The organism is Acinetobacter sp. YH16042 (assembly GCF_013417245.1).
Taxonomy (GTDB): domain Bacteria; phylum Pseudomonadota; class Gammaproteobacteria; order Pseudomonadales; family Moraxellaceae; genus Acinetobacter; species Acinetobacter amyesii.
The window spans coordinates 1-57,671 of the sequence record NZ_VPEJ01000017.1; the positions used below are offsets into that span (position 1 = coordinate 1).

Below are 57,671 nucleotides of genomic sequence, written 5' to 3' on the forward strand. Positions count from 1 at the left end.
TGGAAGCAGATGAAATATTATTGGCGAGATTTTCAAGTCATGACAGCTGATAAAATAGAGCAATGGGTGGAGAAAGTATCAAACCAATTCGGAAAAGAATACATGTTTACTTTTTAATGACAACTTATGCCAAAGTCAGTCGATCGCAAGTCTATAAAAAATCACTTCAAAAGTTGATCATAAATTTTACTAAAATAAATATATACATTTAGGAGAAGAGACTTCAGCTTAAACGAGTGTTGATCTTTCAGTTTTGTGCGAGGCATAGCGAGAAGTGAAGTTAGTGTAATTATGTAATTAATTGGATTCAGCTTTCTCACTATTTTTTGAACATTATATTTCAACAGCCCCTAAAAAATATTGGTTTTTATAATTACAGTGGGAAACTATTTTTTAAATCATCTAATGAAATATTAAATTTACCTAGGCGTCCCGTATTAGCGTGTAAATGAATAAAGTCCGGATTAAGACACTCATAACTAACATCTACGGGCAAAATTTGTTCACCATCTTTAAAAATCGAAAAAAAATCATAAAACTTAAATTTATCACCAACCAATTGATCTTCAGAAAACCGCAACCATTTCCATGGAACTTCATAGGCTTGGGCAATGATTAATCCATGCAAGGAACTTGATAAACAAACATCAGCACTCGCAATTTCATCAATCACTTTTTCTGGTGACTGCATTACATCCACGACATGTATATCATCACAACCTGCCAATTTATTCTTAACTTCCTGATAATGTATATGATGTGGGCAAATTGCGATTTTTATATCCAATGAATGTGGTTGATAATAATCTGAAATAAGCAAAGCTGGATCACCGTAAACATTAGGCACTTTCCAGTTCAATTTATTTTGAATTTCTTGTTGAGTTAGCGTTCCTCTCACCGCATGTATTTGGGGAATAAAAGAGCTTTTTAAACGCTTTAATATCTTCTTTTGTTCCAAAGGAGCAATAAGCCCACTCCCCCAAATATCAACAACTCCTTGATCTTCCGTGATATGGCCCAAAATAGAGCCTACACTAAATAAACTCTCATTAACGCGTTGGTCTCTAGTATTAATTACAACACGATCAGTCATTAAGCCAATTAACCATGGGCCAATCCAATCGCCAAAGTTTTGATTAACATCCCACCAATATGCAAATATAGGTGGTTTAGCATTGATCAATCCATCTTTATTAATTGTTAAACATGCCTGATTTTCAAATCCTAAAGGCTTTTTTTTCCGAGAAAAAATACTCATTCTTTATACTACATCACGGTTTCACATCAAGGATAACAAAACAATAAATTTGAATAAATATCTAATATAATAAAGATTATATACTTTTATCCGAGTTTACTATGTCTTTATTTCGACGTCTTGCAAAAAAATACTATAAATCCCAAGAAAAAAAGAGAGATAAAGAGTTTAGGTCGCGTTGGTATCTTCGCTTCGGTAAATTAGAATCCAGTTTTGAAGCCAGTCTCATTCCGTCATTACATGAAATTTATGCGCCTGAGAGACATGTCTACGCTGATCCATTTATCGTAGAAGAAAATGGACATACTTATATTTTTATTGAAGAAGTGGCACCAGATCATCCTGTTGGTTTTTTGTCAGTAATGGAAGTATTTGAAGATGGTACATACACAGAACCCAAAGCTATTATTCAGTGCTCTTATCACCTTTCTTATCCTTGTATATTCAAACATGAAGATATTTGGTACATGATTCCTGAAAGTGCAGCCAACCAAAGTATCGAGTTATGGAAATGTACAAATTTTCCATATTCTTGGGAATTTGATCGTACATTAATAAGTCATATAAATGCTGCAGATACTACACCGTATTATCAAAATGGAATGTGGTATCTATTTACCGCGATTAAAAATCAAAAATCAAAAAAATATGGTAATGAACTCCATATTTTTTACAGTGAGAATCTACTGAGTAGTGATTGGCAACCACATCCTCAAAACCCAGTTAAAAAAGGCATTGTGCAATATCGCCCAGGTGGTCACTTGAGCATGATCAACAATAAATTAGTCCGCCCATCACAGGACTCTCTGAAACGCTATGGTGGCAGCTTAGACCTCAATGAAGTTACAAAACTTTCTCCAGAACACTACGAAGAGAAATTTTGGATGAAATTAGATAGTGAGTGGCACCCGAATGATAATGGCTGTCATACCTTTAATATTTTTAACCAACATATTGTGATAGACGCAATTCGTGAAACCCCTAAAAAACTTTAACTTAATTTTGATACAAATTTTCAGTTTGCTGCAACATTGATTCAAATTTTAGGTTTTGCTCTGCTTTTATAAATGCTGCTTCGAATAGAGGGAGCATTTCAGCTCTAGGTTTTAATTCCCTCGATATCAAGTTCGCCATCTGTTCACTCGAATTCGGTTCACAGATAAACTGCCCATCAATAAAGTCAGGCACCATCCCAACATCAGTCGATAGAGTTGGTACGTGACTCAATAGAGCTTCAGCCAAAGTAATAGGACCACCTTCTTTTAAAGAAGAAATTACGAAGCAATCTACCTGAGCAAGTAAATCAGAAATATCTGACCGAAAACCCAATAGTTTTACACGATCATTTAAGTTAAGTTGGTCGATCTGAGTTTTCAGCGATTGGTACTGAGTCCCATCCCCTACAATCCATAATTCAGCATTGATATTTTTCCAAGCATCAATCAGGATATGAAAGCCTTTCACTGTTTCCAATCTACCAATCGCCAAGGCAATGGTAGGCTGATTTTCACATTTCACTTTATTATTAATTTGATTAATATCTTGATCTACACCATTCCAAATCACATGAACTGATTTTGAAATCGGAAATTTTGCTTTAATTTTCCCACTCACAGCAATGATGTCATCAAACGCCATGAATGGTTTTAAATTACTTTTCATCCCATGTACGGTGACAATCTTTTTACAATAAAACTGCTTTAACCACGGTGCTAAAATACTTGCTGCTTTACTTGCCTGAACATGTAAAACGTCTGGTTGAAGTTGCTTTATTTGTTTAACTAACGCATAAATGAGAAACGGATTCCAGCGACTTCTAGAAAAATCAAATGGATGTAGTGTGATATGACCACTTAGTTTTTGTTGATAGGAACGATCTGCAATTAAATGAACTTCATGACTTTGCGCCAATCCACGACATAAATCTAATGTATGTTTTTCCAACCCCCCCATACCACCATTCGTTGCCATGACCTGTACAATTTTCATGATTACTCCGACTTCATATTTTTTTGTATCAACTGCTTGAGACGCTCTGCACGGCGACGAAGTTTTTTATGCATTAAGAAATCAGACCAATAAGACCATGGAATAATCTCCTTACTCTTTAATGTTGATTTAACATCAATACATTTTAATCTAAGCCCACCTCGATGATGTTGAACAACTAAATTACCCGAGTTTAAATCAAATAGTGGAATATTATGTTGAATTAGCCAATCCGTTAACTGATCAATCGAGTGACATACAGCCTCTATATTCAATGGTATTTGATGCTTGAGATAATGATGAAGACTAAGCGATACCTCACCTTGCTCATCCCGAATTAACTCACAACTAAGAATTAGTTGTGCATGAACAACTTCTAACTTCAAACAAGAGGCAATAAATTGATGTAATTCATGCTCATCAATACGTCTTTTTAAACGCTGATATGCACTCCATTCAATGTAATTTTCATTAAACCGATAAAAATGAGCGCTTAAAAAGCGTTGGATTTTTTGGCGAAAATTCTTAATTTGACGTTGTTCTGGAGGTAAATCTATTTTTAAACACACCTGAGGATCGGAAGGTGAAATCACGCAATAACGATTTGCTCCCGCCCCCAAATACTCTGCTGACTCTAACTTAGCAACTGAAAACATGATCCTTCCATTCATAGTCTTCGGTATAAGGCTGTGAGAAAATAGTCTCTAACATGAACTTTGTGACACGTTTTGAACTATAGCTAGAATGCGTTCTGTTCCAACCAGCTTCAGCAATCACTTTTGCTTCCTCGGGATGATTCACATAATATTGAACCTTATTTGCTAAATCATCAACATCACTAAAATACACCACTTCTTTATCTGAAAATAACGTCTCAAATCCAGGAATATGAGGTGTGAAGGTCAATAACCCATTACCTGTCAGTTGTGTAATACGATCTGATGTATATAAATCTAATGAATTCGCACGTGAATAGTTTAAGCCCATACGGGATTGACTTAAAACTTTAAAATATTCCGCACCAAAAACTTTTGGATCTTCATCAAAACCGCAATAACGTGTAGGAATATGTTTAATTTTTTGTTGCAAACTACGAATAAATTGAGTACGTTCCACATCAGAAGATGAACCACAAAAGACCAATTCATTCACAAATTCATTTTTTTCAAAATTTTTTAGACTATCAACAGCATCCAGACTCATATTTGGCATATAAGCCACTTTATTGCCATTTCCTAAAGTCTTTAATAACTCACCACTTGTGGTGACAAAAATACAATCTAAATAAGGCGACCATTCTTTAATAAAATTCGCTTTCTTATCTACGCAAATCCAATCAACATACCAAAATGCTACTTTCGTTTTGGGATATTGTGCTTTAACTTGTTTTAACGTTTCCGTACTCAATAATGATGAATGGCCTATTAGGATTAAATCTGGTTCAAAATTTTTTACAACTTTTAATACTTCTTGATTTGCCCATTTTTTACCAACTTTTTTAGTGCGCCAAATGGTGCCATAATAAGCCATATCATGAAAAGAGAAGTCATAAACATGATGACCATTTAAAATCAAACCTGCCGAAATTTTTCTGTCTGTATTATAAAATTCAGCCCCAGATTTTTTAAAAGCAAAATTATTGATATGTAATATTTTCATAAGTTAACTCTGCAATCATATTTTAACATAATTAAAATTTCTTTCTTAATCTTACCTGGGTAATTCAATTATAAATAACCTCTAACAACAAATTAAAAGTGATTTATCAATTCTGCTAAGACTTACAAATAAAACAAAAAAAATCAATTCATTTTTATTTTTTGCTGTAAATCATTGCGCTTCGCTTTCATTTAATTTTTTATATGGCACATAATCATCCCAATCAAAAACGGTGACATTTTGATTGTCTTCGATATTCGCCAACGATTTTTTAGGATCTAATAATGGTGTTTTCACCCCCAATAAATCTGCATAAATATGCATATAATCATAGGCACTCACAGTCTTGTTATAGTGGTTTTTGGCCTGCGCATCGCTACGTAATACAAAAAATGGAACCTGATAATTATCTTTAAATTCATTATCTACATGATATGAATCTTCATCCACGGTCATACCATGATCAGAAAAATAGGTCACACTGAAACTACGCTGATCAGCCTTCAAAGAGGTATATATCTGTTCTATAAAGTGATCCAACTTATTGATCGAAGATAAATAACAATTAATCGTTTCAGGTTTATTCGCATACATACGTGGTGCCTTAAACAGACGTTCACAAGCATCCGGATGTGAACCCATCATATGAATAAAAATTACATTTTTTTGATTGGCATATTTTTTTAACTGGGCCTGTAATATTTCGACCATTTTGTCGTCATCAATATTACTCGACATATAGTTACCACTTTTCAGGAAGAACTGATGATCGGCATGAATGGCAATTTTAGAAATCGCCGTATCATTTTTCCCCATAAATCCCTGATTTGAAATCCATATGGTGTTATAGCCCGCTTGTTTTGCTAGCGTCACAACATTTTTTGCAATCTGCGGTTCACGATTTTGATCAACCAAAGTCAGCGTTCGAGTCAGACTGGTGACCGTATTCGGTGCAGTTGCGATGTAATGATCTACAACATCCAGTGGCATCTCATTTAAAAAAGGTGTGGTATCGTCTTTCGAACCGTAGAGTGATAAATGATCTCGCTGAACACTCTCACCAATGATAATCACTTGATTGTCATAGCTAGCATTCACCTGCTGAATTTCCCAATCGATATCTTGCAAATTATCTTCAAGGAGTTTGGCCTCTTCTTGTTTATATTTAACCGTCGCCATTGCAGTTTGAATACCAAACACACTAACGCCGTTAGCAATAAAGATAAGTGTCAAAATCAGCTTGGGATAATTTCCCTGATTAGATTGATTAAAAAATAAAATATAAAAACAAAGGCTTAAGAAAATAACAAAGGCAAAAACAATATATTTAGGATCGACTACAGATAAAAACTCAAAGGCTTCATTGGTATTACTTTGAAACATCGATGCCACGATTCCCAAAGACATATGCCCTTGTAAGAACCCTGTCCCACTTGCAATATACAGGCTAATGACAAAAAATAGCGCAAGGAAAATGTACTTAAAAATAGAACTATGTAGTTGTTTTACTGCAATGAAAAAAAACGTACTCGAAAGAACCAAAACAAAGAATAAAGGAGCATCTTTGATTTCAGATAAATAGTCCCAAAAACCTAAGCCAACGCAAAACCCAATTGAAAGCAAAAATGGAAACAAATAGGTTTTTAGCATTGACCGGACAACCCTGTAATATTATTCAAACATTTCCAAGATAGACTGAAATGTTGGTAGAAATTTTTCGTCGGGTATTATCTATACTTTAGGGACCGAGTACAATCTTTTTGGCGATACGGTCAGTTTCTTTAAATTCGGTAGCGAGATTCAAATCAGTTAAAGTGGTCTGTAACGACACCAAGCCTTGTTTTAAAATTTCATCTACCGACTTGGTAATCCGGTCTTCCTTCAAACGATCCACTTCAATCACCCCGACTTTACAACCCGCGGTGAGAGCCTCGTAAATCATTGAAACACTATCTTCAGTCACCCAAACCGCTTCGGCTTTTTGCATTTCTTCAAAAATCCAACCTTGCGGAGTGTCTTCAACTGGGAAAATCTGTACTTTTTCAATATTCTTTAACTGCGTTAGTTCTGCTAAAAACGCTTTTGGTGTGCGCCGCGAAGTGGTCAAAATGATTTGTGAATTTGGATTCTGCTCGACTATTTGTTCAATCGCTTGGAGTACTTTAGCCGCATTCCACTGATGGCGTTTTGACGAGCCACCCAAAGCGATCAAGATTCGACCATGCTGATGTCGCTCCTCATTCACAATAGGATTTAACGCACCCTGTGTGGTCAGTACTTTATTTGATGCCTGAATACCATCGTGCTGTGGAATTACTGCATAATCAAACCATGCAAACGGCAAGCTTGGCTTCATTAAAATAATGGTTTTGGCTTTGTTATACACTTTGCCCAACAGCCATACTCGAAAATGTGTATGGCTGCCGACGCCAAAAATATAGGTTGGCTCGTGTTCAACAGTATGAAGCTGATGGCTAAATAGCGCAGAAATAAGTGTCACTATAGGCAAATCATCAATTGAAATTTCTTGAAATGTGACTGCTTCCTGAGATTGGCGCTGCATGGCCTTAAATAAACCTAGAGCCTGTGAGCGATGTCCTGCTTTACCATCACTGACATAAACAATATGCATAGTCTCGTTCCAAAAAATTCAATATCTTCAAGCCAATAAAAAAGGCGAAACTTAGTTTCGCCTTTTCATCTTAACCGATCAGCTTATTTTACGTAAGTTAACCAGTGCGCATATTTAGGGTCTTTACCCTGAACCGCATTAAAGAATGCAGTTTGGATTTGCTCAGTGATTGGACCACGACAACCTTCACCAATTTGACGGTCATCATATTCACGGATTGGCGTCACTTCAGCAGCAGTACCTGTGAAGAATGCTTCATCTGCAATGTAGAATTCGTCACGTGTAATACGACGTTCAACTACTTCAAAACCAAGGTCTTTCGCAATCGTAATAATGGTTTGACGGGTAATACCATCAAGTGCGCCACCCGCGATGTCAGGTGTATGAATCACGCCATCACGAACTAAGAATACGTTTTCGCCTGAACCTTGACATACATAACCTTGTGGGTCGAGTAGCATTGCTTCGTCATAGCCAGCATGTGCCACTTCTTGGTGTGCAAGAATGGACAAAGTATAGTTACCAGATGCTTTTGCTTTACACATGGTCACGTTTGGATGATGGTGCGTAAATGAAGACGTTTTAACACGAATACCCTTCGCCATCGCTTCATCACCAAGGTAAGCACCCCAGCTCCATGCAGCAACAACGGCATGAATTGTATTGTCAGTTGCTGCAATACCTAATTTTTCTGAACCAATAAAAATAATTGGGCGTAAATAGCAAGAAGCCAATTTGTTTTCACGAACCACATCAATTTGAGCTTGTTCTAATGCTGCATGATCAAATGGGACTTTCATTTGATAAATTTTTGCAGAATTTAATAAACGCTTAGTGTGTTCTTTTAAACGGAAAATAGCCGTTCCATTCGGAGTTTCATAAGCACGGACGCCTTCAAACACACCCATGCTGTAATGCAATGTATGTGTTAATACGTGAGTTTTCGCCTCACGCCAGTCAACCAATTGTCCATCTTGCCAAATAAAACCATCACGATCAGCCAAGTTCATGGCACACACTCCAAATTTTTATACACAGTCATTTTTATCCAATGCAAACGTTGCAGTTGGATCAATTAATCTTTGCCATAGCTTGCAAACGACCACTCGGGTATCGTGCCAATCGTCAGCTGAAACTTGCATGGATTGATTCGCAAGTGCTAAACGGTGGCTCTCGGCTCGTTCACGGAGATAAGCTTGAATCAATGCTGTCGCATCGGCGCTGGATAAGCAATCCGTTCTTGCGGCATCCTCAAGGATTCGTACGTTGTCAGAGTAATGGGCGAGATCGGGATTCGACCCACTCCATGCTAATACTGCATACTGTGCCATAAATTCGATGTCAACGATACCACCTGCATCTTGTTTTAAATGAAAAATTCCATCTTTTTGCTGCTCTTTAGAAGAACCTAGATGGTCTTTCATTTTTTGGCGCATTTTGAGCACTTCTGCACGAACATTGTTCTCATCTCGTGGCTGCGTCAAAATATTGCAGCGCAAGTTTTCAATTTCAATCCGTAAACTGTGCTCGCCTGCAATGGTTCTGGCACGTACCAAAGCTTGATGCTCCCAGACCCAAGCATTTTTATGTTGATATTGCTCAAAAGCTTTTAAGCTGGTCACCAATAAACCCGCCTCTCCCGAAGGTCGTAAACGTGTATCCACTTCATACACTCGACCATCTAGGGTTTGCGTGGTCATTAAGGACATAAATTTTTGTGCAACCCGCATGGCAAATTCAAAGCCACTAATTGGTTTCTGTCCATCCGTATCGGCTTGTTCGTCCATATAGTGAATAAACACCAAATCCAAGTCCGAACCATAACCCAGCTCGATGCCACCCACCTTGCCATAGCCAATCACCGCAAAAGCCATGTGATCAATCGAACAACGCTGCCCTTCTGCATCAATTGGATAGCCATGTTTTTTGGCAACAATTTGATATGCCAAATGCAAGGTTGCATTCACCGACACTTCAGCAATATCGGTCAATGCATCCGACACTTTCATCAACGGACTTTCTGCCAAAACATCACTAGCAGCTACTGCTAAGACATTGGATTTTTTAAATAATCGAAGAACACGCATTTGGTCTTCGACTTGATCAATTTCAATGCGAAGCAGTTGTTGACGTAGAGAGTCTTCTAAATCTTTACGCTTTGGCAGCTCAAAATCCATCGACAAAAACTCGTCCAACAGCACGGGATAATGCGTCAATTCTTCGCAGATCCACGGACTCACTGTTGCCATTTTCACTAATCGTTGTAATGCCCCTTTGCTCTCAATCAGCATCACCAAATAGACCGTACGGCGCAGCACCGACTCCACCAAAGGCATGAGACGTAGTAAGGCCACCTGAGGTTTATCTGACTGTAATATCGCCTCAATAAGATGTGGCCAAAAGGTTTTTAAGCGCTGTACAGCTTTGGCAGGTAATTTTTTCAGCGAATGTCCATACCAAAATTCGTGAATTAAATTTTTGGCATCATCATCTAGAACATCGTTCAACTGGGCTTCTAAATGACTAAAACTTTCCAATAACGGATCGGGTTCTTTTTCTTTAATAAGATGTTCAAATTGGTAAATGACTTTGGCACGCTTCTGATTGAGCACATGCAAAAAGTCATCCCAAGATGCAAAACCTAAAGTATCTAAAATGCGCTGGCGTGGTTCAGGCTCATGTGGCAACGATTGGGTTTGCTGATCATTGAGTGCTTGAATCGCATGTTCAATACGACGTAAAAATAAATACGCATCTTCTAAATCAGCAACCGCAGTTTTTTCTAATAATCCAACTTCACCTAAATGATGCAGACTCACTAAACATTGACGGTCTTGCAGCTCGAGTTTTGAACCTCCATAGATGAGCTGAAAAACTTGAACAATAAACTCTACTTCACGAATTCCGCCTGCACCGAGTTTAATGTCATCTTCGATATTACGACGCAGGACTTCACGTTCGATCATGACTTTCATTTCACGCATGGCTTCGAAAGCGGTGTAATCAACATATTTGCGGAAGACGAAAGGTCGGGTCATTTCCAGTAACTCTGCACCTTCTTTACCCCCCGTGACGATACGTGCCTTAATCCAGGCATAGCGTTCCCATTCTCGGCCATGCTGGCTTAAGTATTTTTCTAATGCCGCATGACTGATTGCCAAGGCAGAACCATCGCCCCATGGGCGAAGGCGCATATCTACACGGAAGACAAAACCATCTGCGGTAATATGGTCAAGCAAGTAAATTAATTTCTGGCCCCATAAAATACAGAACTGCTGCACATCAATACATTTTCGACCGTTGGTTTCACCCTGTTCATCAAAGGCAAAAATAAGATCAATATCACTTGAAAGATTAAGTTCCTGCGCACCCAGTTTTCCCATGGCAACCACAATCAGGTCTTGAACTTTCCCCTTATAGCTTAGCGGTTCGCCATATTTCGCAATCAACGGCTTTAGTGCAAAATCTTTTGCCGCACAGATGGATGCATCGGCAAAGTCTGAAAGCTCTCGAGTTAAGGTGACGACATCGGTGAGTTGATTGGCATCTTGCCAAATCCAACGAAACATCAGACGTGCGCGCAGCACACGAATTGCACGCATCCAACTATTTTCATCTTGGATATCGGCAAGGCTGCTTGCGACAAAATGTTGAATTTGTGCTGTACTGAGCGAGGTTTGAAACTGATCAATTGCATAGTCTTGTTCTAAACTGGCCTGATGGATTCCGAGCACCTGTTCAGCATATTGACTGGCACGTAATGTTTTCTGCAATTGCTCCGCATTCATTTCACAAACCCTAGCGTGATTTTTTTCTAGTTATAACAGTTGATAACGCTTAGGGAAAAGTATTTTTAGGCTTTTATACCAATAGACGCGCTTTAAAGTTCGCTTAAGGTCGCATCTTTCTGTGCACTGCTACTCTCGGTACTTAAGGTTTGATGCAGACTCGTCGCCTTTGGCAACCAGACTTTAAATTGTGTGCCTTCACCTTCTTTCGAGTTCACCACAATTTCACCCTGATTTAAGTCCACAAAGCGCTTACAAAGGACTAAACCCAACCCCGTACCACGTTCTCCTGCCGTACCTTTAATACTAACCGTCAGTTTTTGCTGAAATAAATCGTCAATCTGAGCTTGGGTCATGCCCAATCCAGTATCCTGAATGGTGAATAAAATCCGTTCGCCATCTCGTTCGGCAGAAATCGTCACCACACCTCGTCCATCGGTATGAGTAAATTTCAATGCGTTTGACACCAAGTTTTGCATCACTGATGTGATCATATTGATATCTGCATTGACTTTAATGCCTTCAGGCACGGCATTGATCAGTCGAATATTTTTCTTCACAGCCAAGCTATTTAAGACATCACTGACGATTTTTGCAGACTGATGTAAATCAAAATTAATCGGGTGATAAACAAAGCGACCACCTTCTGCCATAGCCCAGTTCAACAGGCTTTCTAAGAGGTTATACGTCGACTGTGTGGTGTCATATAAATAGTCTGCAATATTTTGAACACTCGAATCATCTAAGGTATTGCGTTCCTGCGCCAAAACTTCAGAAAAGCCCAATAAACCATGAAAAGGTGCTCTTAAATCATGCGCAATAATTTGGAAAAATTTAGTCTTACTAAAATTCAGTGCCGACTGCTGTTCATAGGCTTCTTTTAATTCGGCATTTTCAACGCGAAGTTGAATAATATTGACTAGACTTTGTACAAATTCTTCAACGATCTTTAATTGTTTAGATTCAAATGCAGTGACTTGATCATCAAATAAAATAACTTTACCGATAGATTCTTGGTCATATTTTAAATCGAAAGCGACTAAACGCTGATGCCCTAATCCAAGTTCTTGCATATAGTCGGAATAAGCTTGGTAATTTTCAGCGTCTCGGTCTATACGAGAATGTTCAGCAAAAAACTGATCTAGACGATCATCATCAGCTTCGGCCATAAATGCCTTAAATATGTGCTCTGACGCATACCATATATAAGGTTCATTTTTAAATGCGAGGACAGCATTATCGACTTGCACAATACCACGCGCGAACTTTAAAAATTCTGCAATGCGGTTGTCGTCCGTATAAACCCCCATCAATAAAGACAAACGACAGGCAGTTAATAATTCGGTTTGTGTACCAATATCCAGTAAACGTAAAGCCATCCCGTTGCTCTCCTCAGGGTTTATCTTACAGATAAAAACCAACTGTTATGTTCAAGATTAATAGCAAAAATAGCCCAAACACTCAATAACAAAACCCAACAAAAAGACAAACATCATTTACGAATACGCTATTTAATCGAACTTTCATCCAATTAGAAAATAAAAATATCTATAAAGAACATAACATTAAAGGTAAAACAAAAATTAAAACAATAAAATTAGAAACTTAAATTAATTTAAATTTTATTGACTGTTTATTTTAAATCGTACTTTTCGCGTTTTATTCAAACTAAAAACATGACCAAAAGAAATATTCACTTACATAAGACCTAAAAAACTGGGTTTAATTTTCTTTAACTACATCACAAAAAATAGTGAGTTTTATGACTATTCTATGACCAGATTGCTCATCAGGATGCTCGTTTCAGTCAGCTACACTAAATGAATTTATTATTAATCTTTTCTATTAGACTAATTTATTAGTTTTTATCAGTTGTGTGTGTCATTTGAGCATTAAACCATACTTGCTCGCTTTTACTTTATTAAACTGAGCTAAAGATTCGTTTCATGCTTCTAATGCACATGAGCTCATTCACCCAAATGACTGAAGCTGAAAAAGTGCCATGCCTTATTCATCAGATATATAAGTTATCGCATAAACATTCCGCGACCGTTCAAAGTCAAACGGAGCATCAAACTCACGTCGTTCTTTAATAAAGTCCCCAACCCTGACTAATTTTCGAACTTCCGCACCAAATCTACACCTAAAAGTTAAGGCATTCGGTTTGACCTATCAAACACTTTGCTTTACAACTAAAACTTGAACGAGCCATAAAGAACAGATCAGCCCCCAAAAAATGATATAAATTTAATTGTTCAATAGCTTTAAGCTATGAATAACAAGCTTTCAATATTTCCCTTTTCGGTTTTGCGCTAAAATTGGGCGTCAAACTGCACTTCTTTTGTATCATTTTTCTACGAAATGACCACATCACAGGATCTTGCGTTGACTGAAAAGCAATGAACCCCGATACTTTCATAGTTTTATTTAAGCAAATCGGTTCATAGAGGCGAGCCACAAGCTCGGACCTCAAAGACACAATCTAAAGCAAGGGGCTATATATGGCTGGTGGAAAGTCAACTATCATCTACACACTGACCGACGAGGCGCCATTATTGGCGACTTACTCTCTGCTGCCGATCATTGAAACCTTTACTAAACCTGCTGGCGTTGAAATCGTTAAACGCGATATCTCAGTTGCAGCACGTGTACTCGCTGAATTTTCAGACTATCTAAGCGAAGAACAAAAGGTGCCAAATAACTTGGCAGAGCTTGGACAATTAACCCAAGATCCAAGCACAAACATTATCAAACTTCCGAACATCAGTGCTTCAGTTGGCCAATTAACTGCTTGCATTAAAGAATTACAGTCTAAAGGTTTTGCAATTCCGAACTACCCAGAAAACCCAGCGACTGAGGAAGAAAAAGAAATCAAGGCACGTTATAGCAAATGCCTAGGTTCTGCTGTAAATCCTGTACTTCGTGAAGGTAACTCTGACCGTCGTGCGCCTACTGCAGTAAAAAATTACGCGAAGAAACATCCGCACTCTATGAGCGAATGGAAACAGTGGTCACAAACTCACGTTTCTCACATGGACGAAGGTGACTTCTACCACGGCGAAAAGTCTATGACTTTGGACCGCGCTCGCAATGTAAAAATGGAATTGATCACTAAGTCTGGTGAAACTGTTGTTCTTAAGCCAAAAGTTGCGCTTCAAGACGGCGAAATCATCGACTCAATGTTCATGAGCAAAAAAGCACTTTGCGACTTCTATGAAAAAGAATTAGATGACTGTAAAGAAGCAGGCATTTTGTTCTCTCTACACGTAAAAGCGACCATGATGAAGGTATCTCACCCAATCGTTTTCGGTCACTGTGTGAAGATTTACTACAAAGAAGCATTCGAAAAACACGGCAAATTGTTTGATGAGTTAGGTATTAACATCAACAATGGTATGTCTGGTCTTTACGAAAAAATTGAAACTCTTCCGACTTCTCTTCGTGAAGAAATCATTGCTGACTTACATGCTTGCCAAGAACACCGTCCTGCACTTGCAATGGTTGATTCTGCAAAAGGCATCACTAACTTCCACTCACCTAACGACGTAATTGTAGATGCATCTATGCCTGCAATGATCCGTGGTGGCGGTAAAATGTGGGGTGCTGACGGCAAACAGTACGACTGTAAAGCTGTAATGCCTGAATCTACTTTCGCGCGTATCTACCAAGAAATGATCAATTTCTGTAAATGGAATGGTAACTTTGACCCACGTACTATGGGTACAGTTCCTAACGTTGGTTTGATGGCGCAAAAAGCTGAAGAATACGGCTCACACGACAAAACTTTCGAAATCACTGAAGCGGGTGTTGCAAACATCACTGACCTAGAAACTGGTGAAGTGTTGATGTCACAAAACGTGGAAGAAGGCGATATCTGGCGTATGTGCCAAGTGAAAGACGCTCCAATCCGTGACTGGGTGAAACTTGCAGTGACTCGTGCACGCAACTCAGGCATGCCTGCGATCTTCTGGCTTGACCCGTACCGTCCACACGAAAACGAACTCATCAAGAAAGTTCAAACTTACTTGAAAGAGCACGACACTACTGGTTTAGACATTCAAATCATGTCTCAAGTACGTGCTATGCGTTATACACTTGAACGTGTTGCTCGTGGCCTAGATACAATTTCTGTAACTGGTAACATCCTACGTGATTACCTAACAGACTTGTTCCCAATCATGGAATTGGGTACTTCTGCGAAAATGCTTTCTATCGTGCCTCTAATGGCTGGTGGCGGCATGTACGAAACTGGTGCGGGTGGTTCTGCGCCTAAACACGTACAACAACTTGTAGAAGAAAACCACTTACGTTGGGATTCTTTAGGTGAGTTCTTGGCGCTTGCTGTTTCTCTTGAAGAAATGGGCATCAAAGAAGACAACGCGAAAGCTAAACTTCTTGCAAATACGCTTGATTCTGCGACTGGTAAATTGCTTGACAATGACAAGTCTCCATCACGTCGTACTGGCGAACTTGACAACCGTGGCAGCCACTTCTACCTTGCTAAATACTGGGCTGAAGAACTTGCTGCGCAAGACGAAGATGCAGATCTTAAAGCGAAATTCGCTCCTCTTGCTCAAGCACTTGCTGACAACGAAGAAAAAATCGTTGCAGAACTTGCTGAAGTTCAAGGTAAAGCTGCGGACATCGGTGGTTACTACGCTGTAGATACAGCGAAAGTAAATGCTGTAATGCGTCCAAGCGCAACTTTGAATGCTGCTCTTGATGCTGCTCAATAAGTTGATGCAAAACTAACGTAAGTTAGTGATGTAAAAAACCAGCGCTTCGGCGCTGGTTTTTTATACCCTCATTTCTATAGTATTATGACAACTCTTTCATTTAATGCTTAGATCTAAATTTTATAAATGTGATTTATCAAAGGTTAGGATTTTTCATTCAACTATAGCCATAAAATAAGGAAAACCTAAAATGGCAAATTCATGGGGAATACCAAAGCACATAGAAGATGCGGTCTCGGAGCGAGACCTGTGCTGTGTATATTGCGGCAAAAAGTTTGGCACTGAAAGAGCCAACAAGAAGTCTTGGGAACACATTATCAACGATATAAGAATTACAACCTTAACCAATATTGCATTGTGCTGTGTTGGCTGCAATGCATCTAAAGGCAATAAAGACTTAGCAACTTGGTTCCACTCTGAGAATGCTCGAAAAAGAGGTGTCAACACTGAGACAATTGCAGATGTCATCAAAGTAGCTTTAGATAGTTAATAAATCTTTTAAATACTACAAGCCCTATAAGACACCCGATCAATCACATTTGATTATTGTATTGATCTAATAATTTAAGCTTAGCATCTGATTCCACCATGAGTACCCAAACAAAATTCAGGTATTCATTTTACGAAGTGACCACCTGAAACGTGGCTAGTGAAATCATTGGAAATTTTCTAGGAATTTTATATAATTCATTACTTTTAGACATAAAAAACCCCAAGTCTTAATAAGCTTGGGGTCTTTTAGAATTTTGGTCCCGAGGGTCGGACTCGAACCGACACATCATCTCTGATAGTGGATTTTGAATCCACCGCGTCTACCAATTTCACCACCTCGGGAAGGTGTTGAAACGTATAATAAACTGTTTCAAAAACTTGTCAACGCATCATGTTCTCATTTGATTAAAAATAAACCGTATAAGAATTTTTAGATGGATAATCCATCAATTTCAGCGTTAAAACCCAAAAAAGCTTATACTAAGCCAAATTTCATTATCCCCCTTTTCAGATTTCTTAAACATGCAACTTTCTGACTTTAACTTCAATCTCCCGGACGAACTCATTGCCCGCTATCCGCTTGAAACACGTAGTGCATCACGCCTGCTCCATCTCGACCTGAATGGTGAATATCACGACCATCATTTCACTGACATTTTAGACTTGCTCAATGAAGGTGACTTATTGGTACTGAACGATACCAAAGTGATGAAAGCCCGCTTAAAAGGCAAACGTGCAACTGGCGGTGCAGTTGAAGTCTTGGTTGAACGTATTCTTGACCCAAAAACCGCACATTGCCACATTAAAGCCAGCAATACGCCTAAAGAAGGTGCGGAATTATTTATCGGTCCAGACGAAGTTAAAGTGACCGTTCAAGGCCGTCATGAAAACTTATTTGTTGTGGAATTTTCACAGCCTATTTTACAAGTTTTAGATTTATACGGCGCATTACCGATTCCGCCTTACTTTAACCGTGAAGCAGAAGCGATTGATACCGAACGTTATCAAACCGTGTTTAACGACCCAACCAAATTGGCATCTGTTGCAGCACCAACAGCAAGCTTACATTTTGATGAAGCGCTACTCAAAAAATTGGCAGACAAAGGCGTAAATAAAACCTTTGTTACCTTGCATGTGGGTGCTGGTACATTCTTACCCGTGCGCACCAATGACATTGAAAATCACATCATGCACAGCGAATGGTGTGACGTATCAGAAGAATCTATGGCTTTAATCCGTGAGACAAAAGCACGTGGCAATAAAGTCATTGCTGTCGGTACTACAGCGACTCGCGCGACTGAAAGTGCCGCTCAAGCCAATGGCGGCGAACTCAAGGGCTGGACTGGTGATACACAAATCTTTATCTACCCAGGTTATGAGTTCAAAGTAGTCGATCGTTTAATTACCAACTTCCATTTACCTGAGTCTACCCTGCTCATGTTAGTGTCAGCGTTGTCTAATCGGGATAATATTTTGAATGCCTATCACCATGCCGTCGACAGCCAATATCGCTTCTTTAGTTATGGCGATGCGATGTTAATTGATAACATTAACCACAAATAATCGAACGCTGAAATCATCCCTATGCCGATAGATTCTGTAAAGCATTCCATCCATATTCGTCGCAAAAAGAATGAAGTTGTTTTTCAGAATATTGCTCGGCTATGGGATATAGGCCGAAACGCAAAAACACACCAAGAGCTCCTCGATGGGTTACACCCTTGGAACGCGCCCATTACGCTCAAATTTGAAAATTTACTGCCGCTGGCTTTAGCCGCACTGGGTATCGGCTTCATGCTGTTTATTGTGATTCAGCCCGATCATGGCTGGGCACAGCTTTGCTTTGCTGCGGGATTGGTCATGGTGTTTTGGGCGTATATCAGCTATGAAAAAGATGATCCGATCGAAGATGTAATTGCATTTTTAGAAACCGAATGCATTGCAAAAAAATACCAACTGGCCTTTAACCGACAGCCTGAATACATTTCGATGCCACTGAATAATCTACAGTTTATTGGCAATCTTAAACGTATGTTCCCCGTGTTTAAGCAAGGCAGCCTTTCGAATGATATTCAGACCTTTGCGAGCACCGTTTGGGAAGATGAAAATCAGCAACAGCATCAGGTCATGGTCTTTCATTATCACTATGTGAATGAACTGAAAGTACGTGACAAAGACGGTGATGAAGTCACGGTCAAAGAAATTCATAAAGACCTGTGGGGCGTATTTGTTTTTGATATTGGCATCCATGGACTTGCCGTATCTGCAACAGGCAAAAACTTTGGCTATCCCTATAGTTTTCCTTGGCACAGCAGCGACATCCAAACCAATCAAAAATTAAAGTTTTATGGCGATAACCAAATGGAAATGGCTAAATTACTCAGCCCGGGATTTGTCCTCCGACTGGCGGATTTTTTTCAAAACCGTGAAGGTGATCTGCTATTTCATCCGAGCCACCGAATAATGTGCTATCTTGGCTCTACAGATTTATTTAAAGTCAGTAGTAAAGCAAAACGAATTCAGGATGTTTCTGCATTGCGTGGACATCTCAGAACCTTTAAATTAAATGCTTTAGAAAATTTGAAAAACGACTTAACGCAGTTTTTAAAATAGATTTCATACAATAATGTTTTAAACTACGACCTTTTATCTTGAGGATAAAATTTTATGGGGCTTTTGATCTTTGTTTTAATCATCATTGTATTGGTGATTGGCGCAATCATGATTCGCAACAACATTGTCCGACATCACAATGCAACCATTCGTGCATGGTCAGATGTAGCCAGCTATGAACGTCAAAAAATCAAAATTTTAGATGGATTACAGCCTTTGGTTGAGCAATATTCCAATTTTGAACAAGGGACTTTGGCAAAAGTCACTGAACTCCGTCAAAACATTATGAATTTGAACGTAAATAGTACCGATGTCAGCCAATTACAGCGTATCGAAGCATTGAATCAAGATCTGATGCGCAGCCTGAATGTTGTGGTTGAAAACTACCCAGAGCTCAAAGCCAATGATATTTATCTGAAAATGATGAATGAAATTGAAGAACAAAACGAAAATGTCGGTGCGGCGATTACTATTTTTAACCGCAACGTTGAGTTGTTCAACAACCACATTCAAGTGTTTCCTAACAATATTATTAATACGCTATTGCTGAGTAAAAAAGCGGTTCGCCCTTTCCGCGATCAAGCTGCCAGCCAAAATTTTGATTATCGTCCGAACTTTTAAGTTCGGGCTTTAACGTACCAAAGTAAAAAAATAATGATGAGGTGATCAAGCACCTCCAAAACTAGAAAAAAAAATAAAATATGCAAAATCAAATTAATGCACTGAAAAATGTGCTGATTCAGGCGTTTTTCAAACTCTATGAGCAGCACCAGGACGACCATATTTACGCATGTACGTTGGTCTTCAATTCCTATTTATCCATGGATTATATCGCTGTCTCTACGCAGCGTAGTATTTTTGCCGAAGATGAAGATTCTGCTCAATATCTTGCAGCGCATGATCGATGGAATGTGTCGAAATGGCGCTATCGTAGCCTACCGTCTTTAAGTCAAGACTTGTCGCAGTTCAAAATGACATCGGTAAATGAAGTGGGTCTTTTAGACCTTGATCCTTCTTCAATCGAAAGCACGATAAAATTTGAATCGGCTAACCATCTTTCAATCTTGCTCAATGCCGTACAACAAACAAAAGTCGACTTGGTTCAGTCCTACGGCATAGAACTGGACAATATTCTGTTTTTTATCACGGTCCAGACACAGCCCGAAATAGAAATTTATTCAGCTCAGGTTTTAAATACTCCAAGCACACAACTTGACGATTTTCTCAAATCCAAACAACCACTCAAGCTCGACAGCTTACCCAAGCGTATGAAGCTGTCTCAGTATGATAAAGACCTGCTGATTGATTTGGCTCAAATCGTTGAAATACAACCTTATAACTATTTACATGTAGCCAATGAAGTCTATCTTTTAAGCTTAGAAAAAAGCTATGCAACCACGAATCCTTATATTCAAAAGCTTATTGACAGTATCGTGGCCATGACATCGGAACCGAAAGGCACATTTGCGATGGAAAAAGAAGAAATTTTGCAGCGAATTAACCAGTTCTATTTTAATGCCAAGAGTTCAGATGAAACCTTGTCACAAGATGCAATCTATAAATTTACAGACTTAACACCCGACAAAGCTAGCGTTTAACCGCAGAATCAAGGAAAATAGAGCACTTTTAGCACTCTTACCATCAGCGAACTGTTTTTTCGCCTTGATCTGGACCTTGTATGAAGTTTGAAAAATTGGCGCAATCGGGCCGTGCTCGTCGCGGCCGTTTAACCCTTGAACATGGTGTTGTTGAAACACCTATGTTCATGCCTGTCGGTACTTACGGTACTGTAAAAGGCATGCTCCCACGCGACATTAAAGAAATTAAATCCCAAGTTATTTTGGGCAATACCTTCCATTTATATCTACGTCCAGGCCTAGATGTTATTCGTGAACATGGTGGCTTACACCAATTCATGAAATGGAATAATCCGATTTTGACAGATTCAGGTGGTTTCCAAGTCTTCAGCCTTGGCGCTATGCGCAAAATTAAAGAAGAGGGCGTGACTTTCCGCTCTCCGATTGATGGCTCTAAAGTCTTTTTATCTCCTGAAATTTCGATGGATATTCAGCACACGCTGAATTCAGACATCGTGATGATTTTTGATGAATGTACGCCTTATCCTGCGACACATGAAGAAGCGCAAAAATCATTGCAGCTTTCATTGCGTTGGGCGAAACGTTGTAAGACTCAACATCATGACGTGCTGAAAAACCGTAATGCACTATTTGGTATTATCCAAGGCGGCATGTATGAAGATTTACGTGATGAATCTTTAAATGGTCTGAAAGAAATTGATTTTGATGGTTATGCCATTGGCGGCTTGTCTGTTGGCGAACCTAAAGAAGAAATGATCAAAGTATTGGATTATCTTCCAGAGAAAATGCCTGCGGATAAACCACGTTACTTGATGGGTGTCGGTAAACCAGAAGATATCGTAGAAGCGGTTCGTCGCGGTGTCGATATGTTTGACTGTGTGATGCCAACTCGAAATGCACGTAATGGTCATTATTTTGTGACCGACGGTTTAGTGCGTATTCGCAATGCCAAATATCGTCATGATCAAAGTCCGCTTGACCCACATTGCGACTGTTATACATGTACAAACTTCACCAAATCTTATCTCTTCCATCTTGAGAAATGCGGCGAAATGCTCGGTTCGATGCTCGGTACTATTCATAACTTACGTTATTACCTACGTCTGACCGAAGCGATGCGTGATGCTCTTGACCATGGCACTTTTGATGAGTTTGTTGAAGACTTTTATCGTCGTCGCGGCATGGAAGTGCCACCTTGTCCTCAAGATTAATTCTTTCAGCATTTGCGCTGAAGAAAAAGACAAGGTAAATTGCTGAACAAGTCCAATTTATTTATCAAAGTATTGATAACCAGTTTTTTTAGTTTAGGAAAATGAAATGAGCCTTTTTATTTCTACTGCTCACGCGGCAGGTGAAGCTGCACAGCAACCAAGCATGATGGCAAACCTGTTGATGATTGCGGTATTTGTCGCAATCTTCTACTTCTTGATCTGGCGCCCTCAATCAAAACGTGCAAAAGAACATCGTGCACTAATTGAAAGCCTAGGTGTTGGTAGTGAAGTTGTTTTTGCGGGCGGTTTAATGGGTAAAATCACAAAAATCGAAGGTGATTTTGCAGTTGTTGAACTGAACCGTGGCGTAGAAGTAAAAGTACAACGCGCAAGTGTGATTTCAGTTCTGCCTGAAGGCACTCTAAATAACCTTTAATCAAAAAATAAGTCGTGCACCCGCACGGCTTTTTTCATTTTAAGAAGAAAACGAATGCGTTACCCAGCATGGAAATATCTACTGATTCTAGTGGTACTAGTCATCAGTACATTATATGCCCTGCCAAGTTTGTATCCTGATGAACCTGCTGTTCAAATTTCAGGTGCCAAAGCCGGTACCCAGATTGATCAAAGCATCGTACAAAAAGCAGAGCAGATTTTAAAATCTGAAAATATTGCCAGCCATGACAATAGCTTCACCAATAATGCCGCTTTATTACGTGTTGATTCGAGCGAACAACAATTAAAAGCGAAAGAAGCACTGCGTCGTGGGCTCGGTGAAAATTATGTCGTCGCACTGAACCTTGCGCCTACTACCCCAGAATGGCTACAAAAAATTGGTGCTAAACCAATGAAGCTGGGTCTGGATTTACGTGGTGGTGTACATTTCCTACTCGAAGTGGATATGGATAAAGCCATTTCACAACGTATGGAAACGTCTGCGGCTGACTTACGTCGCCAACTTCGTGACAATAAATTAAAATTCAATAGCTTATCTTTGAACAACAACACCATTACGATGCAATTTGCAAATAATGATGACCGTTCTGCAGCTATAGATTTCCTTCGTCGTAACGGCAATGAATATACTCAACAAGCGGTTGCAACAACTGAAGGTTCGACTCTTCGTCTAAGCTACACAGATACACGTAAACAAGAAATTCAGTCTTATGCTGTTAACCAAAACTTAACGACTTTACGTAACCGTATTAACGAGTTAGGTGTAGCGGAAGCATTGGTGCAAACCCAAGGTAGCAACCGTATTGTGGTTGAATTACCGGGTGTGCAAGATACTGCTGAAGCAAAACGTGTACTTGGTCGTACTGCAAACCTTGAGTTCCGCTTAGTTTCTGATTTAAACGATCAATATATCGATCCTTACACAGGTCAAGCAAAAGGCTCATTACCGCCAGGTACAGAAGCATTTGCTTATGAATCTTTGGACAGCGGTCGTCAATTATTGCTTAACCGTAACCGTATCTTAACAGGTGAACGTGTACAAAATGCGTCATCAGGTTTTAGCCAAGATACAGGTGGTGCTGAAGTAAATATTACTTTGGATACTGCGGGCGGTAAGTTGATGTCTGAAGCCACTCGTAATGCTGTAGGCAAACGAATGGCTGTTCTGTTCATCGAGAACAAACAAAAAATTAGTTATGTTGCAGATCCTACAACAGGCACACAAACTGAAGTTCGTACACCTTATACCGAATCTGTGGTCATCAATGCGGCAACGATTCAAGCCGTATTGGGTTCTCAGTTCCGTATTACTGGTCTGGATTCACCTCAAGAAGCGTCTGAACTTGCATTGATGCTACGTGCAGGTGCATTGGCAGCGCCAATGTACTTCGTGGAAGAACGTGTGATTGGTCCGAGTCTCGGTCAAGAAAACATCGACAAAGGCGTATTATCAACTCAAATCGGTTTCTTATTGGTTGCTATTTGGATGGTGGTCTTCTTCCGTGTGTTCGGTTTGATTGCCAACTTTGCTCTCGTGGTTAACCTTGCCATGATCTTAACTATCATGTCTTGGATTGGCGCATCCCTCACCCTGCCGGGTATTGCAGGTATCGTAATTACCATTGGTATGGCGGTCGATGCCAACGTACTGATCTGTGAGCGGATACGAGAGGAAATTAAATGGGGTGCCTCACCGAAACAGGCGATTGTTGCGGGTTATGATCGTGCGTATAACACCATCTTTGACTCCAACTTAACCACATTCTTGGTGGCTTTCATTCTGTTCGCAATTGGTACAGGCCCAATTAAAGGCTTCGCGGTTACCCTAATGATTGGTATTGTGTGCTCAATGTTCACAGCAATTACTGTGACACGTGCAATCGTACAAATCATTTATGGTAAAAAACGTAACCTGAAGAAGTTGAGCATTTAGGAGATCTAAGATGACTGAAAATACTCAACCGAAACAATACGGCCGTCCTGACAACGAGCGCATTATTCCGTTTATGAAGATTGCCAAACCGGCAGCCTTGATATCGATTATTTTAACGCTCGCAAGTATCTTTTTTATTTGCACCAAAGGTCTAAACCTCGGTTTGGACTTTACTGGCGGTGTGGCAGCAGAGTTGAACTATAGTCAACCAGTAAAATCTACCGATGTGAGCTCAGCGCTGACAAAAGCTGGTTTTAAAGACCCTGTGGTACAAACCTTAGGATCTGACCGCGACCTGATGGTTCGTATGCCAGTTCAAAAAGACATTGAAGCTGAAGACTTAACCAAAGCCATTACGACTGCTGCTCAATTGCCAGGCAATAAAGCAGAAGTGCATAAAGTCGATGTGGTCGGTGGTCAAGTCGGTAATGAACTTTACGTGCGTTCTGCGGGTGCTGTAGGTCTTGCCCTACTGCTCATGCTGGTTTATGTCACTATTCGCTTTGAGTTCAAACTTGCGATGGGTGCTGTACTGTCTTTATTCCACGATATCGTGGTGACCATTGGTATCTTTGCCATGATGCAGTGGCCGTTTGACTTAACAGTTTTGGCTGCGCTACTCGCGATTATTGGTTTCTCGCTCAACGATAACATCGTTGTATCTGACCGTATTCGTGAAAACTTCCGTAAGATTCGCGGTGCTGAACCTCTTGAAGTTGTCAACAGTGCTTTGACTGAAACACTTCGCCGTACCATTCATACCTCAATGACACTATTACTGGTTGTTGTGGCGATGATGGTACTGGGCGGTGATGGTCTGAAATGGTTCTCTGTTGCAATGTTTATTGGTGTATTTGTGGGTACATATTCATCAATCTACATTGGTACAGCCTTCGCGTTATGGCGTGGCCTGAACCGTCAAGACTTCATTGTACAAGTGAAGCCTGAATTTGAAGAAGAAGAGATTCCTTAAGCTTTTCAACTTATAGTTCAGATCAAAACCCATCTTCGGATGGGTTTTTTATGCGACTACGTTAAATAAATGAGCTAGGTAAGATCGCAATAATAGGATGTAATTTTTCAATATCGGATTGCAGGAATTCCACCTGTCGTTTTTGATCTAGACTTGCAAATTGCCACGTATCATCTGTTTGCTGTATCACGTTTAAAATTAAATTTAAGCCATTTCGCAAATATACACAGGCTAGATCCGATCTCTCTACCCCTCGCCGTTCATCACAGACCACAAGCCAACCCTCTTGTAATACAGGTGCATAATACGACGCTGTGATGCGAATGAAATACAGGTCTTGAGTGTTTTTAAATAATGCTGAATATAGAGATGAATCATTTGAAATCGGTTTTAACGAAAATGCCTGTGTCTCAATCACCTGCATTTCAAAAAGGACCAAGCTTGCTTGTTTCTTAGTGCGCTTATCTTGCTCTATAAACTGAACTTCATCATCCAAACTTCCCTTTATGAGTCCCAATTGTGACTCTAACTCACGTGCAAATTTCTCTCCAATCTGCCGATGACTATTTAATAATTGGGAAATTAAAGGAACTGATAAGCCAAAATGTTCACACACGGCTTTACCATTTTTAAAAGGGCCAATTGACACCCAATGGTCAATCGCTCGTGTTAAATTCTGTCGACGCTTTTCAAAAAGCTCTGAAGGCAGCATAAGCACTCAATTTTATAATTTCTCTCCCTCAATATAATAAAAAACCCGCACACAGCGGGTTTTTTATACAGCTTTATTTTTAGCTACCTTGCACCAATCGACGGGCGCTAATAATGCCAGGTTGTTGCTCTAGACGTGCCAACAGTTTCGACAACTGCGCCAATCCCTTCACTTCAATCAATAACTTCATATTGGCAATACCATCACTTTCGGAAATCGTATTCACCTGACGAATGTTGATTTGGTCTGAGAAAATCACTTGAGTCAAATCTTTAAGCAAACCACGACGGTCATAAGCTTCCACCACGATTTGCACACTTTGACCACGGGTTGGCTGCATTTCCCAATCCGCTTCAACCGCACGTTCAGGCTCTTGTCCAATCATACGGATATAATCCGGACATGCGACCTTATGGATACTCACGCCACGATTCAGCGTGATATAACCGGCAATCGATTCACCATGCACAGGCTGACAACATTGAGCAATGTGTAGTTCTACATTGTCCAAACCATCAATCAAAATACCATGCGCCGAAAGCGTATGACTCGCACGTGGGTTCAAGGTCGGTTTTAACACCAGTTCAGGCTCATCCTGATCGAGGTGCATATGACGGTTAACTTGATTGATTAAGGCATGTAAGCTAATGTCACCACTCACCAAGCCAATCAAGATATCTTCACCCAATTTCACATTAAAATGATTGCAGTAATCATTCAAATCGATACTTTTCGGGTGAATCGCCAAACGTGACAATTCTTTATTCAGAATCTCACGTCCCACTTCCAAGTTTTTACTACGGTCTTGCTGACGGAACCAATGACGCAACTTGTCACGTGCTCGAGCCGTCTTGATATAACCCAGCGAGTTCACCAACCAATCTCGGTTAGGCTCACGATCTTTCTTGGTTAAAATCTCGACCTGTTCCCCAGTTTTTAGGGTATAGGTTAAAGGTACATAACGTTGGTTCACCCGTGCTGCATAGCACTTGTTGCCCACTTCAGTATGCACATGATAGGCAAAGTCAAGCACGGTCGAACCACGTGGTAATTCTTTGATATCACCGTCACGACTGAACACATAGATTTTCTCAAAATCTTCAAACTCTTGGATTTGTTCGAAGTTTTCAGAATCTTCATCTTCTTTATGGGCGCTAGCATCATTTCGTTCTTGATAATGTTCAAGCACTGCACGCAAAGAATGTAAGCGATGATTAAATGAATAATCTGTGGTTTTAGAGCCTTCTTTATAGTTAAAGTGCGAACACACCCCGAGTTCAGCTTCTTCGTGCATATTGTGCGTACGAATTTGCACTTCTAAAGATTTGTTCTCTGCAATCACGGCCGTATGCAGTGAGCGATAACCATTGGCTTTCGGGTTAGTAATATAATCATCGAACTGATGCGGAATATGACGCCAAATCTGATGAACGATCCCCAGTGTGTGATAACACTCAGGTACATTATCCACCAGAACACGAACCGCTCGAATGTCATAAAGCTGATCAAAGCTCAGGTTCTTACTCTTCATTTTTCGATAAATCGAATAAATGTGTTTCACCCGTCCATTAATCTCGGCCTCAATGCCATGATCTAACAGTTCTTTACGCAACTTTTCTGTCACGAACTGAATATATTGTTCACGCTCTAAACGTTTTTCATTCAGTAAAGAGGCAATTTCTTTATAGCGTTCAGGTGCAAGATAACGGAAAGCAAGATCTTCTAGCTCCCACTTGAGCTGTGCAATCCCTAAACGGTGCGCGAGCGGCGAGTAAATGGTTAAAATTTCTCGTGCGACACGCTCTTGACGCTCTTTGGTTGAGTGCGCCAACTCACGTAATGCATAGGTACGTTCAGAAAGTTTGATTAATACAACACGAACATCTTCGGTCACCGAAATCAGCATTTTATAAATGCCGGTCAAATGTTCACGTTGGTTATTATTAAAATGATCTTCTAGACGTTTATTTTGCTCAATCAGGTCAGACAACTTACCCATAGCAAGCGTGCCTTTCACCAAAGCATGCACTTGATCGCCAAATTTGCTTTGGACTTCTTCTAAACTGGTTACGCCTTCACGAACACTTCGATACAGCATAGCTGCTGATAACGTATCTTCATCCGCATACAGATGAGCAAGAATATCCGCCATTTCAATACCCGTATAGAAGGTATTTGAGCGATGGTTGACCGTTGTTTCAAGTTCATTCTGTAAGGTCAGATGTGCAACTTCTTCGAGTTGCTTTAGAGGAGCCCCGTCAAACATGCCACTCACACGCTCTAGCCATTCAGCTAAATCATGCTGTGCTTGCTCGGCATGTTCTACAGTCGTTTCCTGAGACAGCTCATTGAGACGTCCAGGTAATTGTTCACGTACTGTGACCATACCCTACTCCTAGTTTTCTACGCTTCATAACTTTTGATCGTTTATCTGATTTTCTTTTTCGAACAAAGCAATCGATTCGACATGCCCTGTATGGGTAAACATGTCCATGACACCCGCTTTTTTCAAACGGTAGCCTTGTTGTACCAGCATTCCAGCATCGCGTGCTAGTGTTGCAGGATTACATGACACATAAACGATTCTTTTTGCACCAAATTTGGGCACATAACGCATTATTTCTTCTGCACCAGAACGTGGTGGGTCTATCAATAATGCATCAAATCCTTGTTTTGCCCAAGAATGATGCGAAAAATCTTTTGTTAAATCTTGTGAATAAAATTTCAGTTGCGAAAGGCCATTGTTTTGTGCATTTTCTGCACCACGCTGAACCATTTCTTCACTCCCTTCAACTGCAACGACTTGACCCGTTGAACCCACACATTGAGCAAGTGGTAAAGAAAAGTTTCCTAAGCCACAAAACAGATCTAGAACTCGCTCACCCTGTTGTAACTGAAGCAATTCACATGCCAGTTTCACCATTTGCGGATTAATCGTGGAATTCACTTGCGTGAAGTCTTGAGGATTAAAGCCAAATTCCACAGCAAAGTCACTTAGACCATAGTGCAGACGCATCGGTGCATCGGGATGATCCACACGATGTAAGCTGTCCGGTCCCTCAGGTTGTAAGTACAGTTGCCACTCTTTATGTAACGCAAATTTTACTAATTGGTTGACATCTTCCGCGCAAAGTTCCGCCGTATGACGAATCAGGAGAGCAATTTCTTGATCTCCCATGGCCAGTTCCATATGCCCAATATCTGCTTTACCTTGCAAACTTTGTAACAATTGTTTGAGTGTGGTGATTGAGCCAAACTCACGATCCAACACCATACAACGGTCAATCGAAGTCAGCTTATTTGACTGGCTTTCACGAAAGCCAACCACAAGCTTATCTTTTGCAGGTAGGTAACGCACACCAATACGTGCTTTGCGACGGTAGTCTTCACGCAATGAACGTAAAGGAGCTAACCATTGATCAGGTTGTATCCCAGCAAAATGTTGCAAATGTGATTGTAAAACATCTTGTTTTAAACGAATTTGCTCGTCGGGATGAATATGCTGCATGCTACACCCACCACAAACCCCATAATGTGGGCAGGCCGGTTTAACCCGTAGAGCAGACTCTTCACTCAGTAATTCCAGACTGTCTGCTTCTTCGAGACGCTTAACGACATTAGTAATACGCGCACGCACCGTTTCACCCGGCAAGGCATAACGGATAAAGACTTTCTTACCGTGTTTTTCTGCAGGATGATCTGGATGCGTCCCAAAGTGCGCTATGCCTCGCCCCTCATGTGAAAGCGATTCAACCTGAAATGTATAAATGGGTTGTTGGGCTTTTTGGGGTTTGGCTTTGTGTTTCATGCGTACCTAATGTGTGGAAGATGGGAAATCAGATTGGGTGAATTCGGTACGTTGCGAGGTTTGCTGCCATACCAATAAAAAGTCAGCGTGTTGCGGCTGAGTTTGTAAATATTGAATCGTGCTTTGAATCAGGTGCTGATGATCATTTAACAATAACTGCCCTTTCAGCAACAGCCAGCGTAAATAAATCAACCATGTATTGAGCACATCACCTTCACAGTAGCTGGTCAGTTCCATCCACTGTTGTTCACGCACATATTCAGGCACATGGTAGCCACCATCACCACGTTTACCGGGGAAACCAAGTAAATGTGCTGCATCGTCGAGCTTTTGAAAATGACGACCATGGAACATGGCCATGACATCCATCAAATCTACATGACGATGATGATAACGATTCTGGTAGTTATTATAGCGCTTTTGCGTATCAATCTCGCCCTGATCGAACAAACTTGGTGCAGATAGTCCGTGATACATGGCACGGAACAAAATCACAGGCAAATCAAACTGTGAACCGTTCCAACTGACCAAGGTCGGATGACGCTTTTCAAAAATAGAAACGAATTTTTTTAAAATTTCAGCTTCGCTATTGTCTTCACGGCTAAATGAAAACAACTTCATGCCCTTTTCATCAATCCATAGTCCAGAGATACAGACAATTTCATGCAAGGCCAAACGCTGAAAATCCGTGCCCGCCTCTTGGCGACGCAGTTTAGTCAGCGCTGCATCTAAATCCACCTCAGGCAGATCCAGTCCATACAAATGCGCACCTGACTTCAAATCTGTCAGTGTTTCGATATCAAAAATTAAAACAGGTAAACGCATAAGTACTCACCAGTGCCGATCGGCCACTGTAATTATTCAGGATCAATAACAGAGAATAGACCAGTCGACAAGTAGCGGTCACCACGGTCACATACGATGCAAACAATCACGGCATCCGGATTTTCTTCAGCCAATTTAACTGAAGCCCATACCGCACCACCCGATGAGGTACCTGCACTGATACCTTCTGTACGTGCTAAACGACGAGCTGTTTTTTCCGCTTCAATTTGCGGAATATCCATAATACGGTCAACGCGTGAAGGATCAAAAATCGTAGGAAGATATTCTTGTGGCCAACGGCGAATACCAGCAATGTTTGAGCCTTCAGACGGTTGTAAACCAACAATTTGAATATCCGGATTTTGTTCTTTTAAATATTTCGAAATCCCCATAATGGTCCCGGTGGTTCCCATTGAGCTGACGAAATGTGTAATTTTACCGCCTGTTTGTTTCCAAATTTCAGGCCCAGTAGTAAGGTAATGTGCTTCCACATTGTCCGGGTTACCAAACTGGTTTAGGACTAAACCTTTGCCGTCTTTTTCCATTTGAAGGGCAATATCACGTGCTTCTTCCATGTTTTCTGATTCGATCAGTTCGGCACCGTAGGCACGCATGGCATCTTTACGCTCTTGGCTAGAACTTGCAGGCATGATCAAAGTCATTTTATAGCCACGCATTGCAGCAACCATGGCTAAAGCAATCCCTGTATTTCCGCTCGTCGCTTCAATCAACGTATCACCCGGTTTAATCTGACCACGCTTTTCCGCTTGCATAATCATGTTATATGCAGGGCGATCTTTGACCGAACCCGCTGGGTTATTGCCTTCTAACTTGGCTAATACTGTTGCTTGAGTATGACTTGCCAGACGTTGTAAACGCACTAACGGCGTGTTGCCGACGTAATGGTCTAATAAAAAATCGTCTGCTTGAAAATCAGGGGTTGTATTACTCATTATTCACACCTATATCGAGGTGCGCCTATTGTATGAAAAAATGCCTTTGCCTGCACCCATTTGCCTCGCTTTTTCGCGAAAGTGATTAAAGCACAATCAGTTTTAAATAATCCATGCTAATATTCGGGGCATAAGGAATAAACTGCTTAAACCATGTCAAATATCAACAAAAAGCTTTTTAAACGCCTACACTTAAATCATGCCTATGGTCAGTTGATTGCACTTATTTTCGTGCCGATCACCATTTTGGCTTGTGTCGGTGCGATGTTGGTAATAACAGAAACCTCCAATGCAGCCAAAGCACAACAAAAACAGATGGCTGTCGCGATCCTGACGCGCTATCAACCCACGTCAGAATCTGCCATAGAGTTGCTCAACCATTATCCGTGGCAATTTGATCAAGCTCGTAATGCCATGCAAAGCATGTTGAACGAAAAACATTTGATTCGTGCTGCGATTATAGATTTCAAAGGCAACAACCGCCTGAGCATTGGCTTTCAAGATCAAGATATTTGGCCTGCTTTTGACAGTAAAGCATCTTTTATTGGACCAATTCCACATCAGGGTAACCATGTTTATGCCCTGAAAATTTCAGATTCAACCCAGACGCCGGCATGGTTAAGCATTGAACTGGATAATCAACCGCTGCAAATTGCCCGCTATCGCGTGTTAATCGTGTTGATTGCAACGGGTTTATTGACGCTCTTATTACTTTTGCTGTGTTTGAATTTTTATTCACGTCGTTGGATCGCACCAATGTACGAAATTCGCATGCAATTACAACGTTTAAATGCCGACACTCTAGATCAGCACATGATCATTAACAGTACTGGAGAACTCCGGTTATTACAGCGTGATATAGCCAATGTGGTTAAACGCTTACATTTCAGTTTCTTAGAGCTACGTGAACATACCGAACAAACGGAAGATGACTTAAGACGCACCCTCGATACCTTAGAAGTGCAAAACATCACCTACCGTCAAGCACGTGACCAAGCAATTCAAGCCAACCAATCAAAATCGGTGTTTTTGGCCAATATTTCTCATGAACTGCGCACACCGCTGAACAGTATTGATGGCTTTATTCATCTTTTACTGCGCCAAGGCAACCTCAGTAATGAACAAAATTTATATCTACAAACGATTCGTAAATCTTCTGCGCATTTATTGGCTTTAATTAATGACGTGCTTGATTTCTCCAAAATCGATGCAGGCAAACTAGAACTCGAAACTGCGCAATTCGACTTAGAAGAAGCCGTCTTTGATGTGATGGATATGTTGTCGCCATTGGCAGCACAAAAACACATCGATATGACCTTCTACTATGCGGACAATGTGCCGAAATTTGTGGTTGGTGATGCCCTGCGCTTCAAGCAAATTTTGACCAACTTAATTTCAAATGCGATTAAATTCACTCCAGATGGTGAAATTATTGTCCGTGTCCGTATGGAGCACGATGACATCGGTCAATGCCTGCTGCACTTTAGTGTCCAAGACAGTGGAATTGGCTTAAGCGGTACCGACCGCAAAAAACTGTTTGAATCCTTTTCTCAAGGTGATGCATCTGTGACCCGTCAATTTGGCGGTACAGGTTTAGGTCTTGCCATCTCCAAACAATTGGTCAGCCTGATGCATGGACAAATTGGCTTTGAAGATAACCAAGAGCGTGCCCCAACGGAAAAAGGTTCAACCTTCTGGTTTACTGCGCGCTTTGTGGTGGATGATGAAATTGAAATTGTGCATCCACAATTTAGCAATCTACAAGTTGTTTCCTACTTGGCGCACCCAGCAACTGCCAATGTCCTACGTCATTATTTAGAAAATTATGATGTTGAACATATTGAAACGCAGTCAATCCTAGATTTATTTAGCCGACTCAATCAGTTGCAAACCAACGAAAATACCTGGTTGATCGTCGATCACAGTGGTGACTCCGAAGCCTTACTGAAAGAAATTCGTCATCGTTATAGCGGTAACTTAGCGGTTTATGGCTACCAAATGATGCTCGATCCAAACATGTTGAACGAGTACCGTGCTCGTCCATTGCATCAACCACTCAGCCGTACAGCGCTGATTCAGTTGTTGAGTAATGAGCCGTGGTTTGATCAGGAGCAACATGAAGAATTTAATGGTCAAGGCCTGCATATTTTGGCAGTCGACGACCATTTACCGAATCTGATTGTACTTGAAGCCCTGCTCTCTGAGTTGAATGTGAAAACCACCAAGGCTTTGAGTGGACAAGAAGCCATAGAAATCATTCAAGCTCGCCAAGAGCAAGGTTTGGCGGCTTTTGACCTCATCTTTATGGATATTCAAATGCCAGTGATGTCAGGTGTCGATACCACGCGTGCCATTCGTTCACTTGAGTCGACCTTTGAAAATCATAAGCGCCTTCCAATTATTGCATTGACGGCACATGCGCTCTCGGATGAAAAACAAAAGCTCCTGCAAAGTGGTATGGATGACTATGTCACCAAGCCCATTCAAATGGATCAAATTATTCAAATCTTGACCCAATGGACTACCGATAACTTTAAGAAAGTACCGGTTTTAGAGCGCAGTTCAGTGATTGAAGCCCTAGAGCCGAGTATTTTAGATTGGCAACAAAGCTTGCAGTTGGCCGCGAATAAAGAAGACCTTGCGGTCGATTTACTGAAAATGCTCGTCGATAGCTTTGAACAAGAAATCCATGAAATGGCACAGCTCATCGAAGATGAAGATTTTCCACAATTAGAGCATGTGCTACATCGGCTTTATGGCGCAACCCGCTATGTGGGCGCTCCGACCCTCCAAGAGGTTTCAGGTCAATTTGAGCAATTTGTATCGACCTTACGTAAGGAACGCCGTAAAGCAGATGAAGCTTTTGTTCAAGAAACCCTGAACCGTTTTGATGAGTTAAAAAATGTCATGAGGCAAGTTGAACACGCGGCTCAACAAATCTTAGCCAAACAAAATAATTAAGCGCAGTCCGACTAAAGTCAGTGCCGTCCAGCTTCTGTTGTGACTGCACTGTCATGTATCCTGTCAGGGTGCATGCTATGCTCGGGCGCAGAAACAACAAGAGTAATTACCATGGCTTTATTACGTGTAGAAAAAAATAATGGCATTGCAACGGTTTACTTAAACCGTCCAGAAAAACGTAATGCAATGAGCTTTGCATTGCTCAAAGAATTGGTTAGCACCGCTGAAAAATTAAAAAAAGATCGTAGCTTACGCTGTGTCATTTTAACCGGTGAAGCCAATGTATTTAGTGCTGGCATTGATTTGGCTGACCTCAATGATCCGAAAAATCGTGCCTATGCCGCGTGGGAACTGTTAAAGCCCGGTCAAAGTTTATTTCAAAAAGCCTTTTTGATTTGGCAACAACTTCCTGTGCCGGTGATTGCCGCACTTGAAGGCTTTTGTTTTGGTGCAGGCATGCAACTTGCCTTGGCTGCCGATATCCGTATTGCCCACCCGAAAACGCAAATGTCGATTATGGAAAGTCGTTGGGGCTTAGTCCCTGATATGGGTTTAACCCGCTCGCTCAAAGGTGTGATTGGACTGGATTTAGCCAAGGAATTAACCCTTACAGCACGTATTTTTGACGCAGAATATGCCAAGGATATTGGTTTAGTAACACATTTAAATGAACAGCCTTTGCTTCAGGCGCAGCAATTAGCCGAAGAATTATCACAACGCTCACCAGATGCCTTGGCAGCGGCAAAACAAGTACTAGATGCCATGGAACATAGTCCAAAACGATCTTTACGCTTAGAAAAAATCTGGCAATTTAAATTACTGCTCGGCAAAAACAGCCAATTGGCACGTAAAAAAGACAAGAACCCAGAGGTTCAGTTTTTACCACGCCAATATAAGTAAAATAGTCACACAGGATAGATTGAGTACAGCACATGGCGTTTGATCGTAATACAAAAATTGCATTTCTAGGTATGGGGCTGATGGGTAGCCGCATGGCCACGCGCCTCATTCAGGCAGGATTTGAAGTTGCGGTGTGGAACAGAACTGCCGCTGCGTGTGATGAGTTGATTGCGATTGGCGCGACAGCGCTTCAATTGGAGAATATTGCCCATTATCCTGTGGTTTTATCTTGTCTCGCAGATGATGCTGTTGTTGCCGCGGTGTATGCAAGCATCGAAAATCATTTAGCGGCAGGACAAATTATTGTCGACTTCTCGAGTCTTTCTGTGAATCAAACTCATCAATTGGCTCATGCTGCAACGTTGAAACAAGTCACTTGGATTGACTCTCCTGTTTCGGGGGGCACAGCAGGCGCTGAGCAAGGCACTTTGGTCATCTTTGCCGGTGGTGATGCTCAAACGATTCAAGATTTGAGTCTGATTTACAATGTTTTATCACAACGTGTTACCCGCATGGGCGACTCAGGTACAGGTCAAGCCACCAAAATTTGTAATCAGCTGATCGTCGCTGCCAATAGCACGTTAATCGCAGAAGCCGTCGCATTAGCCGAGAAATCAGGTGTAGACACCACGTTATTAGCACCAGCACTTGCTGGTGGATTTGCAGACTCAAAGCCTTTTCAGATTTTAACTCCACGTATGGCAACGCATCAGTTCGAGCCCGTGCAATGGAAAGTTCAAACTTTATCTAAAGACCTGAATAATGCAGTCCAACTGGCTGCCCAGTTTGAATTAAGCATCCCTGTTGCCAGCCTTGCTTTATCGCAACTCAAAGCCCATCAGGACAATGGTTTTGCAGAAAAAGATTTAGCCACCATCATTCAACATGTCGAACATAACTAACGACTTTCACTTTAGAAGTAAATTGCTTCAAGGACGATATACATGACTCAGCTCGCGGTTAATTTATCCATGATTTTTACCGAAGTGCCATTGTTAGAGCGTTTTGCGTTGGCTCGTGAACACGGTTTTAAGCATGTAGAAATTCAGTTTCCGTATGAGCTGAGTATTGAGCAGATCCAAACCCAACTCACCATCAATGATTTAAGCCTGTGTTTAATCAATGTCCCTGCGGGTGATTTGATGCAAGGTGGTGATGGTCTTGCGGGAGTTCCGGGGCGTGAAAATCAATTTCATCAAGCCTTAGAACAATGCATTCGCTATGCCACTGCGTTAAATGTACCGAGTGTCAATATTTTAGCCGGCAAACAGCCACAAGATGCTGACTTGCTCCCATGTTTAAATACCTTGTCGAGCAACCTCAAACTGGCGTGCCACATGTTGTCTGAACATCATATTCAACCGGTATTTGAAATGATTAATGGCACTGATATGCCGCGCTTTTTGGTCCAAAATATTGCCCAAGCTCAGGAAATGCTTGAAGCTGTACAACACTCTGCTTTGAAGATGCAATATGACTGCTACCACATGGCGATGATGGGTGAAGATATTCTCAGTACTTTGGCAGAAAATATTCAGGATATCGGTCACATACAGTTTGCTGACTGTCCGGGGCGACATGAACCTGACTCAGCGCAGATTCCATTTGCAGAGATTTTTAAATGGTTAGATCAAAGCCAATATACAGGCTACATCGCGGCTGAATACCGACCACGAAGCAACTCATCACATTCTTTTGCGTGGAAAGACAAATACTTCCCTCATTTAGCTAATGGTCAATGACGTGTTGATTTGAAATTCAGCAACAAAACCGCTATATTAGACCATGTAAAATTGTCAGGAAATCATACCCTCTATGAATTTAGAACCATCGCCCAGCGCTTCTAATTCTCTCGATCTCGCAAAATCAACGCAAATCAAAGACGTACAAGCTTGCTTAGCTGTTGTACGTGAAGCACTTGAAGATGTAAAAGCCAAAGATATTATTGAACTTGATATCAGCACTATCAGCAACGTAGCAGATGCGATTGTTATTGCGAGCGGTACTTCAACTCGTCACATTAAGTCTCTTGCAGACAACGTGGCAGAAGAAGCACGTAAAGCTGGATTCCGCCCTATCGGTGTTGAAGGCGAACGTGATGCAGAATGGATCCTGATTGATCTCGGTTTTGTAGTGGTACATGTGATGTTACCTACAGCACGTAAATTCTATGATTTAGAAAGCTTATGGCGTACAGCTCCAGAAACTGTAGCTTAAGCTTCCAGAAAAAAGCGACCTAATTAGGTCGCTTTTTTTATCCCTTGACTTTATACACGGACAATCAGCTTCATGGTGTTTTACCCCCGACACTAAAGCAGTTGGTGTAAATCCACCTCAGGATAATTGGCTTTAATTTTCAGCTTGGTTTGTGCATAAACTTGGTCTGCACGCATCGGGCCATAAAAGTCACAATACACTTCATAAATGCTCGTTAAAACTTTGGCATAACTGGTCAAAGGCAAAAACTCGACAAAACTCGCTGAATTAATTTGTGCATTTGCCGCAATTGCCAGCCCGATTTCTTCTAATTGCTCAATCACATCTTGGGTGAAATCAGCCTGATCTGTAGATTTCACCGTCAGCATGACTGACTCGATAAAGCCTAAAAAGACCTCGCTAATGGTCTCTGCAATGAGCTCGCCTTCTTGCTCCTGCTCCTGCGGTTTTTCAACCCTTAACAGTTCCTGCTTTTCTAAGGTAGATAACTCATACAAGACTTGCTTCAGCATATCTTTACGATAAAAGCGTAGCTCTTCTGTGGTACAGATATCATTTAAGAAGCGATTTAAGACAAATGACGGTTTCATGCTGTACTGCTGCTCCCAGTGCCGTAGTGCACTGTCGAGTAAAGTCCCATGAATAAATTGTTGTAAGCCTTTTTCTAAAGCTTCGCGGCGTTGTGCCAAATTCAACAGTTCGGTGCTCATTGCATTACTCCTGTTAATGACGTTTGGTCATATCATCCGTTTCAAAAGTCACATCTTTTTGAAACTCGGGATAAGACAATTCAGCATGCTCGGTATAGTCCAAACCACGTTGTTCATGTTGCTTACTCACCCGTAAGCCACCCAACAATTTATCTAAGACCTTAAATACAATGAACGCAACGCCAAAGCCCCATAAAAAGGCTGCAATCACTCCAAGCCCTTGTATCGCGATGACATCGCCATTAAACATATTATTTTCAAGGAAGATCCCTGCAGCCAATGTTCCCCATGCGCCACAGAATCCATGCACGGTCACCGCATCAACCACATCATCCAGTTTCATTTTTTCCATGAGCATTGGTAGGAAGGTCACCATCACACCTGCACATAAACCGGTGATGACCGCATACAGTGGAGACATCGTTGCACAGCCTGCCGTAATGGCAACCAAGCCACCCAGTGAGGCATTGATCGTACTGCGGATCAAAATGGCTTTAGATCGGATGAGACAGAGCAACATATATGCAACCACGGCAGCACACGCCGCAAGATGCGTATTTAAAGCAATACGTCCTACGCTGACATTGGCATTAATGGTCGAGCCTGCATTAAAACCAAACCATGCTAACCATAAAATAAAACCGCCTAATGCTACCAAAGGTAAGTTATGCCCCGGTAAATAATGGCTTTGCCCATTACGTCCAAATCGACCCAAACGTGGACCCAGTACGATGATGCCAGCTAAAGCCACCCAGCCGCCCATCGAATGCACCACGGTCGAACCAGCAAAGTCGATAAACCCGAGTGCTTTTAACCAACCGTCTCCGCCAAATAAACTGCCCCATGCCCAACTACCAAAGACAGGATAAATCAGACCTGAGACAACGGCCGCACTCACCACATAAGCGACAAAATGAATCCGCTCTGCCATTGCACCACTGGCAATGGTGGTTGCCGTTGCAGCAAACATCATTTGGAAAAATAGAAGGTTCCAGTGCCAATCATCCAGTTGATCGGGTGCAAAATGACTGAAGCCAAACCAGCCCGTGGTATTGACCCCAAACATCAGACCAAAACCCACCAACCAAAACACCAGACCACCCAAGCAGGCATCCATGTAGTTTTTCATGAGTACATTCACGGTATTTTTACTGCGAACTGAACCACTTTCGATCATGGCAAATCCGGCTTGCATAAAGAACACCAAGATACCGCCCAGTACCACCCAAATACTGTCGAGCGAGATACGAATTTCTTGAATATTACTGGCGATTTGCGGGTCAACTGCCCATGCAGTCGATGTCAGGACACTCAGAAACAGTGCCATCAAGTATGTTTTTTTCATGATTATTCCCCCAAGAATAACCATGCTGTGCAAAAAGAATACCAAATTTCAGACAATTAATTATTTTTCAATGCATTGCGTCACAAAACCAGTTCGCGACAATATTTTGAATCACTGAGATCGAATTTAATGGAACAAAACAGCTCATCGATCTGTACCTTGGTTTCAAAACACGCATCAATTTGATTCAAGCACCTGATGCGCTAAATATTTGTGCACTTTTAGTGTGAAGCATTCATTAATCAAAAGCCAAGAAAATAAAAGCGAAGAAAACAAAAAACCACCCGAAGGTGGTTTAAATCTTCCTCAATCCCGCTTTATCACAGCGGGACTTTGGCAATATGGATTAATGACCACCGCCATTAATGGCTTTTGTCATATCTTCCACAACTTTCTTCGCATCACCGAAGATCATCATCGTTTTATCGTTATAGAACAAGTCATTATCTAGACCTGCGTAACCTGTAGCCATAGAGCGTTTGATCACCATAATGGTACGTGCTTTATGTGCTTCAAGGATTGGCATGCCGTAAATTGGAGAACTTGGATCGTCTTTTGCCGCTGGGTTCACAACGTCATTCGCACCAATCACCAGTACTACATCTGTTGCTGGGAAGTCTGAGTTGATCTCGTCCATTTCAAGAATGTCTTCATATGCAACGTCAGCTTCAGCTAAAAGTACGTTCATGTGGCCCGGCATACGACCTGCCACAGGGTGAATCGCAAAACGAACTTTTACACCTTGCTCTTTTAAGATTTCACACAATTCCTTCACGGCATTTTGTGCACGACCTTGCGCCATACCATAACCCGGTACGATCACCACGCTGTCCGCATTTGACATCAAGAAGCCAGCATCGTCTGCAGAACCTGAACGGTGATTACGCTGTGCTTTTTCACCATTATCTGCCGCCGCTACTGCTGTACCACCCATTGCACCACCAAACAAAACGTTGATGATTGAACGGTTCATGGCTTTACACATGATGTAAGACAGAATTGCACCCGATGAACCAACCAGTGAACCTGCAACAATCAGCATGTTGTTTTCAAGCGTGAAACCAATCCCTGCTGCAGCCCAGCCTGAGAATGAGTTCAGTAGCGATACCACCACTGGCATATCACCACCGCCTACAGGTGCAATCCATACCCAACCAAATGCAAGTGCAAGAACAGTCATTGCCCAGAAAGCATTCATGTTGCCTGTAGTGAAGAAGTAGATACCACACGCTAACATTGCAAGGAAAATTAAAGCTTGAACAGGTTTTACCCATCCACCCGAAATGGTTTTTGCCCATTTCTTCGCAGCCAATTTACCATAAGCAAATACAGACGCTGTGAAAGTAATCGCACCAACGAAACAGCCTACAAACAATTCAAATAAATGAACTTTGCTCATGTGGGCATGTTCTACACCCGCAGCTGTTAATACCGCTTCATTCTCCGCGAATGCCGCAGTCAATTGGTTGTTATGTAGAATTGCAGCGATCGCAATCAGTACCGCAGCCAAACCGACCAATGAGTGCATCAGTGCCACAGTTTCAGGCATTTGCGTCATCGGAACTGTTTTTGCACGTGCAATACCTACGACTGCACCCAACACCATTGCACCCACAATCATCCAAATCACGGGATGATCTGCAACAAAGAATGTAGTAATTACAGCAATCGCCATTGCGATCATGCCGTAACGGTTACCTTGAATCGCAGTTTTCGGACCAGACAAACCACGCAACGTTAAGATAAAAAGAACGGCACCAATCAGGTAGAACCAATCCGCATATTCTTTAATGAATTCCATGGATTAACCCTCTTTTTTCTTTTGCTTAGGTTTGAACATTTCAAGCATACGTGCAGTCACCGCAAAGCCACCAAAAATATTGATACTTGCAAGGAAAACAGCAATCGCACCTAAAATACTCACCACGTTAATGCTTTGGAACTGTACGCTTGCATCCACAATACCTGGGATACCAACGGTTTGAATCATCGCACCAACGATAATGATCGATGACAAAGCATTGGTTACAGCCATTAATGGTGTGTGTAGTGCAGGTGTTACCCCCCAAACCACGTAGTAACCAACAAAGATTGCCAAGACAAAAATAGTAATCGTTTCAACCATGATGATTCTCCTTAACCACGTTTCAGCAGCACTTGGCCGCCATGAGTGACAAGTAGTGCTTTTTGAATTTCTTCTTCAGGGTTAATCGCGAAGTTCTTTTCGCTATCAAACAGGGTTTCAATGAAATTCAAAACGTTACGTGCATACAGTGCCGACGCTTCAGTCGAAACTGTTGAAGGAATATTTGGGATACCGAGAATTTTCACACCATTTGCAGTCACGACATTTTCGCCGCAGACAGAACCTTCAACGTTACCGCCAGTTTCAACCGCCATATCTAAAATGATTGAGCCCGGTTTCATTTTGGCAACAGTTTCTGCTTTGATTAAACGTGGTGCGTCACGGCCCGGCAATAATGCAGTCGTAATCACGATGTCAGCATTCGATACGGCTTTATCAACAATAATCGCTTGGTCACGAATGTAGTCTTCACCTGGCATCCAGCCATAACCATTTTTTGCAGCATCAGCTGCTTTTTGTTGCTCTTCTGGTGACATTGGTACGTCTAACCATTTACCACCCAAAGATTCAACTTGGTCACGTGCTGTAGGACGTAAGTCAGTTGCTTCAACTACGGCACCTAAACGTTTCGCTGTTGCAATAGCTTGTAAGCCTGCAACACCTACGCCCATGATCACAACACGTGCAGGTTTTACTGTACCAGCTGCTGTCATCAGCATTGGGAACATACGTTGATATTCTGCCGCAGCCAAAAGCACAGATTTATAACCTGAAAGGTTGGCTTGAGATGAAAGTACGTCCATGTTTTGCGCACGAGATAAGGTCCGTGGCAAAAGTTCCAATGCAAATGCAGACACGTTTTGTGACGCAAATTGGTCAAGTTCGGTGTTGCGGTAAGGGTCAAACATCCCCACAACGGTGGTGCCCGCTGTGAGTTTTTGAATTTCGTCACCTTTAGGCGCACGAACTTTCAAAATCATTTGACTACCGGTATAGGCATCATCCGTAATTTTGGCACCAACTTGTTCATAGGCGCTATCGATGTAAGCAGCGTTTACCCCTGCTCCACGTTCAATAACGACGCTATGACCAGCGCTGATCAACTTCTTTACTGTTTCAGGCGTCGCAGCGACGCGATTTTCACCGACAACAGTTTCGGCTGGAATTCCGATCTGCATGAGCGTTCCTCAAGCTAATTTTTCTTAAGTAAACATCGCAATCCGCGATGTCTCCCCTCAGGATGTGTTTTTGTACAATTTTTGGATTCTAATTGAACTTTTTTAAAATACTACCCAATATTTATTTAATAAATGCCCATATTTTGAACTCATGATTCATGAAAAGAATGATGCGATATTTCATTTATTCAGTTTTATTTGTCGATTTATTACTCATTTTTATTCTACTTATAACTTTTTAATATTACTTAAGACTCAAAACATAAATAATTTAGTCGGTTTTAGCGCGTATTGTTTCAGCGCGTTGATCATTGTGACATTTTCATTCGACAACTAATGATTCGAACTTGTCGTTACAAATCGACTTAAGTCAGGTAAAGCCAGTCGTTCATTCAAACTGCATCAGCTCGTTGACTCATTTGACAGTTTTGACGTGCTGACTGGTATTGAAAACTGACTTTTTTCTACCACAGTCTAGTCAAATCGGTCAGCTTGAATATTCGATGAATTTTTGCGCACGTTTCGGGTTTATCGAAGTCTTGCCCTCCCCACCTGATGCTTCGCCTTAAGTCTTAGAATTGGCTTTTTTAGCTAAAAAAATAATTTTTTGAATATTTAGCATTATGATATCGCTATTGGCTTTGTATCACCAAAAACAATAATTGCACCATTTATGTGCAATTTTCACCTTAAATGTTTCAGCCTGATATATTTGACCTGCAGAGTCATGTTGCGGTGAAAAAATTTAAAACCAAATTGGTCATTTCTTCCGCTGTTTTCATGTTTGATCTAGCAATCCCTTATGCATAAAGGAATAAGTACTATTCTTTTTTTGCATTTTTACTCACACGATGCATTTTTTATAATCAAAATGACAGTTCAAACTTATCGGAACAATGCTGTCGAATTCGTTCAGTCGTTATTAGGCACACCTTAACTTATGTCAAGAAACCTTAGTCCGCACTTCATCGGTGCAATTTTTGCGCTGATTGCTGCCTTCTTGTTTAGTACCAAAGCGATTTTTATTAAGCAAGCCTATGCACTTTCTCCTCTTGTCGATGCCACTGTCCTCATGGCTTTACGCATGATGAGTGCATTGCCGTTTTTCTTGGTCATTGCATGGCTGAGTCGACGTTCTTATCAAACGATTCAACGAAAAGATTGGGTGCTCTTGCTCATTTCAGGATTAATCGGCTATTACTTTTCGAGCTGGCTCGACTTCCGTGGCTTGATGTATATCAGTGCTTCGCTTGAACGAATTATACTTTTCCTATATCCCACATTAACCGTGCTGGCTTCCGCTGTTTTATTCAAAAAGCCACTGAGTTTTAAAACCATCCTTGCCCTGATTTTAAGTTATGGCGGGACAGTTTTAGTGATGCTACAAGAACAAAGTGCCACACCACATGATCAGTACTTTTGGCTCGGATGTAGTTTGGTTTTTGCCAGTGCCGTGTTATTTGCGATTTATTTATTACTCACGCCAGGCCTCATGCAAAAGTTTGGTTCTTTACACTTTACTGGTCTAGCCCTGAGCATAGCCTGCGTTGGGACGATTATTCATTTTCTATTTGCAACACCGCAGCCCATTGCCTTGCTTCAACAACTCCCGAGTCAAGTCTGGCTGTATGGTTTAGCGCTCGGACTATTGGTTACCGTACTTCCAACCATTTTGATGATGCAAAGTATCGTCCGACTTGGGGCTGCACAATCGGCCATGATTGCATCTATCGGGCCCATTTTAACGATTTTACTGGCCGTCGCTTTATTGAATGAACACTTAAACCTATGGCAATGGGTCGGTTGCGGTCTGAATATGCTGGGTGTCTTGATGATCAGTCTCAGTAAGAAATCCTAAACGCGTGCGTGGATACAATTCACAGAGAAACACTTTAAGACCTGTTTGATTTTCCTTATAGTGACCACAACAGCGTGGCAGCAAATTCTTTGCATACGCTTCCGCCCAATATCTGGACAATTTATGAAAGCCTCGATCGACATTAGCCATGATAAAACCCTGTTGTGGCTTATGGCTGCTGCATGTGGTTTATGTGCGGGTGCCAATTATTATTGCCAACCTTTAGTGGCTTCTATCCAACAGAGCTTTCAAATTCCACAACCTGAAGTGGCGCTTACCGTCACTTTCGCGCAGATCTCTTACGCTTTGGGTCTACTGTTTATTGTGCCGATTGGCGATATTGTAAATAAAGCCAAATTTATTCCTCTGCTTATGCTTGGTGCGACTGTGGGTTTAGCCCTCTGTGCTTTTTCGACCAATCTATACATGCTTTGGGCCGGAACCATTATCACCGGGCTATTTTCAGTGGCTGCTCAGGTCCTCATCCCTTTGGTCACGGTGGCGATTCGACCCGAAAAAATTGGCGCTGTTGTTGGCTTTTTAATGAGTGGGTTATTGGTCGGTATTCTGTTATCGACCAGTCTCTCTGGCTTATTGTCCTATCTGTTTCATTGGAAATCGATTTACATCCTCAGTGCTCTTTTGATGTTGGTGTTAGCCGTCTTACTCAAAAAGCGTTTGCCTGTGGTCAGCATCACACGGATGCCCTACAGCCAAGTCTTCCAGTCAATGGGCGCATTACTCAAACATGAGCCACGGTTAATTTTCCGTTCTCTAATTGGGGGCTGTGTCTTTGCCGCGATGAGTATGCTGTTTTCCACCATTGCCATGTTACTGACTGAGCCACCCTTTCAATTGGCCGATGTTTGGGTCGGTGTCGTGACTTTAGTTGGTGTGTTTGGTGCCCTATCAACACAATGGATTGGGCGTTGGGCGGATTTGGGTTTTAACCGAAAATTAACTTGGCTCGGTTGTAGCATCTTAGCCCTCAGTTGGGGACTGCTGTATTTGGGTGGATCATCTCTTGCTTTTTATATTTTGGGCTATGGTTTAATCAATCTAGGTTTGGCAATGGTGCATAGCTGTAATCAAAATATTATTTTCCAACTCAACCCGATTGCACGCTCTCGAATCAATTCAATTTACATGACTTTTTATTTTGTCGGTGGTGCATGTGGTTCAGCTTTGGGCGTATTTGCATGGCACCATGGCGGCTGGACCACCACCTGCATGACAGGGATAGCCTTAGTCATTGCTGCTGGATTTTTTGTATTGATCGATCAACTCTATACTGCGCGGCAACTAAAATATCCACAATGAGAAGTATTCATCACCGCAATAAAGCCACAATAAGTGGCTTTATTTTTACAAATTAACTGACCTGCACCACAGGATAAAAGGGTTTGCCTAAATCCAAGGTTTCTGCATTTTCCAAAAGAATCACCATAAACACCGGTAAGAGTGCCAACAGTATTGTGCAGCCGTCTTGAAGCTGTTTCCGATTGACCGAACTTTTATAGGTCGCGCCGCCATGAACCATTTGATTGCGTAGCGTATACATGCGATTGAACAGCACCATTAAAATATCAACGGAATCTTTTTCTTTAAGCGCGCGTAGTACTTTCTGTTTTTCATGCGCCAAGCCCTCTTTGCATGCGTCATGGCTAATTTTTTGATTTTGATAATCCCAAAAACCCTGATAAACATAGGGATTATCCAAAAACAACCGTATCGGCTGACTAAAACGCTCCCATAAAATATTATAGATTTTATGCTCTGCATCCTTTTGGCAAATCACATATAAAAACTGCCTTAAGCTTTGCTTGTCCTGAGCAATCTGTAAGTCTTGCGCATATATTGCGTTGAAGGACACCCACAAACTGATAAATTGCAAATCGAGGTCATCTTGAAGATCAATCGACTTTTTCAGCCAACTCAAACCTCGATGAATGCGTAAATTAAATTGGTCGGTATGTTCCGACTTTTTACTTTTGAATATTTCTTCAAGTAGCATCATGCCTGCTAAATTCCAATGGATAATTCGTTTATTTTTCTACCATTTGAACTTAGCGCAATTGTTTACCGGCATGCAATCAAAATATCTCTGTATTCAACTATTTGGTTTCATCTTGTGTGAGATAGGTATAACGTTCTAACAGATCATTTTCATCAAAAATCAATTCATAAGACATTTTCTTTCCATTAAAAATGGATTCGGCAGGTGTTCCTAAAAGTTCCCATAACCCCACGGTCGCCACATCTGCAGCACCATGCCAAAATGCACGTCCGACTTTACTGGCAGTCGAATAACCTTGGGTAAAAGTATAAATTTCATGGCGTTTGCCATTTTTATATTCAGAGGTGATCGGTGCGCCAAATTCAGCAATCACCAAGTTACGAGACAGCCCTTGTTGAATCATTTCGGTATTTTTCTTGTTTGGCTGCTTGCTTGCCATGACAACTGAACAGCCTGTTGTGCCTGACAATGTGAAAACTAAAGCTATTCCTAAGCAGGTCTTTTTCATCATGTGGTATTCCCCAAATTCTTCACATTTCTATTTTTAATTTTTGATTTTCATCTGCTGTTGATCTTAATTGTTTATTTCATCTTTTTCATTTTTTTATACGACTATTCGTCTGATTTTTAGAATGATTAGCGCTTGAAAGAATCACCTTTATGAAGGTTTTAGACTGAATAATGCTTTAAGTGAATTATTGTTCTGTTGGTGACGAATTCGGTGGAACAAACCAGTTTTTCCAAGAGCTACTGTGGCGAGTTTCAATTGCAACGGTAGGGATGAGCTCTTGCTTCAGCATTTTTTCTTGACCGACGGCTTTCGCCAACCGCGCTTTGACCGAGTGTATACACTCACGGTCTTCAAACTCACAGCGGTCAAGGTTGGAGCCACCACAGGGTCCATTGGCTAATCCTTTGGGACAGGTTTCAGGACAAATATATAAGGTTTCACCTAAACGACATTGTCCGCAACTTTCACAACCCACGATGCCATGTTTACTGATAAATTCTGTTTTCAGCAAGGCCGCATCAGCTTTCGGTTTTTGCCATAATTTGGCCGAAAAAATATAAGATCCCGCCCCTTTGGCCAGTTTTGAACTAAAAAATAACTCATGCATGACATGCATACTTTTATATTTCAAAACCTGTTCAACTGGAGCCTTATGGTTATTTGCGCCCGTCGGGTGGAAGTTCACATCGACACTAGAGCGCCAAAGCATCTTCCATTTTGCTAAACATTGTTCAAACGTTAATGTGGCAAATTGCAGAATTGCTTTTTGCAACTTCTCTTGTTCTTCTGCTTTATGGCAAGCCGATAAATGAACCCCTGCATAGCCCAATTGCTGACACATTAAAATTTGTAAGGCACAGCGAGCATAGACATTTTGTTCAGCTTGTATGGCATCAGTTTGCTGTTCTTGTTGCAAAAAATTTAATACATCTGCTGAAAGCACGATGCCTGCGACTTTTTGCTTGGCCATAAAGCGGGCACGGGTAAATGTCAGAGGCATGACACAAGCCAATACAGGTACATGTGGATAGTATTGCTGCATATAGTGTTGGTAACTGCTCAACACATCCATGTCAAAGCCCAACTGTGTAATCACATAGTCAGCGCCAGCTTGAATTTTTTTATTCAGTTTAAAATACTGCGCATCCTTTTCTGCTTCTGCATATTTAAAAGGATTAAATGCCACTCCTAAATAAAACCCGCCAAAGTCTTTGGCTGCCATGACTTGATTGACCGACTCTAAATAACGGCTCCGTAGAGTCGGATCATTTGCCCCATCCTGATGCTGCTTGAGTTTATCACCACTGAGCAAAAGTAAATTCTCTACCCCGTGCTGCTGAGCATCTTTCAGAAAAGTTTGAAAATCTGAGATATCTCGACCTTTCCCCGAATAATGCAGAATTTTTTCAATGCTTTGAGGGTAGTCTTGCATTGCTTCTAAAGGAGCAATATCCGTGTCACTTTGTACTCGGTCAGCCAATGTCATGCACACAGGAAAGCCTGCAAATGTCGTTGGGACCAGATGCGTTTTTTGCGTCGTTAGATATTCAAACGAGATACAAAACTGGCGTTGCAATAGATATTGGGAAAATAAAGACATAAAGGCAGGCAGTTAAATCTGCTGAGAAACCATACAATAAAGTTTATAAAATTATAGATTAATCACATAAAAATTTAAATTACTTAAGCCACACTTCCGACTTTTTCTAGCCTGACCTTGAATATGTCACGCTAGCAAGACCATGCCCCAAACCACAATTTATGCTAATATTGCGCGCGTCTTGAAATGCGGTTTTTTTCATCGTATTTCAGACAGCTTTTGGTATTTCTTCACCATTTTCCATTTCGTTCTTCCATCTTGTTCTTTTAAGGCGTGTTTTTTTAATGACTGATCTCCAACCCATTGAAAATAAACTTCAACCACGAATTAGTGTTGCGCCAATGATGGATTGGACGACTCGTGACTATCGTTTCTTTGCACGCTTGTTTAACCCTAATGTGATTCTCTACACCGAGATGGTCACCACAGGTGCGATATTATTTGGCGGTGCGAATCGTCATTTGGACTATAACAACGAAGAACACCCGATTGTGTTACAGCTTGGTGGTTCAAATCCCAAAGATTTAGCGACCTGTACCAAGATGGCACAGGACTGGGGCTATGATGAAGTAAACCTCAATGTCGGCTGTCCGAGTGACCGCGTTCAGAACAATAAAATTGGTGCATGCTTGATGGCAGAGCCTGATTTGGTGGCTGAATGTATTGCTGAAATGCGAAATGCTGTTGATATTCCAGTGACCGTGAAACACCGCATCGGGATTGATGACATGCAGTCTTATGAAGAAATGCTGCATTTTGTCGATACCGTGGCAAAGACTGGCTGTGACAATTTTATCGTGCATGCCCGTATTGCCCTGCTGCAAGGTTTGTCGCCAAAAGAAAACCGTGATGTGCCACCTTTACGTTATGAAGATGTTTATCGTCTGAAACAAGACCGTCCAAATTTATTGATCGAAATTAATGGCGGGGTGAAAACCTTTGCTGAAACACAGCAACATTTACAACATGTTGATGGCGTGATGATTGGCCGTGAGGCTTATCACAACCCATACTTATTGGCTGAGATCGGTCAGCTTTGGGATCTCGAACTACCCAACCGTTTCGATATTATCGATCAAATGCTGCCATATATTGCTAAACGCATGGAAGAAGGTGCGCCACTTTCTATCATTACCCGTCATATTTTAGGTTTATTCCAAAACCTACCGGGTGCTCGAAAATGGCGTCAGGCTTTAAGTGGTGGCAATGCCAAAACCTTTGCCGATGTGGAAAATGCCATCCAAAATATTAAGGATGCAATGCAACGTACAGAAGACTATTTACGTGATCATCCGAAAGTCGTTTTAGAAGAATAATCTTCTAAAAGTAAAAGCCCGCTATTTTGCGGGCTTTTTTATGCGTCATGCTTCACAAAGTACGTGTTTGGCAACATCGTCACAAATCATCAAAGCAATCACATCATCACTCAATGACTATTGACCGTAATGTTCCCCTTGGGAAAAGGCTCATCATAGCCAGTCCATTGATAATCTGATGGATCTTCTTCCTCACGCAAACCCACATAGCTCTCAGGCGCCGATGTAACAGGCTCAACCTCCTCGGTTGGCTGTTCCAATTCCTCAACCAAATGATTCAACTCTTGATCTAACTGCGCCTGATATTTTGCAATTTCAGCTTCGTCAATGAAGGCAAATTGTTCTTCATCTATTTTCCATGCATAGCCTTGCAGGTCTTTGTAAATATCGACCAAAACAGTATAAGGCTGACCATCGTATTGCAACGTCGCCTGAGCCTTAAAGCTTAATCCCTTACGCTCTAATACTTTTATATTTTGAATCCGTAAATGGTACTGCCGATAATCTGGATTCTGATCAAACTCGTGTTGCATCTGCTGCTCAATCTGCCGAGATAATTCATCTGTCGAGACAAAATAGCTACAACCAGCCAAACTCAACAGTAAAAAAATGGTGAGCCATCGAAACATATTGCATCCCCCATGATGCATTTATTCTTGATGAAAAAGTCAGACCGTTCACAGATTGCGATCCAAACATTCCTCATTGTTTGCTTCATAATAGCCAATAAAACACACAGTACAAGCCAAATTATCAAGATTTCTCAATTTTATATTTAATTTTGATATCAATCACTTAAATTGCATTTTTGCTGTTTTAAAACACTGACAGCCTTGGTCTATTGCTGACATATTTTTGTTGAAAATGACCATTTTGGTAATAGTTTCCTAGCCGTCAAAGTTTCAACATCAAAACGATCCTATTGTGATTTTTTCAATATAGAGCCTTAAACAAAACATCGTAAAAGCGCCATAAAAAAAATCCCCAAACATTGCGGGGATTTTTAAGGAATCAACTGAAATTATTCATCGTCTGTTTCAGGCTCATGATGTAGCGCATCATGTATGGCTTCCACCAATTGCTGTGCAATTTCTTGTTTTGACGCCTTCTCTAAATCACGCTTTTCCATTTGATATTGATCGGCGAAGAACACGGTCATGGCATTTTCGTCTGAAGCAAAACCAATGTCTTTACGTGAAACATCATTGCACGCAATCATATCGAGTTTTTTTGCCACAAGTTTGCCTGCAGCATACTCTTCGACATTGCGTGTCTCAGCGGCAAATCCCACCATAAATGGACGTTTTGACTGCTGCGCAATTGTTGCAACGATATCTGGATTTTTAATTAAAGCCACATTGAGTTCATCGCCAGCTTTTTTGATTTTATGCTCTGCAACTTCTGCCACGCGATAATCAGCAACAGCCGCTGTTGCAATAAAAATATCACAGCCTTCATCTAACATTTGCAGACTGGTGTCTAACATTTTAATTGCAGACTGCACATTAATCCGTCGTACACCATTTGGTGTATCTAAACTGACGGGTCCAGCGATCAGCGTTACTTTAGCCCCAGCTGCATAACAAGCCGCTGCCAGTGCAAACCCCATTTTACCTGTACTGTGGTTGGAAATATAACGTACAGGATCTATCGACTCACGTGTTGGACCGGCTGTAATCGCCACATGTTTGCCTGCAAGCATGCCAAATTTTTCAGCAATAGCTCGCTGTGCTTGATGAAAATAGGCCGTCACTTGATCCGCCAAATCTTCTGGCTCAGGCATGCGTCCTAAGCCCACATCTCCACATGCTTGAGAACCGGCATCAGGCATGATCACATGTACGCCATCTTCAACCAGTGTATTTAAATTACGTTGTGTCGCTTTGGCTGCCCACATTTGCTGATTCATCGCAGGGGCAACCCAGACGGGTGCTTTAGTCGCAAGATAAAGTGTCGAAAGAAGGTCATCTGCTAAACCCGCCGCAAATTTTGCCAGCGTGTCACAACTTGCAGGAGCAACCAATACCAAATCAGCCCAACGTGCCAATTCAATATGCCCCATGCCCGCTTCTGCTTCGGGATTGAGTAATTCGGTATGCACAGGGTTGCCTGAAAGCGCCTGAAACGTTAGCGGGGTCACAAAGGCTTGCGCACCTTGAGTCATCACCACGCGCACATCAAATCCGGCATCTTTTAACCGACGGACAAGAATGGCACTTTTATAGGCTGCGATACCACCAGTGACACCTAAAAGAATATTTTTTGTGGGCATTACACTTAAATCAAAGCTCACGAACAGGCTACCTATCTGTTGCAGTGGCGCTCACAATAGCATTAAATATGCACTGACCCAACAATCTGCTGTGAAAAAGCCGATTGACTGATAATAAAAAAGTCTAAGAATAATGAATAATTCAATTAAAAATTGGCCTGAACAAGAGCGCCCACGTGAGCGCCTGATTCATCAAGGCGCACAAAGTTTATCCGATGCTGAACTACTGGCTATTTTCCTACGCTCTGGTTCCCAGCAGCACTCTGCTGTCGAACTCGCACGACTCCTGATCCAACATTTTGGTCAGTTGCAAGCGCTGATGGATGCTTCACTTGAGGATTTACGCCAGTTTCATGGCATTGGAAACAGTAAATATGCGCAGCTCATGGCGGTAAAAGAACTCGGTAAACGCTATGTGAGTCAACATTTTCAAAATGAAGCCTTACACTTGCAACATTCTGAACAATTGCAAAACTTTCTTCGCTTTGAATTTTTATCGGAACGTCAAGAAGTCTTTGGCGTGCTTTGTCTAGATGCGCATTTAAGAAAAATAAACTTTAAAAAACTTTTTTATGGCAGCCTCAATACCTGTGAAATTTCCATCAATCAACTGCTGCGTTATGTCATTTCTGAACATGCCAGCAGTATTGTCATTGCACATAATCATCCTTTCGGTCGTGCAGAACCTTCTGCTGCCGATCTTGAATTGACTCGACTCATTCAGCAGGCTTGTCAGCTGGTGGAAATTCGACTTATCGATCATTGCATTATCTCCACTGAAGGGAGTTTTTCCTTTGCTGAACATGGCTTGCTCCAAGCACACTCATCTGCATGAAACAGTTATTGACAAGTGCTTGAGCAAACCCGAAGATCATCATAATTTTTTAAAACTAGAAATTATCATTCGAACATGATCGTCCGTGACCAACCGAGTATTTTTAAACTGCTATTTTCTTGGCGAGGAACGATTTTACCTAAGGTTTTACCTCCGCTCGGGATCGTTATGTTGCTGTCTGCCATTGTGGGCGGCTTATCCTATGTCGATATCTTCCATTTTACCGAATTTCCTTTGGTCGGCTTTACCCTAATCGGTGTTGTGCTGTCGATTTTCTTAGGCTTTAAAAACTCAGCCTGCTATGACCGTTGGTGGGAAGCTCGGCGTTTATGGGGCATTTTGATTGCCAATGCACGCCATTTTGACCGTGACTGCCGTTTACTCAGTCAAGGCCGTCGTGAACGTGTGATTCAACATGTAATCGTCTTTGCCAACGTTTTACGTGACCGACTCCGCCATCAAACCGCCAATCCCACTGAACTGGTTGAAACCAGCGGCATGAGCGCGAATGCCATCACCCAACTATACCAACAAGCCAATGCACCGCAGTACACGTTGAGTTTGATCCAATGGGAGCTGATGCAGGCACTTAAAGATGGTGAAATTTCAGATATTATTTATACCCAGATGAATCAGCATGTGATGGAACTCAGCACCGTACAAACCGGCTGTGACCGTATTGCCACTACGCCATTACCGTTTGCTTATTCGGTCTTGCTGAATCGAACCGTTTATTTTTTCTGTTTTGTCTTACCCTTTAGCTTGGGTTCTACTTTAGGTCTTGCGACCCCCCTTTTGGTCGGGATTTTGGCCTATACCTTTTTAGGCTTAGATGCGCTGAGTTCAGAGATTGAAGAGCCCTTTGGTACACAAAGTAATGACCTTCCATTGGACTCGATGGTGCGTACTATTGAAATTGAATTACTTGGGACTTTAGGAAAACCCACCCCACCACCGATTCAAGCTAAAGATCATAATTTATTATAATTGGTATGCGTTTCGCCTGAATGCACGGATCGCATTCAGATCCATGATCCATACAACACCCATAATAAGGAAAAATCATGAAAATAAAAAAACGGATTTTCACTTATAAGCCACAACCGATTCTGCATCCTTGCAAAGCGCTTGCTGTGATTTTCATGTTCGTTGTGTTGCTGTTTAGCATCGCATTACTCCTAGCATGGCAAGGCATATTATTCACATCATGGCAAAGCAATTGGCAATTCTTATTCCTGATGAGTGCTCTATTTGTCATCAGTATATTTCGTGACAAATCGCAAAGAATCAAATTTCCATTTTGGATTCAACAGCATTTGATTGATCCCAAATTGGCTTTGGATTTAAAAGAACACGCCTTACGCAGTTCAGATGCTGTGATTGTGGATTATCGAGAGGTCCGTGAACATTGGTGGCAAGGCAAACAGCAACAATTGCTCTTAAAGCTCAATGAACTTGAAGAGGCGAAATGGTTTAGCGTCGATCTCCATCAAGTCTTTGCGAGTACTTTGTTTTTAAACATTCATGTGCAATTGAATTCTGCCCTCATTGGGCAACAGATTTGGGTGCATTATTTGGCACGTACGCGCACCATCGTGCAGTTATATGCGCATGATCAGCTTGATGATTTTCATCAAATGAAAAACTACTTTGCCATGCCCTATACGGGGAATATCTATTTTGAGCAGATTCCAACACGGCTTACGTTGGATTTACCTTATTTATCGGAAATTCATGCCGTTCGTGAAGAAGATCAACCCGGTTATCTCCTCAAACTGAAAACCAGTTATGGGCAGAGCTATCGTATCAGTTCACAGGCACGGCATTTTGATAAACTCGAATTGGCACTCTCAAGCGCCATTGATTTTATTCCTTATCGCAATTTTAAACATCAACCTACCATGCAATCTGCCTTGCTGACCAAGAGGCATCCTCAACGCGTGACAAGTCTACTGTTGTGCATAATCGCCATCAGTGTTTTTATCATCGCGTTTTTGTTCAAGGCATGGTTCTGGGCATGCGTTGCCGTGGGCTGCCTCTATCTGCTTTACCGTAACATTCAGCATTATCGAACTTCACCGTTTATCGAAGATCCTGATGTCAATGTGACTTAAAACTGTCCCAGATTCCAACTTGCCCTTCTTTCACTCGAGGGATGTTGCCGAGTTTGATCCATGGCATATTGTCACCATGAAAATCACTCCCAACAGAAACTTTTAAGTTAAAGGCAGCAATCATACGATCCACCATTTGACGAGTCGATAATGGCTCAATTGCCGGTGGTAATTCCACTGCATCACCGCCCGCTTCAGCAAAGATTTCAATCAAATAACGAATATTGGTCGCAGATAAATCATAACGCGTTGGATGCGCTAACACTGCAAAGCCACCACTGGCATGAATCACCTCAATGGTCTCAACAAGACTCGGACCTTCAAATTTTACAAAAGCTTTTTTGCCTTCTTTAATATATTTATCAAAAGCTTGTTGTGGACGTGAAACTACCCCCTTTTCCACCAAAGTTTTGGCAATATGGGTACGTGTTACCCGATCTGGAATATGGTCGACTTTGGCAACCACATCGCTATAAATATCTTGACCAATTAACGGTATCAGTAAGTCACAAATCTGCCGAGCACGTTCCGCTCGAATACGCTTTTGATCCATTAATAAGGCTTGTAAGGGCGCAGGATTTTGCATATTTAAAGCGACGATATGCACACCATAACTTTTTTTGGTCGCAGGTCTCGACCACTGGCTAGAAATCTCCACACCAGAGATTAATTGCAGCTTTAATTCATGCGCAACCTGCTCTGCAGCCAACAAACCGTCCATCGTATCGTGATCAGTCAAAGCCAGCGTATGAATTCCAATAGCACTTGCGGCCTGCACCAGAGCCTCTGGTGACAAAGTACCATCAGAAATATTACTGTGTGTATGTAAATCTACGCCTTGCATCTCTATACTATGTCATTTATTTGATCAGATTTAGATACTCTAACATGAAAGCACTTTTAGACTTTGTGCCACTCATTATTTTCTTTTATTTATATAAAACTGTAGATCCAAAAGATACGCAGCACCCATTATTACAATTGATTGGTTCTGCTGGGGGTGTCGATAACAATAACATTCTTGTGGCAACATCAGGTCTCATCATTTCCATGCTTGTGGTTTATGGTGCATTGTTTGTGATGCAAAAATTCCGTCTAGATAAACAGCAATGGATTGTGTTGTTCATGACCGTGATTTTTGGTGGTATTACCCTGATGCTAAGCGATGATTTTTATATTCGCTTAAAAGCCGTTTTACTGAACTTAGTGTTCGCAGGGGCGTTTTTACTTTCTCCACTGTTTAGTAAAGATAAGAAACCGCTCATCGAACGTTTATTTGGTCCAGTCTTAAATTTAACCGCTGTCGGTTGGAAACGATTGAACTATGCATGGGCTGCAATGTTCGTGGTGATGTCATGTTTACACACCTTTTTCGCTTATTTGTTTGCAGACGGAAAATATTGGGGTGAATTCACTGCTTTTGGTGACATGATCGTGATGTTTTCCTTTATCATTATTCAGTTTATTGTATTACGTAAATACTTTAAGACCTCAGAATAATCCATTCGGTCAAAAATCAGGAAAAGTCATGCCATTATTCGTCGTAAGCTGTACAGATAATGAAGGTACAGTAGAAAAGCGCCTTGCAGTTCGCCCTCAACATCTTGAACGTCTACAAAAACTTGATGATGAAGGTCGTCTGATTGTTGCAGGTGCGATGCCTAAAGATCCGGCAAACCCACAAGCTGGTTTTTATGGCAGTACGATCATTGTCGATTTTGATAGTCGTGAAGCCCTAGACCAATGGTTGGCAGATGAACCTTTCCTCAAAGAAGGGGTTTATGGCCAAATTGATGTCAAACCATTTAACAAAGCATTTCCTAAAGGATAAGGTTCATGCGCGTCGTTGTTTCTAGTTTACTGGGCTTATCTTTAATTTGTTCAACTGCATGGGCTGAAGAACCGGCTCCTGCACCTACTGTAGCCCCTGCTGCTCAAGCAACGACTGCAACACCTCCTCCCAATCCTGTGCCGCATACCATTCCTGCCAATAAACCAGGCATCATTAAAGTGGCGGCAACCGTCAATCCTAATGGTCAACCTCAAGATGCAAATCCATTGACCATTGAACAATTGGCAAAAAATAAAGCGCTGCAAGATGCCAAAGTCAAAGCG

The 57,671-nt window shown here is 41.4% G+C and carries 50 protein-coding genes, 1 tRNA gene and 1 pseudogene (1 of these 52 running past the window's edge); 26 read left to right on the plus strand and 26 right to left on the minus strand.

What is annotated here, in order from left to right; all coding sequences use genetic code 11:
• Window positions 1–117: pseudogene (locus FTV37_RS11950) on the plus strand (transposase); the annotation flags it as partial.
• A 256-nt stretch (window positions 118–373) separates the two neighbouring features.
• Here the strand turns inward: FTV37_RS11950 and FTV37_RS11955 are convergent.
• The gene (locus FTV37_RS11955; protein WP_180063954.1) at window positions 374–1,258 is read right to left on the minus strand and encodes a polysaccharide pyruvyl transferase family protein; all 885 of its coding nucleotides are present in this window, start codon (window positions 1,256–1,258) and stop codon (window positions 374–376) included.
• Between the two features lie 101 nt (window positions 1,259–1,359).
• On the opposite strand from FTV37_RS11955, the gene FTV37_RS11960 reads away from it, so the two are divergent.
• On the plus strand, window positions 1,360–2,253 hold the full coding sequence (locus FTV37_RS11960; RefSeq protein WP_180063955.1) for a hypothetical protein: 894 nt from the start codon (window positions 1,360–1,362) through the stop codon (window positions 2,251–2,253).
• Between the two features lies 1 nt (window position 2,254).
• Here FTV37_RS11960 and FTV37_RS11965 read toward each other — a convergent pair whose 3' ends face one another.
• The 8 genes from FTV37_RS11965 to FTV37_RS12000 form a co-directional block, all read right to left on the minus strand.
• Entirely contained in the window at window positions 2,255–3,247 is a 993-nt protein-coding gene (locus FTV37_RS11965) for a glycosyltransferase (RefSeq protein ID WP_180063956.1), read from the minus strand.
• Between the two features lie 2 nt (window positions 3,248–3,249).
• A complete protein-coding gene (locus FTV37_RS11970) occupies window positions 3,250–3,903 on the minus strand; it encodes a YrbL family protein (RefSeq protein WP_168378743.1) in 654 nt (217 codons plus the stop codon).
• Entirely contained in the window at window positions 3,887–4,906 is a 1,020-nt protein-coding gene (locus FTV37_RS11975) for a glycosyltransferase (protein ID WP_168378742.1), read from the minus strand. Before FTV37_RS11975 ends, FTV37_RS11970 begins: the two co-directional genes overlap by 17 nt.
• 171 nt (window positions 4,907–5,077) lie before the next feature.
• The gene (locus tag FTV37_RS11980; RefSeq protein ID WP_180063957.1) at window positions 5,078–6,556 is read right to left on the minus strand and encodes a phosphoethanolamine transferase; all 1,479 of its coding nucleotides are present in this window, start codon (window positions 6,554–6,556) and stop codon (window positions 5,078–5,080) included.
• A gap of 88 nt (window positions 6,557–6,644) precedes the next feature.
• Window positions 6,645–7,538: a mitochondrial fission ELM1 family protein gene (locus FTV37_RS11985; RefSeq protein WP_180063958.1), complete on the minus strand. Its 894-nt coding sequence runs from the start codon at window positions 7,536–7,538 to the stop codon at window positions 6,645–6,647.
• A gap of 83 nt (window positions 7,539–7,621) precedes the next feature.
• Complete coding sequence (locus FTV37_RS11990; RefSeq protein ID WP_078191262.1) at window positions 7,622–8,548, minus strand: branched-chain amino acid transaminase; 927 nt, start codon at window positions 8,546–8,548, stop codon at window positions 7,622–7,624.
• Between the two features lie 18 nt (window positions 8,549–8,566).
• The gene (glnE, locus tag FTV37_RS11995; RefSeq protein WP_180063959.1) at window positions 8,567–11,326 is read right to left on the minus strand and encodes a bifunctional [glutamate--ammonia ligase]-adenylyl-L-tyrosine phosphorylase/[glutamate--ammonia-ligase] adenylyltransferase; all 2,760 of its coding nucleotides are present in this window, start codon (window positions 11,324–11,326) and stop codon (window positions 8,567–8,569) included.
• Window positions 11,327–11,418: 92 nt separating this feature from the next.
• Window positions 11,419–12,705, minus strand: coding sequence for a sensor histidine kinase KdpD (locus FTV37_RS12000; RefSeq protein ID WP_180063960.1), 1,287 nt, complete (start codon window positions 12,703–12,705; stop codon window positions 11,419–11,421).
• 1,122 nt (window positions 12,706–13,827) lie between these two features.
• Between FTV37_RS12000 and FTV37_RS12005 the strand changes: the two genes are divergently transcribed.
• Both FTV37_RS12005 and FTV37_RS12010 read left to right on the plus strand, forming a co-directional pair.
• Window positions 13,828–16,062: an NADP-dependent isocitrate dehydrogenase gene (locus tag FTV37_RS12005; RefSeq protein ID WP_180063961.1), complete on the plus strand. Its 2,235-nt coding sequence runs from the start codon at window positions 13,828–13,830 to the stop codon at window positions 16,060–16,062.
• Between the two features lie 190 nt (window positions 16,063–16,252).
• The gene (locus FTV37_RS12010) at window positions 16,253–16,552 is read left to right on the plus strand and encodes an HNH endonuclease (RefSeq protein ID WP_168378735.1); all 300 of its coding nucleotides are present in this window, start codon (window positions 16,253–16,255) and stop codon (window positions 16,550–16,552) included.
• Window positions 16,553–16,809: 257 nt separating this feature from the next.
• On the opposite strand, the gene FTV37_RS12015 is transcribed toward FTV37_RS12010, so the two are convergent.
• A tRNA-Leu gene (locus tag FTV37_RS12015) sits at window positions 16,810–16,896 on the minus strand.
• Between the two features lie 180 nt (window positions 16,897–17,076).
• Between FTV37_RS12015 and queA the strand changes: the two genes are divergently transcribed.
• From queA to secF, 8 genes are all read left to right on the plus strand, one after another.
• Complete coding sequence (queA, locus tag FTV37_RS12020; RefSeq protein ID WP_078191326.1) at window positions 17,077–18,117, plus strand: tRNA preQ1(34) S-adenosylmethionine ribosyltransferase-isomerase QueA; 1,041 nt, start codon at window positions 17,077–17,079, stop codon at window positions 18,115–18,117.
• Between the two features lie 21 nt (window positions 18,118–18,138).
• Window positions 18,139–19,167 (plus strand): hypothetical protein, encoded by a 1,029-nt coding sequence (locus FTV37_RS12025; RefSeq protein WP_180050017.1) that lies wholly within the window; start codon window positions 18,139–18,141, stop codon window positions 19,165–19,167.
• A 54-nt stretch (window positions 19,168–19,221) separates the two neighbouring features.
• Window positions 19,222–19,788, plus strand: coding sequence for a LemA family protein (locus tag FTV37_RS12030; RefSeq protein WP_180050020.1), 567 nt, complete (start codon window positions 19,222–19,224; stop codon window positions 19,786–19,788).
• A gap of 80 nt (window positions 19,789–19,868) precedes the next feature.
• Window positions 19,869–20,765 (plus strand): DUF4303 domain-containing protein, encoded by an 897-nt coding sequence (locus FTV37_RS12035; protein WP_180063962.1) that lies wholly within the window; start codon window positions 19,869–19,871, stop codon window positions 20,763–20,765.
• Between the two features lie 80 nt (window positions 20,766–20,845).
• Window positions 20,846–21,976, plus strand: a complete 1,131-nt coding sequence (gene tgt, locus FTV37_RS12040) for a tRNA guanosine(34) transglycosylase Tgt (RefSeq protein ID WP_078194179.1) — start codon at window positions 20,846–20,848, stop codon at window positions 21,974–21,976.
• Window positions 21,977–22,082: 106 nt separating this feature from the next.
• A complete protein-coding gene (yajC, locus tag FTV37_RS12045) occupies window positions 22,083–22,412 on the plus strand; it encodes a preprotein translocase subunit YajC (protein ID WP_078191271.1) in 330 nt (109 codons plus the stop codon).
• Window positions 22,413–22,466: 54 nt separating this feature from the next.
• Complete coding sequence (gene secD, locus FTV37_RS12050; protein WP_180063963.1) at window positions 22,467–24,365, plus strand: protein translocase subunit SecD; 1,899 nt, start codon at window positions 22,467–22,469, stop codon at window positions 24,363–24,365.
• A 10-nt stretch (window positions 24,366–24,375) separates the two neighbouring features.
• Window positions 24,376–25,338, plus strand: coding sequence for a protein translocase subunit SecF (gene secF, locus FTV37_RS12055; RefSeq protein ID WP_180063964.1), 963 nt, complete (start codon window positions 24,376–24,378; stop codon window positions 25,336–25,338).
• Window positions 25,339–25,399: 61 nt separating this feature from the next.
• Here secF and FTV37_RS12060 read toward each other — a convergent pair whose 3' ends face one another.
• The 5 genes from FTV37_RS12060 to cysM all read right to left on the minus strand — a co-directional run bounded on the left by FTV37_RS12060 (window position 25,400) and on the right by cysM (window position 31,636).
• The gene (locus FTV37_RS12060; RefSeq protein WP_180063965.1) at window positions 25,400–26,050 is read right to left on the minus strand and encodes a hypothetical protein; all 651 of its coding nucleotides are present in this window, start codon (window positions 26,048–26,050) and stop codon (window positions 25,400–25,402) included.
• Window positions 26,051–26,129: 79 nt separating this feature from the next.
• Window positions 26,130–28,436 (minus strand): bifunctional (p)ppGpp synthetase/guanosine-3',5'-bis(diphosphate) 3'-pyrophosphohydrolase, encoded by a 2,307-nt coding sequence (locus FTV37_RS12065; protein ID WP_078191275.1) that lies wholly within the window; start codon window positions 28,434–28,436, stop codon window positions 26,130–26,132.
• A gap of 24 nt (window positions 28,437–28,460) precedes the next feature.
• Window positions 28,461–29,858 carry a 23S rRNA (uracil(1939)-C(5))-methyltransferase RlmD gene (rlmD, locus tag FTV37_RS12070; RefSeq protein WP_180063966.1) on the minus strand — a complete coding sequence of 466 codons (1,398 nt, stop codon included), beginning with the start codon at window positions 29,856–29,858 and terminating at the stop codon, window positions 28,461–28,463.
• Between the two features lie 6 nt (window positions 29,859–29,864).
• Window positions 29,865–30,683 (minus strand): 3'-5' exonuclease, encoded by an 819-nt coding sequence (locus FTV37_RS12075; protein WP_180009011.1) that lies wholly within the window; start codon window positions 30,681–30,683, stop codon window positions 29,865–29,867.
• A 32-nt stretch (window positions 30,684–30,715) separates the two neighbouring features.
• Entirely contained in the window at window positions 30,716–31,636 is a 921-nt protein-coding gene (cysM, locus tag FTV37_RS12080; RefSeq protein ID WP_180063967.1) for a cysteine synthase CysM, read from the minus strand.
• A gap of 153 nt (window positions 31,637–31,789) precedes the next feature.
• Here cysM and FTV37_RS12085 point away from each other — a divergent pair, with 153 nt between their 5' ends.
• The 5 genes from FTV37_RS12085 (at window position 31,790) to rsfS (ending at window position 37,714) form a co-directional block, all read left to right on the plus strand.
• The gene (locus FTV37_RS12085; RefSeq protein WP_180063968.1) at window positions 31,790–34,597 is read left to right on the plus strand and encodes an ATP-binding protein; all 2,808 of its coding nucleotides are present in this window, start codon (window positions 31,790–31,792) and stop codon (window positions 34,595–34,597) included.
• Between the two features lie 111 nt (window positions 34,598–34,708).
• Window positions 34,709–35,497 carry a crotonase/enoyl-CoA hydratase family protein gene (locus FTV37_RS12090; protein ID WP_168378725.1) on the plus strand — a complete coding sequence of 263 codons (789 nt, stop codon included), beginning with the start codon at window positions 34,709–34,711 and terminating at the stop codon, window positions 35,495–35,497.
• Window positions 35,498–35,529: 32 nt separating this feature from the next.
• Window positions 35,530–36,399 carry an NAD(P)-dependent oxidoreductase gene (locus FTV37_RS12095; RefSeq protein WP_180039857.1) on the plus strand — a complete coding sequence of 290 codons (870 nt, stop codon included), beginning with the start codon at window positions 35,530–35,532 and terminating at the stop codon, window positions 36,397–36,399.
• A 42-nt stretch (window positions 36,400–36,441) separates the two neighbouring features.
• On the plus strand, window positions 36,442–37,239 hold the full coding sequence (locus FTV37_RS12100; RefSeq protein WP_180009001.1) for a hydroxypyruvate isomerase family protein: 798 nt from the start codon (window positions 36,442–36,444) through the stop codon (window positions 37,237–37,239).
• Between the two features lie 73 nt (window positions 37,240–37,312).
• Complete coding sequence (rsfS, locus tag FTV37_RS12105; RefSeq protein ID WP_078191283.1) at window positions 37,313–37,714, plus strand: ribosome silencing factor; 402 nt, start codon at window positions 37,313–37,315, stop codon at window positions 37,712–37,714.
• A 92-nt stretch (window positions 37,715–37,806) separates the two neighbouring features.
• Here rsfS and FTV37_RS12110 read toward each other — a convergent pair whose 3' ends face one another.
• The 5 genes from FTV37_RS12110 to FTV37_RS12130 form a co-directional block, all read right to left on the minus strand.
• Window positions 37,807–38,424 (minus strand): hypothetical protein, encoded by a 618-nt coding sequence (locus tag FTV37_RS12110; protein ID WP_180063969.1) that lies wholly within the window; start codon window positions 38,422–38,424, stop codon window positions 37,807–37,809.
• A 13-nt stretch (window positions 38,425–38,437) separates the two neighbouring features.
• Window positions 38,438–39,769 carry an ammonium transporter gene (locus FTV37_RS12115; protein ID WP_180022576.1) on the minus strand — a complete coding sequence of 444 codons (1,332 nt, stop codon included), beginning with the start codon at window positions 39,767–39,769 and terminating at the stop codon, window positions 38,438–38,440.
• A 346-nt stretch (window positions 39,770–40,115) separates the two neighbouring features.
• Window positions 40,116–41,570: an NAD(P)(+) transhydrogenase (Re/Si-specific) subunit beta gene (locus tag FTV37_RS12120; RefSeq protein ID WP_078191286.1), complete on the minus strand. Its 1,455-nt coding sequence runs from the start codon at window positions 41,568–41,570 to the stop codon at window positions 40,116–40,118.
• Window positions 41,571–41,573: 3 nt separating this feature from the next.
• Complete coding sequence (locus tag FTV37_RS12125) at window positions 41,574–41,894, minus strand: proton-translocating transhydrogenase family protein (RefSeq protein ID WP_078191287.1); 321 nt, start codon at window positions 41,892–41,894, stop codon at window positions 41,574–41,576.
• A gap of 11 nt (window positions 41,895–41,905) precedes the next feature.
• Window positions 41,906–43,033, minus strand: coding sequence for a Re/Si-specific NAD(P)(+) transhydrogenase subunit alpha (locus tag FTV37_RS12130; RefSeq protein WP_111885447.1), 1,128 nt, complete (start codon window positions 43,031–43,033; stop codon window positions 41,906–41,908).
• A gap of 940 nt (window positions 43,034–43,973) precedes the next feature.
• Here FTV37_RS12130 and FTV37_RS12135 point away from each other — a divergent pair.
• Both FTV37_RS12135 and FTV37_RS12140 read left to right on the plus strand, forming a co-directional pair.
• Window positions 43,974–44,891, plus strand: coding sequence for a DMT family transporter (locus tag FTV37_RS12135; RefSeq protein ID WP_180056111.1), 918 nt, complete (start codon window positions 43,974–43,976; stop codon window positions 44,889–44,891).
• A 123-nt stretch (window positions 44,892–45,014) separates the two neighbouring features.
• Window positions 45,015–46,211, plus strand: a complete 1,197-nt coding sequence (locus FTV37_RS12140) for an MFS transporter (protein ID WP_180063970.1) — start codon at window positions 45,015–45,017, stop codon at window positions 46,209–46,211.
• A 52-nt stretch (window positions 46,212–46,263) separates the two neighbouring features.
• Here FTV37_RS12140 and FTV37_RS12145 read toward each other — a convergent pair whose 3' ends face one another.
• The 3 genes from FTV37_RS12145 to FTV37_RS12155 all read right to left on the minus strand — a co-directional run bounded on the left by FTV37_RS12145 (window position 46,264) and on the right by FTV37_RS12155 (window position 49,019).
• The gene (locus FTV37_RS12145) at window positions 46,264–46,908 is read right to left on the minus strand and encodes a HEPN domain-containing protein (protein WP_180004612.1); all 645 of its coding nucleotides are present in this window, start codon (window positions 46,906–46,908) and stop codon (window positions 46,264–46,266) included.
• Between the two features lie 97 nt (window positions 46,909–47,005).
• Window positions 47,006–47,416: a hypothetical protein gene (locus FTV37_RS12150; RefSeq protein ID WP_180063980.1), complete on the minus strand. Its 411-nt coding sequence runs from the start codon at window positions 47,414–47,416 to the stop codon at window positions 47,006–47,008.
• Window positions 47,417–47,603: 187 nt separating this feature from the next.
• Window positions 47,604–49,019 (minus strand): methylenetetrahydrofolate reductase C-terminal domain-containing protein, encoded by a 1,416-nt coding sequence (locus tag FTV37_RS12155; RefSeq protein ID WP_180063971.1) that lies wholly within the window; start codon window positions 49,017–49,019, stop codon window positions 47,604–47,606.
• Between the two features lie 284 nt (window positions 49,020–49,303).
• Between FTV37_RS12155 and dusA the strand changes: the two genes are divergently transcribed.
• Entirely contained in the window at window positions 49,304–50,335 is a 1,032-nt protein-coding gene (gene dusA, locus FTV37_RS12160) for a tRNA dihydrouridine(20/20a) synthase DusA (RefSeq protein ID WP_180063972.1), read from the plus strand.
• Between the two features lie 110 nt (window positions 50,336–50,445).
• On the opposite strand, the gene FTV37_RS12165 is transcribed toward dusA, so the two are convergent.
• Together FTV37_RS12165 and coaBC are read right to left on the minus strand one after the other, a co-directional pair.
• On the minus strand, window positions 50,446–50,964 hold the full coding sequence (locus tag FTV37_RS12165) for an Asp-tRNA(Asn)/Glu-tRNA(Gln) amidotransferase subunit GatC (RefSeq protein WP_180026766.1): 519 nt from the start codon (window positions 50,962–50,964) through the stop codon (window positions 50,446–50,448).
• A gap of 392 nt (window positions 50,965–51,356) precedes the next feature.
• Window positions 51,357–52,628: a bifunctional phosphopantothenoylcysteine decarboxylase/phosphopantothenate--cysteine ligase CoaBC gene (coaBC, locus tag FTV37_RS12170; protein WP_180063973.1), complete on the minus strand. Its 1,272-nt coding sequence runs from the start codon at window positions 52,626–52,628 to the stop codon at window positions 51,357–51,359.
• A 112-nt stretch (window positions 52,629–52,740) separates the two neighbouring features.
• Between coaBC and radC the strand changes: the two genes are divergently transcribed.
• The 3 genes from radC (at window position 52,741) to FTV37_RS12185 (ending at window position 55,556) form a co-directional block, all read left to right on the plus strand.
• A complete protein-coding gene (gene radC / locus FTV37_RS12175) occupies window positions 52,741–53,442 on the plus strand; it encodes a DNA repair protein RadC (protein WP_168378714.1) in 702 nt (233 codons plus the stop codon).
• A 75-nt stretch (window positions 53,443–53,517) separates the two neighbouring features.
• Window positions 53,518–54,429 (plus strand): bestrophin family protein, encoded by a 912-nt coding sequence (locus tag FTV37_RS12180; protein ID WP_078191309.1) that lies wholly within the window; start codon window positions 53,518–53,520, stop codon window positions 54,427–54,429.
• A 77-nt stretch (window positions 54,430–54,506) separates the two neighbouring features.
• Complete coding sequence (locus FTV37_RS12185; protein WP_111885438.1) at window positions 54,507–55,556, plus strand: hypothetical protein; 1,050 nt, start codon at window positions 54,507–54,509, stop codon at window positions 55,554–55,556.
• On the opposite strand, the gene FTV37_RS12190 is transcribed toward FTV37_RS12185, so the two are convergent.
• Window positions 55,543–56,400: a PHP domain-containing protein gene (locus FTV37_RS12190; protein ID WP_111885437.1), complete on the minus strand. Its 858-nt coding sequence runs from the start codon at window positions 56,398–56,400 to the stop codon at window positions 55,543–55,545. The two genes, FTV37_RS12185 and FTV37_RS12190, sit on opposite strands and share 14 nt — an antisense overlap.
• A 44-nt stretch (window positions 56,401–56,444) precedes the next feature.
• Here FTV37_RS12190 and FTV37_RS12195 point away from each other — a divergent pair, with 44 nt between their 5' ends.
• The 3 genes in view from FTV37_RS12195 to FTV37_RS12205 are tightly spaced (at most 28 nt apart) and all read left to right on the plus strand, a layout consistent with a single transcriptional unit that may run on beyond the window.
• Window positions 56,445–57,056 (plus strand): inner membrane-spanning protein YciB, encoded by a 612-nt coding sequence (locus FTV37_RS12195; protein ID WP_078191311.1) that lies wholly within the window; start codon window positions 56,445–56,447, stop codon window positions 57,054–57,056.
• Between the two features lie 28 nt (window positions 57,057–57,084).
• Window positions 57,085–57,387: a YciI family protein gene (locus FTV37_RS12200; RefSeq protein WP_078191312.1), complete on the plus strand. Its 303-nt coding sequence runs from the start codon at window positions 57,085–57,087 to the stop codon at window positions 57,385–57,387.
• A gap of 5 nt (window positions 57,388–57,392) precedes the next feature.
• Window positions 57,393–57,671, plus strand: partial view of a hypothetical protein gene (locus tag FTV37_RS12205; protein WP_180008983.1) — the 5' portion only. Its footprint extends 237 nt past the window's final position; the window shows 279 of its 516 coding nt (coding positions 1–279); its start codon is at window positions 57,393–57,395; the stop codon falls past the right edge of the window.

Bases quoted from the DNA above. Each gene is read 5' to 3' on its own strand.
- FTV37_RS11955 (WP_180063954.1), bottom strand. From the start codon at position 1,258: ATGAGTATTTTTTCTCGGAAAAAAAAGCCTTTAGGATTTGAAAATCAG.
- FTV37_RS11960 (WP_180063955.1), top strand. From the start codon at position 1,360: ATGTCTTTATTTCGACGTCTTGCAAAAAAATACTATAAATCCCAAGAA.
- FTV37_RS11965 (WP_180063956.1), bottom strand. From the start codon at position 3,247: ATGAAAATTGTACAGGTCATGGCAACGAATGGTGGTATGGGGGGGTTG.
- FTV37_RS11970 (WP_168378743.1), bottom strand. From the start codon at position 3,903: ATGTTTTCAGTTGCTAAGTTAGAGTCAGCAGAGTATTTGGGGGCGGGA.
- FTV37_RS11975 (WP_168378742.1), bottom strand. From the start codon at position 4,906: ATGAAAATATTACATATCAATAATTTTGCTTTTAAAAAATCTGGGGCT.
- FTV37_RS11980 (WP_180063957.1), bottom strand. From the start codon at position 6,556: ATGCTAAAAACCTATTTGTTTCCATTTTTGCTTTCAATTGGGTTTTGC.
- FTV37_RS11985 (WP_180063958.1), bottom strand. From the start codon at position 7,538: ATGCATATTGTTTATGTCAGTGATGGTAAAGCAGGACATCGCTCACAG.
- FTV37_RS11990 (WP_078191262.1), bottom strand. From the start codon at position 8,548: ATGAACTTGGCTGATCGTGATGGTTTTATTTGGCAAGATGGACAATTG.
- glnE (WP_180063959.1), bottom strand. From the start codon at position 11,326: ATGAATGCGGAGCAATTGCAGAAAACATTACGTGCCAGTCAATATGCT.
- FTV37_RS12000 (WP_180063960.1), bottom strand. From the start codon at position 12,705: ATGGCTTTACGTTTACTGGATATTGGTACACAAACCGAATTATTAACT.
- FTV37_RS12005 (WP_180063961.1), top strand. From the start codon at position 13,828: ATGGCTGGTGGAAAGTCAACTATCATCTACACACTGACCGACGAGGCG.
- FTV37_RS12010 (WP_168378735.1), top strand. From the start codon at position 16,253: ATGGCAAATTCATGGGGAATACCAAAGCACATAGAAGATGCGGTCTCG.
- queA (WP_078191326.1), top strand. From the start codon at position 17,077: ATGCAACTTTCTGACTTTAACTTCAATCTCCCGGACGAACTCATTGCC.
- FTV37_RS12025 (WP_180050017.1), top strand. From the start codon at position 18,139: ATGCCGATAGATTCTGTAAAGCATTCCATCCATATTCGTCGCAAAAAG.
- FTV37_RS12030 (WP_180050020.1), top strand. From the start codon at position 19,222: ATGGGGCTTTTGATCTTTGTTTTAATCATCATTGTATTGGTGATTGGC.
- FTV37_RS12035 (WP_180063962.1), top strand. From the start codon at position 19,869: ATGCAAAATCAAATTAATGCACTGAAAAATGTGCTGATTCAGGCGTTT.
- tgt (WP_078194179.1), top strand. From the start codon at position 20,846: ATGAAGTTTGAAAAATTGGCGCAATCGGGCCGTGCTCGTCGCGGCCGT.
- yajC (WP_078191271.1), top strand. From the start codon at position 22,083: ATGAGCCTTTTTATTTCTACTGCTCACGCGGCAGGTGAAGCTGCACAG.
- secD (WP_180063963.1), top strand. From the start codon at position 22,467: ATGCGTTACCCAGCATGGAAATATCTACTGATTCTAGTGGTACTAGTC.
- secF (WP_180063964.1), top strand. From the start codon at position 24,376: ATGACTGAAAATACTCAACCGAAACAATACGGCCGTCCTGACAACGAG.
- FTV37_RS12060 (WP_180063965.1), bottom strand. From the start codon at position 26,050: ATGCTGCCTTCAGAGCTTTTTGAAAAGCGTCGACAGAATTTAACACGA.
- FTV37_RS12065 (WP_078191275.1), bottom strand. From the start codon at position 28,436: ATGGTCACAGTACGTGAACAATTACCTGGACGTCTCAATGAGCTGTCT.
- rlmD (WP_180063966.1), bottom strand. From the start codon at position 29,858: ATGAAACACAAAGCCAAACCCCAAAAAGCCCAACAACCCATTTATACA.
- FTV37_RS12075 (WP_180009011.1), bottom strand. From the start codon at position 30,683: ATGCGTTTACCTGTTTTAATTTTTGATATCGAAACACTGACAGATTTG.
- cysM (WP_180063967.1), bottom strand. From the start codon at position 31,636: ATGAGTAATACAACCCCTGATTTTCAAGCAGACGATTTTTTATTAGAC.
- FTV37_RS12085 (WP_180063968.1), top strand. From the start codon at position 31,790: ATGTCAAATATCAACAAAAAGCTTTTTAAACGCCTACACTTAAATCAT.
- FTV37_RS12090 (WP_168378725.1), top strand. From the start codon at position 34,709: ATGGCTTTATTACGTGTAGAAAAAAATAATGGCATTGCAACGGTTTAC.
- FTV37_RS12095 (WP_180039857.1), top strand. From the start codon at position 35,530: ATGGCGTTTGATCGTAATACAAAAATTGCATTTCTAGGTATGGGGCTG.
- FTV37_RS12100 (WP_180009001.1), top strand. From the start codon at position 36,442: ATGACTCAGCTCGCGGTTAATTTATCCATGATTTTTACCGAAGTGCCA.
- rsfS (WP_078191283.1), top strand. From the start codon at position 37,313: ATGAATTTAGAACCATCGCCCAGCGCTTCTAATTCTCTCGATCTCGCA.
- FTV37_RS12110 (WP_180063969.1), bottom strand. From the start codon at position 38,424: ATGAGCACCGAACTGTTGAATTTGGCACAACGCCGCGAAGCTTTAGAA.
- FTV37_RS12115 (WP_180022576.1), bottom strand. From the start codon at position 39,769: ATGAAAAAAACATACTTGATGGCACTGTTTCTGAGTGTCCTGACATCG.
- FTV37_RS12120 (WP_078191286.1), bottom strand. From the start codon at position 41,570: ATGGAATTCATTAAAGAATATGCGGATTGGTTCTACCTGATTGGTGCC.
- FTV37_RS12125 (WP_078191287.1), bottom strand. From the start codon at position 41,894: ATGGTTGAAACGATTACTATTTTTGTCTTGGCAATCTTTGTTGGTTAC.
- FTV37_RS12130 (WP_111885447.1), bottom strand. From the start codon at position 43,033: ATGCAGATCGGAATTCCAGCCGAAACTGTTGTCGGTGAAAATCGCGTC.
- FTV37_RS12135 (WP_180056111.1), top strand. From the start codon at position 43,974: ATGTCAAGAAACCTTAGTCCGCACTTCATCGGTGCAATTTTTGCGCTG.
- FTV37_RS12140 (WP_180063970.1), top strand. From the start codon at position 45,015: ATGAAAGCCTCGATCGACATTAGCCATGATAAAACCCTGTTGTGGCTT.
- FTV37_RS12145 (WP_180004612.1), bottom strand. From the start codon at position 46,908: ATGATGCTACTTGAAGAAATATTCAAAAGTAAAAAGTCGGAACATACC.
- FTV37_RS12150 (WP_180063980.1), bottom strand. From the start codon at position 47,416: ATGAAAAAGACCTGCTTAGGAATAGCTTTAGTTTTCACATTGTCAGGC.
- FTV37_RS12155 (WP_180063971.1), bottom strand. From the start codon at position 49,019: ATGTCTTTATTTTCCCAATATCTATTGCAACGCCAGTTTTGTATCTCG.
- dusA (WP_180063972.1), top strand. From the start codon at position 49,304: ATGACTGATCTCCAACCCATTGAAAATAAACTTCAACCACGAATTAGT.
- FTV37_RS12165 (WP_180026766.1), bottom strand. From the start codon at position 50,964: ATGTTTCGATGGCTCACCATTTTTTTACTGTTGAGTTTGGCTGGTTGT.
- radC (WP_168378714.1), top strand. From the start codon at position 52,741: ATGAATAATTCAATTAAAAATTGGCCTGAACAAGAGCGCCCACGTGAG.
- FTV37_RS12180 (WP_078191309.1), top strand. From the start codon at position 53,518: ATGATCGTCCGTGACCAACCGAGTATTTTTAAACTGCTATTTTCTTGG.
- FTV37_RS12185 (WP_111885438.1), top strand. From the start codon at position 54,507: ATGAAAATAAAAAAACGGATTTTCACTTATAAGCCACAACCGATTCTG.
- FTV37_RS12190 (WP_111885437.1), bottom strand. From the start codon at position 56,400: ATGCAAGGCGTAGATTTACATACACACAGTAATATTTCTGATGGTACT.
- FTV37_RS12195 (WP_078191311.1), top strand. From the start codon at position 56,445: ATGAAAGCACTTTTAGACTTTGTGCCACTCATTATTTTCTTTTATTTA.
- FTV37_RS12200 (WP_078191312.1), top strand. From the start codon at position 57,085: ATGCCATTATTCGTCGTAAGCTGTACAGATAATGAAGGTACAGTAGAA.